Origin of the sequence: Microbacterium sp. TWP3-1-2b2 (genome assembly GCF_049896145.1) — a bacterium.
GTDB lineage: Bacteria > Actinomycetota > Actinomycetes > Actinomycetales > Microbacteriaceae > Microbacterium.
Genome location: NZ_JAFCTS010000001.1, coordinates 966,317 through 1,020,953 on the forward strand (window position 1 = coordinate 966,317; position 54,637 = coordinate 1,020,953).

The window sequence follows — 54,637 nt, forward strand, 5'->3', positions numbered from 1 at the left end:
GACGACGGCCTTGGCCGTCTCGACTTCGGCGAGCGTCTGGTTCAACGTCACCGTGTCCCCCGGTGCGACCAGCCATTGCACGACCTCCGCCTCAGCGAGTCCTTCGCCGAGATCCGGCAGGTGGAACTCCTCGATCATGACTCGGCTCCTGTCAGGCTGTTGGGTCTGTCGAGCACGCGGTCGACCGCGTCGAGGATCCGATCGAGGTCAGGAAGGTGGAACTTCTCGAGCTTCGCGGGCGGGTAAGGGATGTCGTGCCCTGTGACACGCAGAGGCGGCGACTCGAGGTACTCGAAGCACCGTTCCGTGATGCTCGCGATGACCTCTGCGGCGACTCCGGCTTCACGGGATGCCTCGTGGGCGACGACCACACGTCCGGTGCGGCGCACCGATGCGGCGACGGTGTCATAGTCCACGGGAGAGATCGAACGAAGGTCGATGACCTCCAGCGAGACGCCGTCGTCCTCTGCGGCGGATGCCGCATCCAGTGCGGTCGCCAGCATCGCACCGTAGGTGATGATCGTGGCGTCCGATCCTTCGCGCATGACCCGCGCGACGCCCATCGGCGGCGCATCCGCAAGGGAGGCGTCCAGATCGACATCACCCTTGTGGTGATAGAGGCGCTTCGGCTCGAAGAAGATCACCGGATCGTCCGAGGCGATCGCCTGCTGCAGGCAGCGATACGCATCCTGCGGATTCGAGACGGTGATGACGCGCAGCCCGGCGGTGTGCACGAAGTAGGCCTCCGGCGACTCGGAATGGTGCTCGGCGGCACCGATGCCACCGGCCCACGGAATGCGGATCGTGATGGGCATCTTCACGCGCCCCTGCGTGCGGTAGTGCAGTTTGGCGACCTGCGAGACGATCTGGTCGAACGCCGGATACACGAATCCGTCGAACTGGATCTCTACGACAGGACGGTACCCGCGATAGGCGAGCCCGACGGCCGTGCCGACGATCCCGGACTCGGCGAGAGGCGTGTCGATGACCCGCGCAGCACCGAACTCGTCGAGCAGGCCATCGGTGATGCGGAAGACTCCGCCGAGCTTGCCGATGTCCTCGCCCATCAGCACGACCTTCTCGTCGTCGCTCATCGCCTTGCGCAGCCCGGCGTTGAGGGCCTTGCCCAGAGTGATCTCCGTCATCTCAGACCTCCTCGAGAGAAGCGACGTATGCCGCGTACTCGTCGCGCTGGCGCTCGATTCCGCAGTGCGATTCCGCATAGACGTTGTCGAAGACGGCGAGGGGTTCGCGAGTGATCATCCCGAGGCATGCCGCCCGCATCTCTCGCGCCATGGTGTCGGCATCCGCCTGCGCAGCAGCGACGTGCTCGTCGGAGAGCTCGCCCGAGGCACGAAGGTGCGCCTCGAGTCGCGCGATCGGGTCACGCGTGCGCCACGCCTCGAGCTCGGCGGGGTCACGATAGCGGGTGGGGTCGTCGGAGGTGGTGTGCGGGCCCATCCGGTACGTGACGGCCTCGATGAATGCGGGGCCCTTGCCGGCACGGGCGTGGGCGAGCGCCCAGCGCATCGCGGCCATGCAAGCGAGGACGTCGTTGCCGTCGACACGGAGGCTGGGGATCCCGAACCCAGGAGCGCGGCCGGCGATCGGGTACTGCGACTGCACGGCGACCGGCTCTGAGATGGCCCAGTGGTTGTTCTGGCACACGAAGACGACTGGCGCCTGGTACGAGGCGGCGAAGACCATCGCCTCGTTCACGTCGCCCTGACTCGTGGCGCCGTCACCGAAGTACGTGACAGCGACTTCGGGCGCCTTCTCATGCTTGATCCCCATCGCGTACCCGACCGCGTGCAGGGTCTGCGCACCGATGATGATCTGCAGTGGAGCCACACGCATCTCGATCGGATCGAACGGCGCACCCTCCTCACCGCGCCACACGCGTACGAAGTCGCCGGGTTGCGCACCGCGTGCGTAGATGACGCCGGTCTCACGGTAGCTCGGGAACACGAAGTCGATCGGGTCCAGTGCCCGGGCAGTGCCGATCTGCGCTGCTTCCTGACCGTTGCACGGTGCCCACAGGCCCAGCTGTCCCTGGCGCTGGAGCGCGACACCCTCGGCATCGATGCGGCGGAGGATGATCATGTCGCGCAGCAGCGCGCGCAGTTGCGCGGCGTCGATGTCGGCGACGAAAGGATCGAGATCGGGGTTCTTCTGACGGGTGCCGTCAGGGGCGAGCATCCGTTCGGCGAGCTCGAGATCCTGTGTGGAATCTGCGATCGGGGTGGTCTGCGGTGACATCATCGTCCTCCTGTCGTGTGTCTCCCTCATGAGGAGCTGCACGCGTGCACCGACAACATAATCGGATGCTTCGAGGGTACGTCTGCTGATCAGCACGCTCAAGCATTCATAGTCAGCTTGAGCATGTTGCCCAGTAAGCGCGTCATGGCCCTGCTAGGGTTTGGCACTATGCCCGCTCTCGATCGCGTCGATCTCGATCTGCTCGCCGTCCTCGCCGAAGACCCCCGCACGACGATCGTCGCGCTCGCCGAGACGCTCGGCCTGTCGCGCAACACGATCCAGGCGCGAATGGCGCGGCTCGAGCAGACCGGTGTCTTCCTGTCCTACGAGCGCTCGTTCTCGCCCGAAGTGCTCGGCTTCCCGTTGCAGGCGTTCGTCAGCATCGGACTCAGGCAGACCGAGCTCCCCCGCATCACCGCCGAACTGGCGCGGATCCCCGAGGTGCTGCAGGTGCACGGGCTGAGCGGCTCCATCGATCTGCTCGCCCGTGTGGCCTGCCGCGATGCGCGGCATCTGTTCGACACGGATGCGAGAATCCTGTCGATCGAAGGAGTCGATCGAACGGAGACGTCGCTCGCGATGGGCGAGGTGATCCCCTATCGCGTCGCCGGGCTCATCGGCCTCGCGCGACGGGAACCCTGAGGAACCGACGGATCGCGCCCGCCGCTTCCGATGGGGTCTCATAGTGGATGAGGTGGCCGACATCGGCGATCTCCACGAGGGTCGCGTCCGGGAACAGCGTCGCAAGATGGCGCTCCGCCTCGATCGGCGTGATGTCGTCCTTCTGCGCGGCGACCAACAGCGTGGGAACATCGATCTCCGGCGCGAAGGCGCGGACGTCGTGCGAGACGCTCGCGACGAAGGCATCGCGCAGCACATCGCGATCGGCGAAGTCGGAGAAGTAGGTGTCGTGCTGGTCGTGGATGAATCGCCGAAGCGCGCGGTCCTTCGTCTTCGCCATCGTGATGCTCATGACCCGTACGATCACTCTGTTACGCAGCAGCGCCGTACCGATCCGTGAGGGCAGCGCCGCCCCGAGATCGTAGTACCAGACGGCCAGACGGGTCATGATGCCCTTCGGACCCTCGAGCGCCGGCGCGCCGATCGGATTGATCAGGATCAGCCGGGGTGTCTCCAGCCCGTCGGCCACCGCGGCAGCCGTCACGATCGAGCCGAACGAGTGGCCGAGGATGACCGCGCCCGGCTCGACCGCGGCAGCGAAGGCCCGCAGCCAGTCGGCATACGCGGCGAGATCGTGAGTGCGCCCTGGAAGAGGCGGAGTCTCGCCGAAGCCCGGCAGGTCGGGGGCTATCACGCGCACCTCCGGGAGGTAGGCGAGCACAGGCTCCAGGCCATGATGCTCTCCGCGGAAGCCGTGCACGGCGATCACCGTTGTCGGGTCCCCCTCGGTCCCTGAGCCTGTCGGGGGGCCGTACACCCAGTAGGCGGTCATCGCGCCGTCCACCTCGACCTCGTGACGCTCGACCGGCAGACGGTTCAATCGGTCAGCGTACGGGGAGGGAACGGGCATGCGTTCAGTCTACGGGCGAGCCTGCAGCGCATTGTCTGAAGCTCTCCCTACCGTGGGGTCATGGCAATCGATCTCGAACTCCCCGGCTGGCTCAGCCGCATCGGCGTCTTCGATCTTGAGACCACGGGCGTCGACGTCACCGCAGACCGTATCGTGACAGCGCACGTCGGAGTCCTCGACGGGAAGGGGCGAGAGATCGCCGCACGCTCCTGGCTCGCCGATCCGGGCATCCCCATCCCGGAGGGCGCAGCAGCCGTGCACGGCATAAGCACCGAGCAGGCGCGCAGGGACGGTCGAGTGGCGCGCGAGGTCGTCACAGAGGTCACCGAATCCCTGCGCGCACTCTTCGCCCAAGGTGTCCCGGTGGTCGCGTACAACGCGTCCTATGACTTCTCGCTCCTCACGCATGAATGCCTGCGTCACGGCATCCGGCCGCTCGAGTCGCCGGGACCGATAATCGACCCCCATGTGATCGACAAGGCCGTCGATCGCTACCGCAAGGGAAAGCGCACGCTCGAGGTCGTGGCCGAGCATTACGCGGTCAGGCTCGACGGAGCGCATGAGGCGGCAGCAGACGCCATCGCGGCCGGTCGCGTCGCACAGGCGATCGCGCGGAATTTCCCCCTCGCGGCCTCGGCGCAGGAACTGCACACGCAGCAGATCGGCTGGGCGCGCACTCAGGCCGAGAGTCTGACGGAGTACTTCATCCGGATCGGCCGACTCGATGCGGAAGACGCGCTCGACGGCACCTGGCCGGTGCGAACGGCCGACTCGGCATCCGACTGAAGAGGTGATGGCGACGACGGTCGCATCGTCATAGAGATCGACTGACCGCCGAGACCCCGGGTTGTTGCCGAAACCCCACCCGAATGACGCGGATACTCGGGGGTCTGGACACGAATCAGGGGTCTCGGCGAACCCTCCCGCACACGAGAAAAGGCCCCGCCGAAGCGGGGCCTTTCTGGAGAGCAGCAGTTACTTGCTGCCGCCGAAGCCCTTGAAGCGCTGGTTGAACTTCTCGACACGACCGGCCGAGTCCATGATGCGCTGCTTGCCCGTGTAGAACGGGTGCGAGGCCGAGGAGATCTCGACGTCGATGACGGGGTACTCCACGCCGTCCAGCTCGATCTTCTTGTCGCTCGAGACGGTGGAGCGGGTGAGGAAAGTCTCGCCCGAGCCGAGGTCGCGGAACACGACGGCCTGGTAGTCGGGGTGAATGTCAGTCTTCATTGCTGATTCCTTGGCTTGCGGATACGAATGGAAGGAAAGTCGGAGGGTGCATATGCACCAAGGGTCGAGTCTAGCAGATCAGCGCCTACGAGGTTGCGCGCGCCGAGTACCTGCCGTCCTCCGCGCTGAGCGCGATCGGCATGCCGAACGCTTCGGTGAGGGCATCGGCAGTGAGTGTCTCGGCGATGGGACCGGCCGTCACGATGCCGCCGTCACGGATCAGCAGCACGTGTGTGAAGCCGATCGGGATCTCCTCCACGTGATGGGTGACCATGACCATGGCAGGCGTCGTCGGTGACGATGCGTAGCCGCTGAGCAGGCCGAGCAGTTCTTCTCGCGCGCCGAGGTCGAGCGATGCGGTCGGCTCGTCGAGGAGCAGCAGTTCCGGGTCGGTCATGACAGCACGCGCGATCTGCACGCGCTTCTGCTCCCCGTCGCTGAGGGTGCCGAACGTCCGATCGGCGAGCTGGTCGAGCTTCCACTCCCCCAGCACGCGCAGCGCGCGTCTCTCGTCGATGTTCTCGTACTGCTCGTTCCACCGGCCCGTCACGGAATAGGCGGCCGTGAGGACCACGTTGAGCACGCTCTCTTCGCGCGGGATGCGTTTCGCCATTGCTGAGGAGGCGAAACCGATCCGTGGACGCAGTTCGAACACGTCGGTGCGTCCGAGCGTCTCGCCGAGGATCGTCACGGTACCGGCGGTCGGATGCATCAGCGTGTCAGCGAGCTGCAGCAGAGTCGTCTTGCCTGCGCCGTTCGGACCGAGCACCACCCACCGCTGATCGTCTGCGACCTGCCAGGTCACATGATCGACGATGTTGCGCCCGTCACGGCGCACGACGACATCAGTGAAATCAAGAGCACTCGGCATGGTTCAAGCCTATCGGCTCAACCAGACACCTCCGCGTAGAGCGCCCGCGTGGTGTCGGCAATCGCCCCCCAACTGAATTCGCGCGCGGCGCGCTCGCGTCCGGCCGCGCCGTACGCTGCCGCACTCGCCGGGTCCATCGCGACCTCGGTCAGGGTGCGGGCGAGATCGTCGACGTACCGAGCCGGATCGATCGGTGTTCCCGTCCCGTCCGTCGCCTGCTCGATCGGCACGAGGCGACCGGTGACGCCGTCATCGACGACCTCAGGAATCCCTCCGGTGGCGGTGCCGACGACGGCGGCACCGCATGCCATCGCCTCGAGGTTCACGATCCCGAGCGGTTCATAGATCGATGGGCACACGAAAGTCGTGGCTGCCGTGAGGATCGCCGAGAGCTCGTCGCGAGGCAGCATCCGTTCGATCCAGATGACGCCCCGGCGCCTCTCCTGGAGCAGGCGCACGCCCTCCTGGACCTCGGCCATGATCTCGGGGGTGTCCGGCGCTCCTGCACACAGCACCAGTTGAACATCGGGTGGCAGCGCGGCGGCGGCACGCAGCAGGTACGGCAGCCCCTTCTGCCTGGTGATCCGACCGACGAACACCACGGACGGACGGGTCGGATCCATGCCGATGCTCGCGAGGAACGCGGCGTCCTGCACCGGCCGCCACTGCTCGACGTCGATCCCGTTGTGGATCACCCTGACCCGAGCCGGGTCGACGCTCGGGTAGCTGCGCAGGATGTCGGCGCGCATTCCGCCGGACACTGCGACGATCGCGGCGGCGTTCTCATACGCGAGCTTCTCGATACCGCTAGACACCGCGTAACCGCCACCGAGCTGCTCGGCCTTCCACGGCCGCAGCGGCTCCAGGCTGTGAGCTGTGAGGATGTGCGGGATGCCATGCAGCTGCGATGCGATGTGGCCTGCGAAGTTCGCGTACCAGGTGTGGCTGTGCACCACGTCCGCTCCGGCGATGTCGCCGACCATCGCCAGGTCGGTACCGAGCGTCTGCAACGCCGCGTTCGCACCGACCAGTTCGGCGGGCGTTCGATACGATCGCGTCCCTGCTTCTTGCCGATCGGCGCCGAAGGCGCGCACCTGCACATCTATCGAACGACGCAGCGCGGCTACGAGTTCCGCGACGTGCACGCCGGCCCCGCCATAGATCTCCGGCGGGTATTCCTTCGTGATCATGTCGACGCGCATGTCTGAACGCTAGTACAGCGACGCATTCGGGATCTATGGTGGAGCCATGGCGGTCCCCAAGAAGGTTTTCGGCATCATCCTCGCCGGCGGCGAAGGCAAGCGTCTCATGCCCCTGACGGCCGACCGCGCGAAACCGGCGGTGCCGTTCGGTGGCCAGTATCGACTCATCGACTTCGCGATCTCGAACCTCATCAACTCGGGTCTGCGCCAGGTCGTCGTGCTGACGCAGTACAAGTCGCACAGCCTCGATCGTCACATCTCGCAGACCTGGCGGATGTCCGCCCTGCTCGACTCGTATGTCACCTCGGTTCCCGCACAGCAGCGGCTGGGAAAGCGCTGGTTCTCCGGGTCAGCGGATGCGATCCTGCAGAGCCTCAACCTGATCAACGACGAGAAGCCCGACATCGTGGTGGTCATCGGCGCCGACCACGTGTACCGGATGGACTTCCGCCAGATGGTCAAGGCACACATCGCTTCGGGGGCGAAGGCGACCGTCGCCGGCATCCGCCAGCCCCTTGCGATGGCAAACCAGTTCGGCGTGATCGACGCGGATCCAGACGGGTCGGGGCGCATCCGCGCATTCCTGGAGAAGCCGACGGACATCGAAGGCCTCGCCGATTCGCCCCACGAGGTGCTGGCTTCGATGGGCAACTACATCTTCGACACGGATGCCCTGGTCGAAGCCGTCGAGTCCGACGGCGAGCTGCCGACCTCGGCCCACGACATGGGCGGCGACATCATCCCCTACTTCGTGGAACGCGGCGAAGCCGGGTACTACGACATGAAGCAGAACGACGTGCCCGGCTCGTCGCCGCGCGATCGCGCCTACTGGCGAGACGTCGGCACGATCGACTCCTTCTTCGACGCGCACATGGACCTGATCTCCACGCTGCCCGTCTTCAACCTCTACAACACGCTGTGGCCCATTCGCACGCAGAGCGTGAACGCGCCTCCGGCGAAGTTCGTCCGCGACGCGGTCGGGCGCATCGGCAACGCGATCGACTCCATCGTCTCCCTGGGGTCTGTGCTGTCGGGCACCCACCTCGAGCGCAGCGTCGTCGGTCCTGGCACTCTCGCCGGTGGCGGTTCGACCATCACTGATTCCGTGCTCTTCGACAACGTCCACGTCGGACAGGGAGCGCGGATACATCGCGCCGTGCTCGACAAGAACGTCGTTCTGCTCGACGGCGCCACTGTCGGCGTCGATCGCGAGCGAGATCTCGAGCGGGGCTTCACCGTGACCGAATCGGGCATCACCGTCGTCGGCAAGGGCGTGCAGATCGAACGCTGACCGGCGCGCTACGCTCGATCGCGTGATCTCTGCGCGTTTCCTCGTCGTCCTCGATGCCGATTCCACCCTCATCCGCGATGAGGTGATCGAACTGCTCGCCGACGAAGCAGGGCGACGCGCGGAGGTGCAGGCCGCGACAGAGGCCGCCATGCGCGGTGAGGTCGACTTCGCGACGAGCCTGCGATCTCGCGTCGCCGCGCTCGAGGGTGTGCCGACCGCGGCGTTCGCACGCGTGCAGGCTCGCGTCGAGCCGACACCGGGAGTCCGACAACTGACCGCGGCCGTGCACGATCGAGGCGGCGTGGTCGGCGTCGTCTCGGGCGGATTCCACGAGATCCTCGATCACATCGCACCCGCGCTCGGCGTCGACCGGTGGCGCGCCAATCGCCTCGATGTCGCAGACGGACTCCTGACTGGGACTGTCGCCGGCGAGATCGTGGATGCCGCGGCAAAGGCTCACACGCTCGCTGGATGGGCAGCCGATCTCGGAGTGCCGTCGCACGCGACGATCGCCATCGGTGACGGCGCGAACGATCTGCAGATGATGTCTGTCGCCGGACTCGGCCTCGCCTTCAACGCCAAGCCCGCCGTCCGGGACGCAGCGAGCCTGGTCGTCGGGCCTCAGGATCTCAGCGCGGTCATCGCCCTGCTGCCCTGATGGCGGCGCCGGCGAGCAGACTGCCGATCCCCCACCGCCTTCTGCAGATGTCGGAACCCCCGCGTAACGTCGCGGTATGGACATCATTCTCGTACCCGGTCTCTGGCTCGACGCGTCCTCGTGGGACAGCGTGAGGCCCGCTCTTGAAGCCGCCGGACATCACGCCACTGCCCTCACACTGCCCGGCGTCGGCGAACCGGCCGACGCTTCGGCCGATCTCGGCATGAGCGACTGGGTCGACGCCGTCGTCACGCAGATCGACGCGACTCCCGGTCCCGTCGTACTCGTCGGGCACAGCGGCGGTGGCAATGTCGTGTGGGGTGCGGCGGATGCGCGGCCCGACAGGGTCGCCCGCGTCATCTTCGTCGACACCGTGCCCCCGGCCCCCGGCTCCGGGATCTCCGAGTTCCCCGTCGTCGATGGCGTCATCGCGTTCCCAGGATGGGACTTCTTCCCCGAAGAAGATGTGCACGACCTCGACGCCGAGACGCGAACACGCACGCTGGCGCTGACGAAGACGGTGCCTGCGCGAGTACCGACCGACCCGATCGCGCTGGCGGGCGATCGGCACCGGGTGGCGGTCACGATGTTGATGGGCTCACTCAGCCAGGAAGAGCTCGAAGCGCAGATCGATCAGTGGGGTGAATACGGTGAAGAGTACCGGGCCATCGATGACGTCACGGTGAAGAAGATCGGGTCAGGCCATTGGCCGCAGTTCTCCGTCCCCGATCGGCTGGCGACACTGATCAACGAATCAGTGGCCCATCCCCAGGCCGCCGTCGACGGGGATCACGGCGCCTGAGATGTAGGCCGCATCGTCTCCAGCCAACCAGGTGACGACGCCCGCGACCTCGTCGGCCGTGGCGAAGCGCCCTGCCGGAATGTTCGCCTTGTACTGCTTCTGGGTGTCTTCAGGGAGCTCAGCGGTCATGTCGGTTTCGATGAACCCCGGCGCGACCACATTCGCCGTGATGCCGCGCGCACCGAGTTCGCGGGTCAGTGACCGAGCGAACCCGACCAGGCCGCTCTTCGATGCGGAGTAGTTCACCTGTCCGGCCGATCCGTACAGTCCCACGACGCTGGAGATGAGGATGACGCGTCCGAAGCGTGCACGCAGCATGCCCTTCGACGCACGCTTGACAACGCGGAACGCCCCGCCGAGGTTCGTCGCGACGACGCTGTCGAAGTCGTCTTCGCTCATGCGCATGAGCAGCGTGTCCTTGGTGATACCCGCGTTCGCCACGACGATCTCCACCGGACCGAGCTTCTCCTCGACTTCGGTGAATGCCGCATCGATGGACGCGGCATCCGTCACGTCGGCACGAACAGTGAGCGCGCCCTCCGGGCCTTCGCCGCTACGTGCGGTGACGGCGACGCGATAGCCGTCGCGGACGAATCTCTCGGCGATCGAACGGCCGATGCCGCGGTTGCCTCCGGTGACGAGGACGACACGTTCTGAACTCATGATCTCTCACTCCCATTGGCGCTCGGTCTGGGCCCGAGCCATCCTATCGGGGCTGCAGCATCCGATGAGGCGAGGCCGGATTGACAGGGTCAGGTGCGGCTGGGACTCTGGGGACGACGAAAGGCAGCAGCATGAGCGACGACAGCAAGACCAATCCCTACGCAGGATCGGCGCAGCCGTACCCCGGAGCCCCCGCGCAGAACGCCCCGGTGTACCCGGCGCCCGCCGCTCAGCAGCCTCGACCACCAGCGCCTCCAGCCGTCGGAGGCCATCAGCAGGCGCAACTGGCTCAGTCGTACCCGCCGCAGCAGCCCTACGCGGCACCGCAGCAGCCCTACGCATCACCGCAGCAGCCCTATGCGTCGGGCCAGCCGTACGCCGCTCCCCTGCCGACCAGCGGGCTCGCGGTGGCCTCCCTCGTCACAGGAATCGCGGGCATCGTCCTGAGCTTCGCGGTGTTTCCGCTGCTGGCGTCGCTGGCGGCGATCGTCACCGGGCACATGGCACTCAAACAGACTCGACAGGGCTCTGGGATCGGCGGCAGAGGCATGGCCATCGCCGGACTCATCCTGGGCTACGTCGGCGTCGCGATCCTCGCGCTCATCGTCATCGTGTCGATCTTCTCGTTCCTGTTCATCGGGTCCGTCGGGTTCCTTCCGCTGCTGCTGTCCTGACCGGCCACGTGCCGCTCGGCACGGCCTTCCGACACGTCGCATGCGGCGTAGGCTTGAACCACTGTGAACCGTTCTCGTCATGCCCCCGCCGTGACCTCCCTGCCGCAGGCCCCGCAGGATGAGGCGACCGGTCGTGTGCGCCGTTACGTGCTCACGATGGTGATCAGAATGGTCTGCTTCGGGCTCACACTCTTCGTCACCCCTTATGGCTGGTACACCTGGGTGTTCGCGATCGCGACAGCGGTGCTTCCGTACATAGCGGTCGTGTTCGCCAATGCCATAAGCCCGACGACGACGTCCGGTGCCGAGTCACCCACCCAGCAGCTGTCGGCTCCGACCCCGCCGGCCGTCGCCGACGCCCCGGATCACAGCACCATCACGATCCAGGAGAACCGCAGCGGTGCCGATCCGGTACAGGATCATGCGCACGATCCTGGCGACGAGTCGAAGCGCGACGGGGACGGCAAGGCGTGACCGACGAGTTCGAATGCTCGCGTGCAGGGTGCCGCACGCGCGCGACTCAGCACATCGTGTGGCGCAACCCTCGCATCCACTCCGCTGATCGCGAGAAGATCTGGCTGGCGTGCGACGAACACGCCGAGTTCCTGTACGACTACCTCGCCGCGCGAGATTTCCCGGTGACCGTTCGCGAGGGGCTGCCTGCATGAACAATCGTCTGGTGCGCTGGGGCGTGTACGTCCTCATCGCCATCGCATTCGCCGTGGCATGCGCGTTCCTCGCGAACTGGCAGTTCGATCGCAATGAGAGTCGCGCCGAGCAGCTCTCGCTCGTCGAGAGCAATTACGACGCCACGCCGATCACACTCACTGAAGCGATCGACGCCGATGGCTCCTTCGACGCCGAGGACGAATGGCATCCTGTGCTGTTGCGGGGCGAGTACCTCACGGATGAACAAGTGCTGGTGCGCAATCGGCCCCACGGCGGGACGAGCGCCTTCGAAGTGCTCGTCCCGTTCCGAGATGCAGACGGACGGGTCTTCATCGTCAACCGCGGATGGGTGCCGCCCGGCGAAGGAGCGAACCCCGATGCGATACCGGAGCCGCCGGCCGGCTCGGTCGACGTGACCGTGCGACTGCGCCCCGGTGAGCCGTTGCCGACCTCCGGGCGCAGCGCGCCAGAGGGGCAGGTGCCGACCATCCATCTGCCCAGCATCGCCGCGACGACCCCCGGCGAGGTGATCACCAGCGCGTACGGACTGCTCGTCAGCGAGGATCCCGCACCCGACACGGCGCTCGGTGGCTTCGACTCCCCCACCGAAGACCCCGGTCCCCACCTGTCGTACGCCATCCAGTGGATCCTGTTCGCTCTGATGGGCTTCATCTTCATCGGGTACATGATCCGAACCGAGATACAGAAGCATCGCGAAGAGAGCGAGGGCCGTCCGGTGCAGGCGAAGAAGCACCGACGACGCGATCATGACGCGGACGCCGAGGACGAGATGCTCGACGACATCGACGCCCGCGTCTGACTCAGATGGCGTGCGCCATGGTTCCCACGCCCGATGCGATCAGCAGGCTGAGCACCGCGAGCACGATCACGACCGGCGTCATCGTGTAGCGCTCCGGCTTCGAACGCGACACGGCATTCAACAGGATTCCGAGGCACAGATAGCCGAAGATGACCCACATCGCGACGACCGAGAATCCATCGGGGAACGCATCGATCGCGCCCAGCCGATCGAACGCGACCACAGCCATGAAGGCGTAGATGAGAACGGACACCGTGCTGCCGATCCGAAGACGGCGCGGCAGCACGCGGTGCTGACCGCCCCATGCGAATCGTCCGATCGGTGCGCCGAACACCAGCGTCAGCTGGAACACGACGAGGGCGGCGAGAATGACGGTGAACAGCAGGGCGAAGGGCACAGCCACAGGGTAGCGTGCCGGAGAAAAGCGTAGGTCAGCGGTCGACGCGGTGTCAGTCGGCCAGCAGGTCGGGACGCCGGTTCTCGGTGCGCACGAGCTGCTGCTCACGGCGCCATGCTGCGATCGCTGCGTGATTCCCGCTGAGCAGCACGTCCGGCACGGCACGGTCGCGCCAGTTCGAAGGTTTCGTGTACGACGGATACTCCAGCAGGCCGTCCTCGTGCGACTCCTCCACCAGGCTGTCGGGATTTCCGACGACGCCGGGAATCAGACGTCCGATGGCCTCGATCATCGCCATCGCGGCCACTTCTCCGCCGTTGAGCACATAGTCGCCGAGGCTGACGAGGCGCACTTCGCCGAGGGACGCGGCATACTCGAAGACGCGCTCGTCGATGCCTTCGTATCGTCCGCAGCCGATGATCAGATGATCGCGCGCCGAGAGATCGCGCGCCGTGGTCTGGTGGAAGACTTCGCCGGCCGGCGAGGGGAAGATGATGGTCGGACGCTCAGATCCTGCGGCGAGGTCGTCGAGGGCGAGCGCCCATGGCTCTGGTTTCATGACCATGCCGGCTCCCCCGCCGTAGGGGGTGTCATCGACCGTGCGGTGCCGGTCACTCGTCCAGTCACGCAAGTCGTGGATCCGCAGATCCAGGATGCCCGTCTCTCGTGCCTTACCCAACAGCGACAGCGTCAACCCGTCGAAGTACGACGGGAAGATGGAGACGACGTCTATGCGCATGCGTTGATCGTAGCGATCGATCAATCGACGGCTGCGTCGCCTTCACCGGTCGGCGTCGACTCATCGCCGACGGCGGCCTCCGCACCGGCATCCGGAAGTTCTTCGAACAGCCCGGCGGGCGGCGTGACGATGACTCGTCCTGCAGCGACGTCGACCGATGGGACGATGGCCTTCACGAACGGGACCATGACGTCGCCGTCTGCGCCCGCGCCAGTGGGACGGACGATGAGGAGATCCTGCGCAGGCATGTGCTCGACTCGAGACACCTTGCCGATGACCGTCTCATCGCGAACCACATCGAGTCCGACGAGCTGGTGGTCATACCAGGCGTCGTCCTCAGCCTCGTCGGCATCCTGATCGATCCACAGGATGGCGCGCACGAGTCCTTCTGCGCCTTCGCGGTCGTCTATGTCCTCGAAGAACACGACCGGGTTGCCGTTCATGACCCGATATTCACGGACCGTCACGCTCTTCCCATGCCACGGAGATGCCTCAGGCACCTGCAACGTGAACTCGGCGCCAGTGACGAAACGGCGCTCTGGATTGTCGGTATACAGTTCCAGCTTGAGCGCGCCCTTGAGCCCGTGGGCCTTGACGAGGCGCCCGACGCGCAACTGGTTCTTGCCCTGGTTCCGGTCTTTCGGCACCACGTCAGTCGTCCGCGACATCGACGCGAACGCGACGCCCGTCCGCCAGAGCGGTGATGAGCGTGCGCAGTGCCTTTGCGGTGCGGCCGCCGCGCCCGATCACGCGCCCCCGGTCGTCGGGGTGCACACGCACCTCGAGCAGGTCGCCTCGCGGCGACGTGGAGGCGTTGATCTGAACATCCTCAGGGTGATCGACGATCCCCTTGACGATGTGTTCGAGCGCGGCGGCGAGCACGGCGATTATTCGGCGTCTGCTGCGGGAGCCTCAGCGGCCTCCGCGTCGGCAGCGGCGGGAGCCTCCTCAGCGGGAGCCTCCTTCTTCTCCGCCTTCGGCTTCACGACCGACTTCTTGGAGCCGTCGATCTCGAAAGGCACCTTGGGAGCCTTGACCTGAACGGTCGAGACTGCATCCTTGTCACCCTTGAACTTGCCCCAGTCGCCCGTGAGCTTGAGGATCGCAGCGACCTGCTCAGACGGCTGTGCGCCGACGGAGAGCCAGTACTGCGCACGGTCCGAGTCGACCTCGATGAACGAGGGCTGCTCGGTGGGGTGGTACTTGCCGATCTCCTCGATCACTCGACCATCGCGCTTGGTGCGCGAGTCGGCGACGACGATGCGGTAGTAAGGCGCGCGGATCTTGCCCATGCGCTTGAGACGAATCTTGACAGCCACGATTCTCCTGAATTGTGTGGAAGGAAACGAACCGGTCGCCTGGAGAGTGGGGTGCACACCCGGCGGAAGCTCAAATGAGTGGACTCGTTCTGGATAGAGGGTCGAGAACGTCGTCCGACCTTCTATTCTGCCAGATTCGGCGACGAGTCGCGAAACGAGGCGACACGCGGTCGTCCGTGTCGCGGACCGTGCGTGTCAGACTGTGCAGGTGACGCAAGAATTCACCGGTTCCCCGCGCTCCACGGTCGGACTCGAATGGGAGATCATGCTCGCCGATCCGGCGACCGGAGACCTCGTAGGACGTGCGCCTGAGCTGCTGGCCGCGCTGGAGGACGAGAGCGCCCCTGAGCGACACACCGTGACGGGCGAACTCCTCACCAACACGATCGAGGTCACCAGCGGGATCGGCGAATCCGTGGCTCATGCCATCGGCGACATCGGCAACGCGATCACAGCGGTGCGCGCGGCCACCGATCCAGCCGGCATCGAGCTGCTCTCTGCAGGCAGTCACCCGTTCGCACAGTGGTTCGACCAGCAGGTCACCGACAAGACCCGCTACCACCACCTCATCGAGCGCACGCAATGGTGGGGCCGCAACATGATGATCTGGGGCATCCATGTGCACGTCGGTGTCGAGGATCGCGACAAGGTCTTCCCCATCATCAACACGCTGACCGCTTACCTGCCGCATCTGCAGTCACTGGCGGCCTCGAGCCCGTTCTGGGCGGGCGAGCGCACGGGTTACGCCTCGAACCGGGCTCTGGTGTTCCAGCAGCTTCCGACAGCGGGACTGCCATGGGCGCTGCACTCCTGGACGGAGTTCGAGAACTACCTCGACGACATGGTCCGCACCGGCGTGATGGCCGACGCCACCGAAGTGCGCTGGGACATCCGACCGGCTCCGCGGTGGGGCACGATCGAGGTGCGCGCGTGCGATGGGCTGTCGACGCTCGCAGAGCTCGCCTCCGTCGCCGCTCTCGTCCAGGTGCTCGTCGAGCATCTTTCTCGGATGCTGGATGCCGGCGAGACGCTGCCGACGATGCCCTCCTGGTTCCACCGGGAGAACAAATGGAGGGCGGCCCGCTACGGGCTGGACGCCCGTGTGATCGTCGATGCCGCAGGGACACAGCGGCTGGTTCGCGAGCACCTCGCGGAGACGGTTTCCGCGCTCGCTCCGATCGCGGTGGACCTCGGCTGCGAGGCCGAGTTCGCCGGAGTCAGCACGATCCTCGAAGGCGGCGCGAGCTATGAACGCCAGCTCGCGGTCGCGGATTCGACCGATGCGAACCTCGGCGCGGTCGTGCAGCATCTGATCCGCGAGTTCCGCTCCGGCCCGGGTGCGCCCGTGATCTGAGGTCAGTCCTCGTCGACCCAGTCGAAAGTGCGCGTGACGGCCTTGCGCCAGCGGGCCAGTCGGCGCTCACACTCGGTCTCGTCGATCTGCGGCGTCCATCGCTCGTCCTCGTGCCACATGGCGCGGAGGTCGTCGAGGTCGGCCCAGACACCGACAGCGAGCCCCGCCGCATATGCCGCACCGAGGGCGGTCGTCTCGATGATGGCCGGACGGATGACGGGGACGCCGAGCACATCTGCCTGGAACTGCATCAATGCCGAATTGCCGACCATCCCGCCGTCGACTCGGAGTTCCTCCAGGGGCACGTTCGTGTCGGCGCCGACGGCATCCAGCACCTCACGCGTCTGGAACGCGACCGCTTCGAGAGCGGCGCGTGCGATGTGACCCTTGTTCGCAAACCGGGTGAGGCCGAGGATCGCGCCACGCGCGTCGGGTCGCCAGTACGGCGCGAACAGCCCGGAGAACGCCGGGACGATGTACACGCCGCCGTTGTCCTCCACGCTCAGCGCGAGTTCTTCCACCTCCGGTGAGTCCTTGATGATGCCGAGGTTGTCGCGCAGCCACTGGACAAGCGATCCCGTCACGGCGATCGATCCTTCCAACGCGTACTTCGGCGCGTCGTCACCCAGACGATAGGCGACTGTGGTGATCAGACCGTTCTCACTGTCCACGATCTCGTCGCCGGTGTTCACGATCAGGAAGTTGCCCGTGCCATAGGTGTTCTTCGACTCGCCGCGCTCGAACGCGACCTGGCCGAACGTAGCGGCCTGCTGGTCTCCGAGGATTCCCGCGATGGGAATGCCGTCGAGCGAGGTACCGACTGCCTCGCCGTACACCTCCGACGAGGAGAGGATCGTCGGCAGCATCGCGCGAGGGACACCGAAGGCCTTCAGCAGGTCTTCGTCCCAGTCGAGCGTGCGCAGATCCATCAGCAGCGTGCGGCTGGCGTTGGTGACGTCGGTGGCGTGCACGCCGCCGTCGCGTCCGCCCGTGAGGTTCCAGAGAACCCAGGTGTCCGGCGTGCCGAAGAGCAGCTCGCCTTTCTCCGCACGTTCGCGGGCCCCGTCGACGTTGTCGAGGATCCAGGCGATCTTGGAAGCCGAGAAGTAGGTGGCCAGCGGCAAGCCGGTGGTCTCGGCGAATCGGCGGACACCGCCCTCCGCTGCCAGCGCGTCGATGAGCGCCTGCGTGCGTGTGTCCTGCCAGACGATCGCGTTGTAGACCGGCTCTCCGGTCGCTCGATCCCACACCACGACCGTCTCGCGCTGGTTCGTTATGCCGATCGCCGCGACATCGGATGCCGTGACACCCGCATTGTGCACTGCGGAGTCGATCACAGCCTGCGTGTTCGACCAGATCTCGGTCGCGTCATGCTCGACCCAACCCGCCTGCGGGAAGATCTGCTCATGCTCACGCTGGCCGGTGGCGACTATCGCCCCTTTGTCGTCGAACACGATCGCTCGAGTGCTCGTGGTGCCCTGGTCTATGGCGACGATGTGCATAGGTGTTCTCTCCAGCCGATGACGGCGTTGTCTGCTCTGCGATCCAGCCTAGAAGAAGTTGGTTGCCTGACTCACCCGACCTGCACGAACGTGCAGCAGGCTCGTCTCATGAGTCGACGAGCTGCTCGGCGAGATGCTCGTCCAGAACGAGGTCGGTGATCAGACGCGTGGCGATCGCGCCTCGCAGGCTCGGCAGTTTCTGCACGCCGGCGACGACGCATATGCGTCTGGACGCCCTCGACAACACCGAGAACGAAGGTCCGGTCGCTCGGTTGTTCAACTCGATGTCCTTCCAGCTGCCGTCGGAGCGGTAGAACACCGTGGCGATGTCGCCGACCACCTTCTCCTCCCGCAGGCTGCGATAGTCACCGCGGTCGAGATAACCGCCGATGTAGACGCGGCTCGGCACCTCCGCGAAGGGGGATCCGAGTCCGAACAGGATGACATCGGCTCGAGCCTGCAGATCGAGCACCCGCCGCGTGCTGCGCTCGCGCCACATCGCCTCCTTGGTGCGCGGGTCATCGAAGAATGCGGGGACGGGGAACTGCTGGATGCCGGCACCGAACGCCTGTCCGAAACGATGCAGGATCTCGCTGGCGTAGTCGACGCCGCTCGTGAACGTGTTGCCCGCGCCGTTGAGCTGCACCACTGTCGAGTTGTGGGTCTCCTTCTTCGGCAGATGCCTGCTGATGGCGTCAAGAGTGGAACCCCAAGCGATGCCGAGCGTCATGTTCGAATCGAAGTAGAGCGGGAGAAGGCGTGCGGCGCTCATCGCCACCCGTTCGAAACGCTCGACGTCGGAGAGGTTCTTCGACGTCGGGACGACGTGTGCGGCGATGCCGTATCGCGCACGGATGGCCTCCTCCAGGCGCAGCTCCTGCCCTTGAGGCTGGTGGATCTGGATCTCCACCAGTCCGGTGTCGCGTGCGTGGCTGAGCAGGCGCGACACGGAGGAGCGTGAGGTCGCGAGTTCTCGTGCGATCGCATCCATCGTCATGTCCTGGAGGTAGTACATCTGCGCCGCGCGCAAAGCGGTCGCTGCCCGGGGATCACTGAGGGGCGGATTGCTCATCGACACTCCTTGCACGTTCGTGCATCTCGCTTGCGCAGTTGTGCTGCGGGACTCAGGATATACCGTGTAGGCCCAGCAAGGAGAGACGATGAGCACTGCCAGCACTGCACCAGCCGAGCGATCGAGTGTGCGCGTCGCACGTGAAAGTGGCCGCACCGGCGTCGTGATCATCGGTGCAGGAATCAACGGCATCTCGACATTCCGCGACCTCGCCATGCAGGGCGTCGACGTGCTCCTCGTCGAACGAGAGGATTTCGCATCCGGCGCGACTGCCGCCTCCAGCCACATGATCCACGGCGGCATCCGCTACCTCGAGAACGGCGAGTTCCGCCTCGTCAAGGAATCGGTGCAGGAGCGCAACGGTCTCCTGAAGATCGCACCGCACTACGTCAAGCCGCTCGAGACCACCATCCCGATCTACTCGACGTTCTCCGGCGTCTTCGCAGCGCCACTTCGCTTCCTCACGCACAAGCAGGGCAAACCGCAGGAACGCGGCGCGTTTCTCATCAAGATCGGGCTGACGCTCTACGACACGTTCTCCCGCGACGGCGGCAGCGTCCCCCGTCACCGTTTCCTCGGCCGGAAGAAGTCTCTCGCGCAGCTTCCGAAGCTCGACGGCAGGATCAAGTACACCGCGACCTACTACGACGCCTCCGTCCACGATCCTGAACGTCTCGCACTCGACGTGCTGCGCGACGGCGAAGCCGCTCACGCGGGTGCACAGGCGATCAACTACGTGGAGGCCATCGGACTGGACGACGAGGGCGTTCGGCTCCGTGATCGCGAGACCGGTGCCGAGTTCCACGTCGCGGCCGATGTCGTCGTGAACGCCTCAGGGCCGTGGACCGACCTCACGAACACGGCCCTCGGCACGCAGACGGCGTTCATGGGAGGCACCAAGGGCTCGCACATCGTGCTCGACAATCCGGAGCTTCTCGACGCCACCGGCGGACGAGAGATCTTCTTCGAGCACTCCGATGGCCGCATCGTGCTCATCTATCCGCTCAAGGACCGCGTGCTCGTCGGCACCACAGACCTCGACGCCGACCCGCGAGAGCCCGCCCGCTGCACGGAGGAGGAAGTCGACTACTTCTTCGACCTGATCGGTCACGTGTTCCCGACCATCTCGGTCGACCGAGCTCAGATCGTCTATCGATACTCCGGCATCCGTCCGCTGCCGCACCATGACGACACCGCTCCCGGCTTCGTGTCGCGCGACTACCGGATCGAGCGCCGCAAGGATGAGGGGCGTCCGCCGGTGTTCAGCCTCGTCGGCGGCAAATGGACGACGTTCCGCGCTCTCGGCGCCAACCTCGCCGATCACGTGCTCGAGGATCTGGGACGACAGCGCGTGGCCAGCACGGTCGGCGTCCGAATCGGCGGCGGGAACGGTTACCCCCGCACGCCGCGGCGCCGGATCGAGTGGCTTCGTCAGAACGTCGGCGACACCGATCGCGGCCGCACGCTCTTCGTCCGCTACGGCACGCGGGCCGCAGATGTCGCGGCCTTCATCGCGGAAGGGGATGACGCGCAGGTGGTCGGCGATTCACTGTCCACCCGCGAGCTCGCCTGGATGGTCGAGCACGAGCAGGTGCGCCACGTCTCGGATGTCGTCTTCCGCCGCACAAGCCTCGCCTTCACGGGGGACGCCGGTGCGGACGTCATCCGAGCCGTCGCCGAGGCTCTCGCTCCGTTGATGGGATGGAACGCGGCGCGGATCGAGTCCGAGATCGCAGACACGGCCACACAGCTTCGCGAGGCGCACGGTGTGGATGTCGCAGCCGGAATCGTTCCCGCGGGTCGTTGAGCGGCGCGTCCTACCGCGCGTCGTTGAGAGAGCTCAGTTCTTTCCGAACAGCTTCTGGATCTCTGCGAGCTCTGCTTCGGTCGGCGTCTTCTGACCGCCGAGCCCGAATCCGGAGCCCGTCGCCGGACCGGTGGGCAGGCCCGCATTCTCAGCGGCCCGCTTCGCCGGGTTCCCCGAGCGCGAAGCCCCCTTCGACTTGCCCTTCTTGCCGCGCTTCGACGACGCGCCGGGGCGCCCCATGCCCGGCATCGCCCCCATCCCGGGAATGTTCGGTGTACCGCCGCGCGCGACGGTCTTCATCATCTTCGCGGCCTGTTCGAAGCGCTGCACGAGCTGGTTGACATCGGTCACGGTCATGCCGGACCCCTTGGCGATGCGCAGGCGGCGGGAACCGTTGAGAACCTTCGGGTTGTGGCGCTCCCCCGGGGTCATCGAGCGGATGATCGCCTCTGTACGATCGATCTCCCGCTCGTCGAAGTCTTCGAGCTGCTGCTTCATCTGCCCCATGCCCGGGAGCATCCCGAGCATCTTCTTCATGGAGCCCATCTTCTTCATCTGCTGAAGCTGGTCGAGGAAGTCCTCGAGCGTGAAGGCCTCGTTCGCGAGCTTCTCAGCGACCTTCTGCGCCTCTTCCTCGTCGAAGGCCTGCTGCGCCTGCTCGATGAGCGTGAGGATGTCGCCGAGGTCGAGGATGCGGCTCGCCATGCGGTCGGGGTAGAACGGTTCGAGGTCGTCGAGACCTTCTCCGGTGGACGCGAAGATGATCGGGCGGCCGGTGACAGACGCGACTGAAAGCGCCGCGCCACCTCGGGCATCACCGTCGAGCTTGGAGAGGACGACGCCGGTGAAGTCGACGCCTTCCTGGAAGGCCTTCGCCGTGTTGACGGCATCCTGACCGATCATGGCGTCGATGACGAACAAGACCTCATCGGGGTCGACGGCCTTGCGGATGTCGCCCGCCTGCTTCATCAGCTCGGCGTCGACGCCGAGGCGGCCGGCGGTGTCGATGATGACGACGTCGTGCTGCTGGCGGCGGGCGTGCTCCACGCCATCTCGCGACACCTTGACCGGGTCGCCGACGCCGTTACCCGGTTCGGGGGCGTAGACCGTGGCACCGGCCTGCTCGGCGACGACCTGCAGCTGATTCACCGCGTTCGGGCGCTGCAGGTCGGCGGCCACCAGGAGCGGTGTGTGTCCGTCCTTCTCCAGCTGCTTCGCCAGCTTTCCGGCGAATGTCGTCTTACCCGACCCCTGGAGCCCTGCGAGCATGATCACGGTCGGTGGGGTCTTTGCGAACTCGAGACGTCGCTGCTCACCGCCGAGGATCTGCACGAGCTCCTCGTTGACGATCTGCACGACCTGCTGGGCGGGGTTCAACGCTTTGCTGACCTCGTCGCCGAGCGCGCGCTCGCGCACCTTCGCGGTGAAGTCCTTGACGACGACGAGCGCGACGTCGGCATCCAGCAGTGCACGACGGATCTCGCGCACAGTGCCGTCGACATCGGCGGCGGTGAGCTTTCCCTTCGTGCGAAGGTTGCGGAAGGTCTCGGTGAGCCGATCGGAGAGCGTGCCAAAGGTAGCCATGGTGCTCTTGATTCTACGCGAGCGGAGCCTTGATGCTGAGCGTCGCACGGAGCTGTTCTCTGGCACGCTGGTAGCGTCCGCGTGCTGTGGATGCAGGGATGCCGAGAAGCTCGGCTGCATCTGTCAGGCTCAGACGCTCCCAGTGCACCAGTCGCACGAGTTCGGCGAGGTCGGGTTCCAGTCGATCGATGGCATCGCGCACATCGACTCCGGCATCGGCCGACGGCGCAGTCGCATCGTCACGGACCTGTGATCGGATGCGGTCAGCCAGTGCCCAGCGGCGGCGTTCGCCTCGGGCGTGATTCTGCAACGTGCCGCGAGCGATGCCGAACAACCACATGCGTGCCCGCTCAGGATCCTCGGGCAGCTCGCGCACTCGTCGCCAGGCGACCACCATGGTCTCACCGAGAAGGTCAGGGGCGTCGTCGGAGTCGGTGCGTCGTGCGAGGTACGCCAGCAGGTCGGATGCGGATGCCTCGAATGCGCGCGCGAGCGGCTCTTCCCGACGATTCACTGGTCGAGTTCCGGGCAGTAGCCGTGACCTTCAAGGGAGGCGATCTCATCGGCGTAACCGAGTCGCTCTGATTCCGCCATCACCTTGTCATCGATCGACTGCGACAACGCAGCCTGGTACTCGAGATCGGCATCATAGTAGGGCGTGCCGTATCCGGCGGGCACCTGAGATCCGTCCTCGAGTTGCATCTTGTGCTCGCCCGCACGGCTGTCCGCGATGTAGTCGTTCACATCAGCAAGCGCCGCCCCTGCGACATCTGTCCCGTTGAACCACTCCCGTAGATCCTGCTCGATCTCCTCGCGCCGGTCACGATCTTTCCGATCGACGATCTGGACGTTGCCGAAGCGAACTTCGCACGCCGCCCCGCTCGGGAGTTCGTAGGTGTACGCGCCTACCGGATCCTGCGCCCAAGGCGCCCAATCGAAGTAGTCCGCGGCGGTCGCGACGCCGGCGCCTCCGGCCATGAGGAGCGCGAGCACACCAGTGATGGCTGCCGCACGCTTCGCTCGCGGCGCGACACGCACCTCTCTGCGGGCATCTGCGACCATCGCACGTACGTCGCGCTTGTCAAGGGTCGGTGCCGGCGCAGAAGCATCCAACAGGTCATCCAGAGCGTCCCTCGTCATGAGTTCCTCCTCGTCGGGGGTGGGTTCACTCATGACGTGTCCGGCAATGATGGTTTCGTCCGCGCGGCGTCAGATCTTCCAGGGAAGGTCGTGGATGCTCACCAACGCCTCCTGGAACAGCGCGTCAGGAGATCCATGCCCTGCGCCTCTCTCGGCCCAGACGCGCAAGGACGACAGTACCGCGGCGGCGTAGGCGGCTCCGAGGATGTCGGCACGGATAGCGCCGATACCGCTGCGGCACGCAGCCTCCGCGATCCCCGCGGCCAGACGCGCGTGGCGCAGACCCGTGTCGCGAACCAGTTCCTGTTCGAGCCCCATGGCTGTCGCGTTGCGCAGCGCGAGCGCCAACGGGTCGGGTGCGAAGTCGCGCACGACCGCTGAGAGGATGCCGCGGACGGCGACTGCATCAGCATCCGTCTCGAGCCCGCCCAATGCATCGAGCGCTGCGTCGATCCTGGCGTCGAGGCCCGACCAGAGGACATCGCTCTTCGAGGCGAAGTAGTTGAAGAAGCTGGAACGACTCACGCCCGCACGCTGCGTGATGTCGGCCACCGACGTCGCGTCGTAGCCCTGCTCGAGGAACAACTCGCACGCGGCCTCGGCGAGCACCTCGCGCGAAGACGCGCGAGGGCGTCCTGGGCGCGACTCGATCACCATCCACTTACCGTACCGCGCGCACGTTCACGACCGAGAAGGCGTATTGTTGCACGGCATCCAACAATAGGCGAAAGGCGAGCATGCTCGACATCCTCACGGCCGGTCTCGCACCGACATACGTCCCCTATCTCAACGGCTGGGATCTGCAGCGCCGCATCCATCGCGAAGTCGTCGACGGCACTCGTCCAGACACCTTGATACTGCTCGAGCACGAGGCGGTCTACACCGCGGGCAAGCGCACTGAGCCGCAGGAGCGCCCGCAGGACGGTACCCCGGTGGTCGATGTCGACCGCGGGGGGAAGATCACCTGGCATGGTCCGGGTCAGCTCGTCGGTTATCCGATCGTCCGGCTTCCCGAACCCATGGACGTCGTCGCGCACGTGCGTCGGCTGGAGCGCATCCTCATCGAGGTCCTCACCCCGCTCGGCGTCGACGGATACCAGGTCGACGGGCGCAGCGGCGTGTGGGTACGTCGTCCGCTCTCCGAAGACAAGGTCGCGGCGATCGGAGTACGCGTGCAGCAGGGTGTGACGATGCACGGGTTCGCGATCAACTGCGACAACTCTCTCGCGGGATTCCGCGGGATCATCCCCTGCGGTATCACGGATGCCGGTGTCACGACCGTCAGCGAGGTCGTGGGCGTCGACACCTCACCGGGCGACATCGTCGACCAGGTCCGTCGGGCCTTCGCAGCCGAGTACGCGGAGGTCGCAGCATGAGCGCCGCAGCGCCCGAGGGACGCAAGCTCCTCCGACTCGAGGTCCGCAACGCGGAGACACCGATCGAACGCAAGCCCGAGTGGATCAAGACGAAGGCGAAGATGGGGCCCGAGTACACGGCGCTGCACTCGCTCGTCAAGGACGAAGGTCTGCACACCGTGTGCCAGGAAGCCGGCTGCCCGAACATCTTCGAGTGCTGGGAGGACCGGGAGGCGACCTTCCTCATCGGCGGCTCGCAGTGCACGAGGCGATGCGACTTCTGCCAGATCGACACCGGGAAACCCGCTGACTACGACACGGACGAACCGCGCCGCGTCGCCGAGAGCGTCACCCGCATGGGGCTGCGCTATGCGACGGTCACGAGCGTCGCCAGGGACGATCTGGCCGACACAGGGGCGTGGCTCAATGCTGAGACGGTCCGGCAGATCCACGCCCAGAACCCGAACACCGGAGTGGAGCTCCTCGCGAACGACCACAACGGGGATCGGGCATATCTCGGCCAGATATTCGACGCACGGCCGGAGGTCTTCGCCCACAATGTCGAGACGGTACCGCGCATCTTCAAGCGCATCCGCCCCGCATTCCGCTACGAACGCTCCCTGGGAGTGCTCGCTCAGGCGCGGAACGCCGGTCTCATCACGAAGTCGAACCTGATCCTGGGCATGGGTGAGGAGCCGGAAGAGGTCGTGCAGGCCCTGCAGGACCTGCACGACGCAGGCTGCGACATCATCACCATCACGCAGTATCTTCGTCCGACGCCGCGGCACCTGCCGGTCTCCCGTTGGGTGAAGCCCGCTGAGTTCGTGGCGTTCAAGGAAGAAGCCGAGAAGATCGGATTCCTCGGGGTTCTCGCAGGCCCTCTGGTGCGATCCTCGTATCGAGCCGGCCGTCTGTGGGCGCAGTCGATGCTGTCGAAGGGCCGCGTGATCCCCGCACACCTGTCACACATCGCCGACAGTGCCGACCTCGGCTTCGCGCAGGCGGTATGACACCCGGTGCGAGATGAGGGCTGGGACTAGTCGCCGCTCATGACGGACTGCACGGCGCCGTCCGATGAGAGATTCACCAGCAGCACGTCGTCTGTGTTGTCGGGGTCGAGTGCGTACTCGAGCACAGCGAACGGCTCCGAGCCGCCGTGCTCGTCCGCGAGGATCGTCATGCTCATCAGACGCATCGAGCGGATGATGTCGACAGCCGGATCTGCGCTGACGTCGACGAGCACGTCCTCGAGTTCGTCGCCGTAGGCCTCCTGCTGCTGCAGGATGTACTCGGTCACCTCGCTGGCGCGATCATCGACCTCGGCGAGCATGCCGCGCCGCGCCGCGCCGTCCACTTCTTCCAACCCGGAGATGAGAGCGGCGGCGATGTCGAGCGCGTCTGCAGAGACGTCGTCCTGATCTGGCGCGGTGAGGTCGACCGTCACCGCCTGGTCGCCCAGTTCCACCGTCTCGGACCAGAAGATCGATCCGTCCGGCCCTGAGGACAGGAGCCCGAAGTAGTCGTGTTCGATCGCCATAACGCTATGAAACCAGTCCGATCACTGACCGACAAGGGATGCCACGAAGACGTGCGGCGTGAACCCGGTGAGGTCGTCGATTCCCTCACCTTGACCGAGCAGTTTGACAGGGATGCCGGTGCGCTCCTGCACGGCGAGCACGAAGCCGCCCTTCGCCGAGCCGTCGAGCTTCGTGAGCACGAGTCCGGTGACACCGGCGTGTTCGAGGAAGGCCTCGGCCTGCATGACGCCGTTCTGACCCGTCGTCGCGTCGAGCACCAGCAGGACCTCGCTGATGGGCGCCTGCTTCTCGATCACGCGGCGGATCTTCGACAGCTCGTCCATGAGCCCGCCCTTGGTGTGCAGGCGTCCGGCGGTGTCGATGATCGCGATCTCGATGCCTTCTCGCTGCGCGTACTCGATGGTCTGATACGCGACGGACGCCGGATCCTGGCCTTCCTGCTGCGGTCGGACGATCGCCGCTCCCCCGCGATGAGCCCAGGTCGCGAGCTGGTCCACGGCTGCTGCCCGGAAGGTGTCGGCTGCGCCGACGACCACACTGCGCTGGTAGCCACGGAGGAACTTCGTGAACTTGCCGATGGTGGTCGTCTTGCCGACGCCGTTCACGCCGACGACGAGCACCACGGCTGGGCGCTCGGTGAGCTTGAGGGTCGTGTCGAACTTCGCGAAATGCTCTTCGAGGGTCTCACGCAGCATGCGCTGCAGATCCCGTGGATCGGTGGTGCGATAGCGTGCGACCTTCTCGCGCAGCTCATCGACGATCCGCTCAGAGATGTCGGGACCGAAGTCGGCAGTGATCAGTGCGGTCTCCAGGTCTTCCCACGTCGTCTCATCGATCGTGGGCTTGACGAACATGCCGCGCAATGCGCGACCGAGGGACCAGGACTTCTCCGCCATGCGTCCAGCCTACGGTGCCGGTAGCATCGCGGGATGCAGGAGCTCCCAGCCATGCGCCGAGTGTTCATCCATGGTACCGGCCGGAGCGGCCAGGATGCCTGGCCCCGTTCAGACGGCACGAACGCGGACTTCGTCAGTTTCGAACCGGGCTCGACCATTCCGGAACAGGTCGCGACGCTGACCGCTGCATACTCCGCCACGCGAGTCCTCTTTCACGCCCACTCGCTCGGCGCTGTGCCGGCCGTGCTCGCCGCAGCCTCCGATCGAGTCGATGTCGCAGGTCTGGTACTCGTCGAACCGGCCCTGTACGACATCGCGCGTGGTGAGGCTCCGATCGAGAGGCACATCGCGACGGTGACCGAGGCGCGAGCTCAAGCGGGGATCGGCGACCTTCAGGGTTTCTGGGCGATCTTCCGTCCTCTCATGTTCGATGCACCATTCGCTGCAGACCGGTGGAATGCCGAGCGCGCGACTGCTCAGAGATGGGCCGCGAGCAACGTGCCGTGGGGGCATGCGGTCCGCGTCCACATGATGACCGGCATCCCGACTCTCGTCGTCACCGGAGGTTGGAACGACGAGTACGAGATCATCGCTCGCAAGCTGACCCGGTACGGCGCTCGACACGTCGTGCTGGACGGCGCCGGCCACCGGCCGCAGGATCTACCGGGCTTCTTGCCTGCGGCCCACGCTTTCATGCTCAGACTGAGCAATTGACCCCGCTACCCGCCTGGCCCCGCTGGAAAACGGAGACCATCTGGCGTGTCGTCGGCGAGCCGCACTGAGACACGCCGCCGACACGCCAGCTCGTCCGGGTTCTCCCACGCCGGCAACGATCGACAGACGCGGCCAGACTCAGCTCGCAGCAGCGGCCCGGTCGCCCACCCGCTGGCCGACCACCGCCGAGACGCCGTCCTGACGCATCGACACGCCGTACAGCGCATCTGCGATCTCCATGGTGCGCTTCTGGTGGGTGATGACCAGCAGCTGCGAGCTCTCGCGCAGTTGCTCGAACACCGTCAGAAGTCGGCCGAGGTTCGCGTCATCGAGCGCCGCCTCCACCTCGTCGAGAATGTAGAACGGACTCGGCCTGGCCTTGAAGATGGCGACCAGGAGCGCGACGGCGGCGAGAGAGCGCTCACCACCGGACAACAGCGACAGCCGCTCGATCTTCTTGCCGACCGGCCGCACCGACACCTCGATACCTGTGGTGAGCATGTTCTCGGGATCGGTGAGCGAGATGCTGCCCGATCCACCGGGGAACAGCAGCGGAAACACCTCGCCGAACGCGCGCTGGGTGTCCTCGAACGCACTGGCGAAGATCGTCTGCATCCGTTCGTCGAGGTCCGCGATGATCGTGAGCAGGTCCTGCCGCGTCTGGGTGAGATCGGCGAGCTGCTCCGTCAAGAACGCGTGCCGCTGCTCGAGCGCGGCGAACTCCTCCAGAGCGAGCGGGTTGACGCGGCCCAACTGCGCGAGCTTGCGCTCCGAATCGGCAAGGCGGCGCTCCTGCATACGCCGGTCGTATGGGATGGCAGTCGGGTCGATGTCGTCGATCGCGTCAGGATCGACCTCGGCGAGCGGATCGCGTGGAACCGGTTGGTCAGGACCATATTCCGCAACGAGAATATCTTCGTCGAGAGCCAGCTCGGATGCCACGCGCTCCAGAAGGCTCGTGAGGTGCAGCTTCTTCTCGTGGATCTGCAATTCGAGTCCGTGCACGCTCTCCGTGAGTCCGGCCAGGCGTTCGCGCAGCGAGCTCTCCTGCACTCTGAGCGCAGTGAGCTCCTCGTTCTGCGCTGATCTGGCGTTCTCCGCTTCCGTGAGACTGACGCGAGCTTCCGTGACGGAGCGGTCCAGCGAATCGAGGATTCGCGGAAGCTCGTCGGCGACAGCCGCCGCCGCTTCACGCTGCGCACGTCGGATCACGGCACGGCGAGCAGCCTCGGCCGCGGCATCCCGTTCCTGCTCGCGCTGACGCTCCAGGCTTGCGACGCGGGCCTGTGCTGCACGCACGCGCTCTCGCAGCGTCTCGATCTCCAAGCGCGCGCGGACCTCGCCCTCGCGGGCACTCTCCAGCGCTTCGAGCAAGCCGTCTCGCGCCGACGCATCGAGCACCGGTCGAGGTGTCGCCTCAGCCTGTTCCAGAGCTGCCGTGGCTGCGGCGGATGCCGACTCCGCATCCGCCACCGCTGCCTGAGCCTGTGCGACGCCGGCCTCGAGCCGCTCGCACTCGGCCACGGCTGACTCATGCCGCACAGTGACGCGGTTCAGCTGCTCGGCGTGCGTCGCCAGCGCAGCATCGTGCTCGCGCAGTGCGCGCAGGGATTCCCTGGCGTGACGGCGGGTCACCTCCACACGCTCCGACGCGTCTTCACGGGCTTCGCGCAACGAATCCACGATCACGCGCACTTCATCGAGACGTTCCTGCGCGGCATCGCGCTCAGCCGTGAGCTCGAGTCTGGATCGCTCACCGCCCGACCCGGTTCGCAAAGTCTGCGCTGTGACCACGTCGCCGCCGGTCGTGACGATCGTCACCGCCGTGTCGCCGAGTGCATCCAGGGCAGCACGTCCACGGTGAGCGGCAGCGAGATCGTCCGCGACGAGCACGTGCGAAAGCACGCCGAGCACGCCGTCCGGGGCTGTGACGACTTCGATCGCCGGTGTCACGCCTTCGATCGAGGGAAGCTCATAGGGCGAACGCAGAGCGTCGGCCAGCACGAAATCGATGATGCCCCGCTGCTGCCGGGCCGATTCCTCAGCCAGCGCGAAGGCCGCAGCGGCGTCGTCCACCAGCACGCCTTCAGCGAGCGGTCCGAGCACGGCGGCTATCGCGGCCTCGTAGCCGGCCGTCACCTGCACGGCATCGCCGACGAGGCCACGGACGCCGGCACCGCCGGCCTTCACGACCTCTGCGGCGCCGCCGGACAGCGACAGCGCGCTGCTCAGCGCCGATGCCTTCGCCGTCAACGACTCCGCCTCGCGCTCCGCGGTGTGCAGCCGTTCCCGCAAACCTTCGAGATCGGTCTCGGCGGCGGTCGCCTCTCGCTGCGCGCTCTCATACGCGGCCGCGTGCTCGGCTGCTGTACCCTCCGGCGCCTCCGCATCGTCGATCTGCTCCAGCGCGTCGGCCGCTTCGCGGCGGCGCTGGTTTGCCGCCTCCAGCGCGGTCTCCTGACGCAGCACAGCGGCTCGGACGGCCGCGAGTGCGGACGCCGCAGCCTCTGCGGTGCCGCGCAAGGCGGTCAACCGCATGTCGTGCTGCGAGACCAGCGCGCTCTGCTCGGCGATGTCGACGTCGAGAGTGTCGAGCTCGGCGCGCGCGTCGACGACCTCCCGGCTGGCAGAAACCGCAGCATCCTGAGCGTCGCCGAGCCCGGCGGAGATCTGAGTGATGTCGTCCTTGGCCTCGTCGATCGTCGCCTGCGTCACCGTCACCGAGGTGACGGCCGCGTCGTCCTCCTCTGAGCCGAGCAGTGCGAGCCGCTGGTTCGCGAGCGTGTATAGCGAGCGCATGCGCTCCTGCGCCTGCTCGAGACCGAATGTCACACGGCGAGCCTCGTCCACGCCGGCCGAGTTCTGATCCGCTTCGAGCCTCGCGATTCCGGCGCGCACAGTATCGGCCTGATCCGTCAGCACCAACCGTTCGGTGTGCCGCTCCTGCTCGGTGCGGGTGTGGTCGGCAAGGGCCGTCCTGAGGGCGACGACGTCATCGGCGAAGATGCGCGCCTTGGCATCGCGCACGACGGCCGCGATGGTCTGCGCCTCGCGCGCGATCTCGGCCTGCCTGCCGAGCGGCTTGAGTTGACGTCGTATCTCGCCGGCGAGGTCACTGAGACGTGTGAGGTTGGTCTCCATGGCGTCGAGCTTGCGGAGGGTCTTCTCCTTGCGGCGACGATGCTTGAGGATGCCGGCGGCCTCTTCGATGAATCCGCGGCGATCCTCGGGCGAAGCCTGCAGCACGGTGTCGAGGCGCCCCTGCCCGACGATCACGTGCATCTCGCGGCCGAGTCCGGAGTCGCTGAGCAGCTCCTGCACGTCGAGCAGACGACAGCTGGATCCATTGATCGCATACTCGCTGGAGCCGTTGCGGAACAGTGTGCGGCTGATCGTGACCTCGGCGAACTCGATCGGCAGAGCACCGTCACTGTTGTCGATGGTCAACTGCACCTCAGCGCGACCGAGCGGCCCACGTGTGGACGTCCCGGCGAAGATGACGTCTTCCATTTTGCCGCCACGCAGCGTCTTCGCACCCTGCTCCCCCATCACCCACGCGAGTCCGTCGACGACGTTCGACTTGCCTGAGCCGTTCGGGCCGACGATGCACGTGACGCCGGGTTCGAAGACGAAGCTCGTGGGCTGGGCGAACGACTTGAAGCCCTTGAGGGTCAGGCTCTTCAAATGCATGCGGGCACCGCTCGTCCGGGGAGAATCACGGCTCAACGCTACCGAAATGACGGCGAGAATCCGGCATCCCGCGCGGCGCACCGATCGATCGGCGACACCGCGACACGCCGAGCGGACAGACGATGCTTGACGTCCGCACCGTCGAACCAGTAACTTGTCAAATCGGATCGCTCACGAAAGGAGGACGCTCATGATCACCATGCATAACATCGCAGCCGGCTACACGCTCGGCGCGTCGCGCATCGCGGATCGACTGTCCTCTTCGTTTGATGCGCTCCGCAGCGCGCGCTCGTAGAACCACAGCCTGAGATCTCCGGCCCTCGACGGGCCCTCTCCGCCGGTTCCCACCCGCTGACACGTCGGTCACACACCGCCGTCGCGCATCGGTCGTCCTTCTCGACCTTTGCCCTCCCTGGCGACGTCTCCCTCCCGAGACCGCTCGCCCCTCGCGCCACCGACGCATCGACGCCGGCGGACCCCCGCAGAAACATCGACAGGAAACGAGAACTCTCGTGAGCAACAACACGCTGCTTCGCAGCACAGCCCATCCACCATGTCCCGAGGGCCAGGAAACCCTCGAAGTCACGGTACCGACCGACCGGACCGAGCTCACGCTCGCAGACCGGCTCTCCCTTCGCCTCGGCCTCTGGCTGCTGCTGAGGACCCAGCGCCCACGCAAGGCACCGGAGCGCACCATGACGAACGAAGAAGTCATGCGGATGTTCGAGACGAAGCACGTCACAGAACGTGAGTCTCTTGCGATCCTCGCGTACCAGGTGCAGCGCCACCTGCGCTGATCCCATCCAGCCGCCCAGGAGGACTGAAATGAAGATCACACTGACCGACACCGCGACGCTGCATCCGCTCGTGCTTCCCGCACGGGCGGACGCAGCGCCGTCTGCCGTCGTTCGTGAATACGCCGAGGTTCGCAATCTCTCGCTGCGCGAGACAACCGGCCGCACCGACGAGGATCTGACGCCCGAGTCGCTGCTGCCGACGTTGTTCTCCAACCAGGACATGCGACGACGGCAGTGGTACATACTCGAGGGCGACGAGATGGTTGGCATCGCCGTACTGAACACGCTGGCAGACGATGCCGGCAGGACCGCCTTCGTCACTGTGAACCTGCTGCGGCGGGTCTGGGGCAGGGGCATCGGCTCCCTCGCGCTCGCACACGTCGAGCACGAAGCGCGTGAATCGGGCGTGCAACGCATGCTGGTGTGGAACGAGCATCTCGACGGCGGTGAGGACGAACTGCCCTCGCCGACCGGATTCGGTGCTGTCCCCCGCGACCACGCCGCGCGATTCCTCCTACGACACGGCTTCGCGCTGGAGCAGGTCGAACGTGTCAGCACCCTCACCTGGTCGGACTCTCTGGTGCAGCGCATCCGCAATCTGCGCTCCGACGCCGAACACCGCGCCGCAGGCTACAGCGTCGTCCAGTGGGCGCTGCCGACGCCCGTCGAGCACGTCGACGGATATGCGTGGATGAAGCAGCACATGTCGACAGACGTCCCGGACGCGAACCTCGAGATGCCGGCGGAGCGGTGGGACGCCGAGCGGGTGGCTCGCCATGACGAACGCTACCTCCAGCGGGGGAACACCGTGCTCGTGACAGCCGCGCAGCACATCGAATCCGGGGAACTCTGCGCCTACAACGAGCTCTCGATCGGCGCAGACGCCGCATCGACCTCGCACCAGGAAGACACCCTGGTGCTCTCGTCTCACCGTGGCAGCCGCCTCGGAATGCTGGTGAAGACCGCAGGTCTGCTCACCTGGCGCGAGCAGCACCCCGACTCACCGTCCGTGATCACGTACAACGCGGAAGAGAACCGGCCCATGCTCGACATCAACGAGGCGATCGGATTCGCCCCTATCGCCTACGAGGGCGCGTGGAAGAAGGAACTGGAATGAGCGAGATCATCATCACCGACCTCGTGGTGCCCGAGCGCCTGGACTCAGCGGAGGCCGCAGAGTTCCACGCAATGGTGACGATCGGCAACCGGCAGGCCGAACTGGACGCCGGCATCGACGACCTCTCGGAGACAGCCGAGGAGCTCCTCCCCTCGTGGCGCGACCAGACCGATCGGAGCCAGCGCGGATTCATCGCCCGCAGACACGGAGAGATCGTCGGCGCTGCGTATCTGTCCACCGCCAACGACGAACGAGCGACGTCTGCGGACACCGGCGTCATGGTCACGCCTGCGCACTGGGGAGACGGAGTAGAACAGGCCCTGCTCGAACGGGTCGAGCAGACAGCGCGAGAGCTCGGGCGCTCGAGCGTGCAGTCGTGGACGCTGCATCCCGCCGCCTCGAACGGTCGGATGCTGACGCCGACCACGGGCTGGGGGCGCGTGAGCACCACGCCACTCAGCGAGCTCCTGATCGCGCACGGATATGTACTGGAGCAGGTGGAGCGCAACAGCGTGCTTCCGCTGGATCGACCGCTGACGATGGTGGCGGAGAAGTTGCGCGCGGCCATCGCATTCGCCGGAGACGACTACCGCGTCGTGTCGTGGACGTTGCCGACACCGGAACATCTGCGCGCGGGGTACGCCGACGTGATCTCACGTATGGCGACAGACGTCCCGAGCGGCGATCTCGACATCGACGAGGAGGTGTGGGATGCGGATCGCGTCGTCCGCCACGATCGGAACATCGCCGACGGCGGGCAGATGCTCTCGGTAACAGCCGTCGAGCATTCACCCACCGGAAGACTCGTGGCATTCAACGAGCTGGTGATCGGCGCCGACCGGTCGGGTGTGACCCACCAGTTCGGCACCCTCGTCGTGAAGGAGCACCGTGGGAGACGACTGGGCACGATCGTGAAGTGCGCGAACCTGCTGCGTTGGCGCGATATCGCTCCTGGATCGCCCAAGGTGTCGACGTTCAACGCCGAGGAGAACCGTCCGATGCTCGACATCAATGAGGCCATCGGGTTCGTCCCGGCTTCGTACGCGGGTGGTTGGCAGAAGAAGCTCGACTGAACGACAGCCCGTTCGGGCGAAGATCATCCTCGCGGTGTATCTTCGCCCGGGCGGCTTCCGTCTGCAGACCGACGACACAGCGGATGCCGACAGCGAGGCTGGAGGTATGAACACACCCGTCCTCCATGCCCAGTCGCTGACCAAGACGTTCGGCACCACCGCCGCTCTGGCCGGCGTCGACCTGATCGTCGGGCGCGGTGAATCCGTGGCCATCATGGGCGCCTCCGGCTCAGGAAAGACGACGCTCCTGCACGTGCTGGCCGGCATCACCGCGCCAGACACCGGCAGCGTGCTCTACACATCCGCTGCGGGCACTCCTGTCGACATCACCACGAAGAACGAACGCGAACGGTCACGGCTGCGTCGGGAATCGTTCGGATTCGTCTTCCAACAGGGACTGCTCATCCCCGAGCTCACCGCCGTCGAGAACATCGCACTCGCACTCATGATCAACGGCACGTCCCGTCGTGTCGCGCTCGAACACTCGGCAGGATGGATGGCGTCACTCGGGCTGGCGGGTATGGAGGAGCGCCGCATCGGAGAACTCTCCGGCGGTCAGGCGCAGCGCGTCGCCATCGCTCGCGCACAGGTCACTGGCGCCGAGCTGGTGTTCGCGGATGAGCCGACCGGCGCATTGGACTCGCAGACGTCGGGTGAGGTGATGGATGCGCTGCTGTGGTCGACGACCGGTCAGGGCCGAACTCTCCTCGTCGTCACCCACGACAGCGAAGTCGCCGCACGCTGCTCTCGCACCGTGCACGTGCGCGATGGTCACGTAGTGAGCACCGGGGTGTCCGCATGAACGCCCGCGTGCTCGCCCTGCTCCTGCGACCCGCCCCCGGACAGGGAGGTGTGCTCGCCCTGCCTGCGATCGCTTTCGCCATGGTCACGACGTTGGTTCTCACCGTGATCGGCGGCGCGCAGAAGTTCTGGAGTTGGACAGACACGGATGCGGGGCTCTACCAGTCGCTGGCCGCTATGGCGCTCGTGCTTCTGGTCGTTCCTCTGGCCACCCTCGGCGGCGCGGCCGCTCGGCTCTCGGCGAGAAGGCGTGACGAGCGCCTGTCGACGCTGAGACTGTTGGGGGTGTCCCCTGCTGGCGTCACGGGCGCGACAGTGCTCGAGTCGACAGGGGTCGCCGCCGTCGGAGCCCTCGTCGGCGTGCTCGGGTACCTGGCACTTGTGCCGCTGATCGGTCTCATCTCGTTCCGCGGTGAGATCCTCGGAGCCGGATCGATCCTGCTGCCTCCGCTCAGCGTCCTGGCGGTCATCGGCGGCGTCATCGTGCTCGCCGGTATCAGCGCCGCCGTCGGCCTCCGTCAGGTCGTCATCTCACCGCTCGGCGTGCGGATGCGCACCGCTGTACCGCGCGTGCACTGGGTGCGGGCAGTGCTCGCCGTGCTGGTCATCGTCGGCGCATTCGGGTTCGTTCAGGTGTTCCCCGGTACGGCGGGACTCGTCGTGACGATCACGGTTCTCGCGGGAATGTTCGCCGTGGCACTGGCAGTGCTGAACCTCGTCGGCCCGTGGGCCTTGAAGCTGCACGCGAAGCGAGGGCTTCGCCGGGCGGACAAGCCTGGGCGACTCCTCTCCGCGCGATTCGTGCTCGACTCGCCCAAGGCCGCATGGCGTCAGGTCAGCGGCATCGCGATGGCGAGCTTCATGGCGGTCTTCGCGGGCACGGCCGTCGCGGTGATGAGCACCATGAGCGCATCGGAATCGGACGAGAATCTGATGCTCGCAGCAGACATCCGCACCGGCTTGATCATCACCCTCGTCGCCTCATTCCTGATCGTCGCCGTCTCGATCGGAGTGAACCAAGCATCAAGCATCCTGGATCAGCGCGAGCTGCATCGCAGCCTGCATTTCCTCGGGGTCCCGCTCGAGACCGTCGATGCCGCACGAACTCGTGCCGTCATGTCACCGCTTCTGTTCACCGCGCTGGGCTCCGCCCTGTGCGCTGCCGTGCTGGTGTTCCCGCTGGTGGGCATGGCGGTGGTCATCGCACCGTTGTCACTCGCAACGATCGCCGCAGTGGTCGCGTTGGGAATCGCACTCGTCTGGCTGGGCGTCCGCGTGACCCGACCGTTGCTGCGCAGGGCGTTCCAGCCCGCCTGAGCACGCAGGAGACGATAGCCACGGACAGCGGGGATGACGCCGACAGCCCATATGCTGGCGTTGATGTACACCGACATTTCCGGACAAGGCACGGCCGTCCTGTTCTTGCACGGCGGCGGCGTCTCCGGCTGGATGTGGCGACCAGTGCTCGACGGACTGCCGGGAGGTATCCGTACGATCGTTCCCGATCTGCCTGGACATGGTGAGAGCCAGTCGTCGGAGTATGAATCTCACGACACCACGATCGCCGAGCTCGTCGCGCTCATCCGAGAGAACGCTCCACAAGGCGTTCTGGTCGTCGGATTCTCCCTCGGCGCGCAACTCGCTCTTCAGCTCGCCGCCGAACAGCCTGAGCTGGTCCGCCATACGATCGTCGTGAGCGGAGAGGCGAAACCGGCGCCGCTGCGAGGAATGACGTTGTGGCTGCTGAGTCGCGCGTATCCACTCGCGCGACTCGAATGGTTCGCCCGGCTGCAGGCCACGCAGCTCAGCGTGCCTGAAAGGCTGATGAACGAGTATCTGCGCGACAGCCGTGAGATCTCGCGAACCACGCTGCTCGCCAGTGTGAGTGAGAACATCGGCTTCAGGCTGCCGGGCGCGTTGCGGGAGTTCAACGGCGAGACACGCGTCGTGGTGGGCGACAAGGAGCGCATGCTCATGCGGGAGTCCGCGCAGTTGATTCACGAGACGTCACGCAACAGCCGACTTCTCGTCGTGACCGGCGCTGCACACGACATCCCCTTCACTCACCCCGAAGTACTGGTCGAGATCATCCTCGCAATGGTGGACGTCGACCGCTGACGTCTGGCCGGCCGGTCAGGCCATATCCTCACTCCGCCAGAAATCGCTCGATCGCATCGATGGTCACGGCGTTGTCATGATGCAAGACGGCGCGGATGCCGAGTGCCTGAGCCGCGTGCACGTTCGGCGAGTTGTCATCGATGAACAGCACGTCTCCGGCAGGGACACCCATCCGGTCGAGCGCCTGCTCGAACGCACGGGCGTCGGGCTTGAGCACGCCCTGCTCGTGGCTGTAGCAGATGGGGGCGAAGATCTCGGACAGGCCGAAGCGTCGCTCCTCCTCTTCTCGCGCCCCGTCACCCGAGTTCGAGAGGATCGCCAGGCCGCATCGGCCGCGCAGTGATCGTGCGTGCTCGAGCAGTTCCGTGTTCTCCTCACCGCAGTACGCATCCCACAGCTCGCCGCGCATCGCCTCGACGTCCGCATCAGAGAGGTTCAACGCATCGGCGACGCCCTGCCAGTACCGTTCCGCGACGCCCACGTTGACCGTGGTGTCAGGCAGGTCAGCCGCAGCGAGTCGTGCGTCGTACTCCGCGGGCAGCAACCCGAATCTGCGGGACCACCTTCCCCGCAGCTCTGTGGGCCAGGAATGATCGTCGACGAGCTCGATGACACCGCCGATGTCGTAGAGGATCCACTTCACCCGTTCACGCTACCTCGTGGGCGTGTCCATTCTGCGCCGGCACCGTTGGTTAGGATGATCTCGATTCCGGGAAAGGGACCCATGACCTCCGCCGTACACATCCCCGTCACCTTCAATGCCCGTGGACTCGGAGGTATCGTGACCGAGACCGGAGGCACCATCGCCCCGGTGCTCTTCCGCTCCGATTCGCTGGCCGGACTCACCGAACAAGGACTGCGCCGGCTGGCCGAGCTCAGGATCGGAACCGTCGTCGACCTTCGCACAGAGGGTGAACGCGGGCGTGCGGCAGACGTCCTCCCTGCCGACGGCAGCGTCCGTCTGCTGCCGCTTCCGATTCAGGGAGGTGCCATGGACGAGATGATGCAGAAGCTTCTGCCGTCCGACACCGCACCCGTGGCGCTGACCGCAGCGCAGATCTCCGAGATGGCGGACCAAGTCCCCACCCTCGAAGATCTCTACATCGCGATACTCGAGAGCAGCCCTGCGCAGTTCGCCGCACTCGCACGTGCGGTGATCGAGGCGGCGGACTCCGACCGACCCGGCGTGCTCTTCCACTGCACGGCGGGAAAGGACCGCACCGGACTGGCGGCAGCCCTGCTGCTCCTGACGGCCGGTGTCTCGCGACCTCACATCGTCGCGGACTACGCGCAGACTCAGGAGAATCTCGCCGGACCGTTCGCAGAGCACCTGACCGGACTCATCACCGCTCTCGGCATTCCCCTCACTCCGCAGCTGGAGACACTCGCGACCCTGTCGCCGGAGAGCGCGATCAACGCTGCGCTGGACTGGATCGAGCGTGCGCATGGCAGCGCACTCGCCTATCTCAAGAGCGGTGGACTCTCCGACGACGAAGGTCAGCAGTTGCGGCAGGCACTGGTCATCGCCGCCGCTGACACCTCGGGCAGTAGTGGCTCGAGCGGTTCATGAAGGCCTCGCGGACGATCGGACCTCCGCATCGCGGGCATGGCTGCCCGCCTCTGCCGTAGGCGTTGAGCGAGTGGGCGAAGTAGCCGGCCTGACCGTTGACATTGACGTACTGCGCGTCGAAGCTCGTTCCGCCTTCGGCCAGCGCCTTCTCCAGCACCAGACGCACCTCTGAGAGAAGCCGGCGCACGGCCTGGGCTGACAGCGCGCGACCCAGGGACTCCGGATGGATGCGGGCGGCCCACAGCGCCTCGTCCGCGTAGATGTTGCCGACACCGCTGAGCAGCGTCTGATCGAGGAGAATGCGCTTGATCGCACTCGCGCGGCGCCGCACGGCTGCGATGAACACGGCATCGTCGAAGCCGGGGTCGAGCGGATCTCTGGCGATGTGCTGCACCTGCGAAGGGATCAGGTCCTTCCCGTCGGAGACGAGTGTGTCGACAGCGAGTGAACCGAATGTGCGCTGATCGGCGAACACGACGGCGAGTTCGCCATGCCGCGGATGCTGGACGGCGAGGCGGATCCGCTCGTGGCGCTCGGGCGGTGCGTCCGGAGCACGCAGCAGAAGCTGCCCACTCATCCCGAGGTGTGCGGTCAATGCCGCCGCGCCACCGGAAAGCGGCAGCCACAGGAATTTTCCCCGGCGTGACGCACCCGAGACGAGGGCGCCTTCCACTCTCGCGACGAAGTCGACCGCCCCTGCGGGATGACGTGTGAGTGCTCGTTCGTCGAATACAGAGGCGCTGACGATCGTCGCGCCGATGACGGCCGGTGCGAGGCCGGCTCGTACGACCTCGACTTCGGGGAGCTCAGGCACTCTCGCTGAGGAAGCGCCATGCGCTGAGCGCTGCGGCCATCTCGGCCGTCTTCTTGCTCGTGCCGTCGCCGGTCATGCTCACATCGCCCACGTTCACCGTGGCGGTGAATCGGCGATCGTGATCGGGTCCGCTCGACGTCACGGAGTAACTCGGCGGTGTAGAGCCCAGTCGTGCGGCGAGCTCCTGCAAGCTGGTCTTGGGGTCCATCGCGGCTCCGTAGCGCTCAGGATCGGCCAGCAGCGGCTTCGTCAACCGCAGCACGAGCTCGGTCGCAGCCTCAGGACCGGCGGAGAGATACGTGGCGCCGAAGACGGCCTCCATGGTGTCAGCCAGGATCGAGTCCTTGTCACGCCCACCGGTCTGCTCTTCACCGCGTCCGAGCAGAAGATGCTCGCCCAGTCCGATGCCACGAGCGACCTCTGCGAGGGCGACCGTGGAGACGACACTCGCACGCCGTTTGGCGAGCTGTCCTTCATCGAGTCCAGGGTGGGTCGTGAACAGCATGACCGTCACAGCCTGCCCGAGCACCGAGTCACCGAGGAACTCGAGTCGCTCGTTGTGCGGGATGGCCCCGTGCTCGTAAGCGTACGAGCGGTGGGTGAGCGCCAACGCAAGCAGCTCAGGGTCGATGTCGACCCTGAGCTTCTCGGCGAGAGGTGCCGTCCCCCCTGGGACCTCTGTCACGATCGCGAGACCGTGGTTCAGACGTCAGCGACCTTGCGGCCCTTGTACTCCATGAACAGCTCGGTGCCCTGCGAGTCGGTGACGACCTTCGCCTGGTGCGGGCGGCTGTAGACGGTCTTACCGTTCTCAACGGTCTTGACGAGCGCGATGGGCGCTGCTTTCCACTGCGCGCGACGCGAGCGGGTGTTGGAACGGGATACCTTGCGCTTCGGGGGGTTACCGGCCATGGCTAACTCTCTTCTGTGTTCTCGGGACCGCGGCTGTGTGCCGCACTCCCCTGGTCTGTGATCTGTTGGAGCGCACTCCATCGAGGATCGATGGGAGCGTCCGGCTCCGCTCCGGTGCTTTCGGTCAGTCGCTCACCCGTTATCGGGTCCAGCCCCGGGCAATCCGGCTGACACACCGGCTGAAATGGAAGCGACAATACGGCCGCTTCCCTGACAAGAGTTTCAAGATCCACGTGGTCGTCTTGAACCTCGAAGTCAGTTTCTTCATCACCAGGATACGCGAAAAGCTCCTGGAACTCGACTTCGACAGGCTCGGCGATGTCTTTCAGGCATCTTCCGCAGACGCCCTTGTACTCGGCATCCACTGTTCCTGAGGCGAGAATGCCCTCGTGGACCGACTCGAGGCGCACCTCGACGTCGAGCTCAGAGCCTGCTTCGTAGGAGACGATGCCCTCACCCCACTGCTCTTTCAGAGTGACGGAGAACTGGTGCTCCCGCATCTCGCCGGGGCGTCGGACGATGTCGCGCACGGGCACCACGAATGGGCCGTTGAGTCGGGTCTTCACGCTTTCATGCTACCCGGGGATGCTGGGAACGGGGCCGAACGTCACAGGCCTCGGGCGCCGGTGTCGAGGAAGGCGGCCACAGCGCGAGGTACGAACGGCGTGATGTCACCGCCCAGACCGGCGACCTGACGAACGAGCGAACTCGAGACCATAGCGTGCGACGGATCCGGCAGCAGGAACACTGTCTCGATGTCCGCGAGGTGACGGTTGACGATCGCCATCGGCGACTCGTATGCGACGTCGATCTGAGACCGGATGCCCTTCACGAGCACGCCGGCACCGACATCGCGGGCGTAATCGACCAGCAGACCCATGCTCCACGACCCGATGACGATGTTGTCCCCCATGCCGTCCTCCGCGATGGACTGCTCCAGCAGCGAGAGGCGCTGAGCGATCGGCAGCATCGCCTCTTTACCCGGGTTGTGCACGACCAGCACGTGCAGTTCGTCGTACAGCTTCGCCGCCCGACGGATCACATCCAGGTGACCGAGGGTCGGCGGGTCGAATGAACCAGGGACGACGGCGATCCGGCTGCTCATGGGACCAGCCTATGACACACAGTGAACTCAGTTCTTCGCGAGAGCGGCGCGGTCGTCTTCCGTGACGCGGCGGGCGATGACCTCGCGAAGGCCTGCGTGCGCCGCCAGCTGGGGGTCGCCCTCGAGAATGCCCTCGGCGAGCTCGCGCGCTCTAGCGATCAGTTTCGAGTCCTTCACGACACGCAGCAGTTTCAGAGATGAACGCACGCCGGACTGGGTCGAGCCGAGCACGTCGCCTTCGCCGCGCAGCTCGAGATCGACCTCGGCGAGGGCGAAACCATCGAGAGTGGCAGCCACCGCCTCGACGCGCTCGCGCGCCAGCGAGCCGACCTCCGCTTCGGTGACGAGCAGGCAGAGTCCTGGCACATCACCACGACCGACTCGGCCGCGCAACTGGTGCAACTGTGAGACGCCGAACCGGTCAGCATCGAGCACGATCATCGTCGAGGCATTCGGCACGTCGACGCCGACCTCGATGACGGTCGTCGCGATCAGAAGGTCGATCTCTCCTCGCGCGAAGGCCTGCATCACAGCATCCTTCGTCTCCGACGGCATCTTCCCATGCAGCACAGCACGCCGGAGCGCGCCGACGGTCGGATGGGTCTGCAGCGCGGTGTCGAGTTGCACGACGCCCCAGCGCGGACCGGACGCTCCTTCCTCTGCCGGGACGAGCGCGGCCTCGTCTTCCTCACCGGCCGTCTTCTTCGTCGTGTCGATCGCCGCGCACACGGCGAACACCTGGCGCTTCTGCGCGATCTCCTCTGCTGCTCGGTCCCACACGCGGCGGAACCAGTCCGGATGCTCGGCCAACGGCGCGACGAATGACTCGATGCCTGCTCTTCCGGCGGGCATGGTGCGGATGACGGATGTGTCGAGGTCTCCGAACACGGTCATCGCCACTGTGCGGGGAATCGGAGTCGCCGTGAGCACGAGGGCGTGCGGGCTCGAGCCCTTCGCGCGCAGCGCTTCTCGCTGCTCGACGCCGAAACGGTGCTGCTCGTCCACGACGACGAGGCCGAGGTCGGCGAAGGTCGTCTTCTCGCCCAGCAGGGCGTGCGTGCCGACCACTATGAGCGCTTGACCGGCCGCAACCCTCAGCGCGGCTTTACGTCGTGCGGGAGCAGACATCTGCCCGGTCAGCAGCGTCGGCATGAGCAGAGGCGCGAGATCGGGCCCGAGCATCTTCGTGATGGACCGCAGGTGCTGGGATGCGAGCACCTCTGTGGGAGCGATCAGCGCGGCCTGCCCACCGGACTCCGCGACCTGCAGCATGGCCCGCAGCGCGACGAGGGTCTTCCCCGAGCCGACCTCCCCCTGCACGAGCCGGTTCATCGGCCATGCTCCCGTGAGGTCGCTCGCGATCTGCGCTCCGACAGTCTCCTGATCGGCCGTGAGGGTGTAGGCCAGCGCCGCGTCGAAGCGTTCGAGCAGTCCGCCGGGCTTCGCCGGGCGCGGCGTGGCGTTGAGCGCCCGCACAGCGGCGCGCTGCTGCAACAGCGCGGTCTGCAGAACGAGCGCCTCGTGCATGCGAAGGGTGCGAACGGCAGGGTCCACGTCGTTGCGCGCCTGCGGCCGGTGCAGCTGAACCAGTGCAGTGCGGGCATCGAGCAGCCCTTCACGCACCCGGATCTCATCCGGCAGCGGGTCGGGCACGTCGCCGACGTCGGGCAGAACCCTCTCCACGAGTTCGCGGAACTGCTGACTCGACACCGCTGAGGTCGCCGGATAGATCGGGATCGGTCGATGCGCACGGTCGTCAGCCCGCGCCTGTGCGCTCTCCTCGTCGTCGAAGAGCTCGACCTGCGGATGAGCGAACTGGGTGGTCTCGTTGTACATCCCGACCTTGCCGGAGAACACTCCACGCCGGCCCGGACGCATCTCGTTCGCGCGCCACTGCGCCTGTTGGATGTTCTTCGCGAAGAACGTCAGTGAGACTCGACCGTGCTCATCTCCGATGATCACGTCGGTCATGGCCCCGTTGCGGTTGCGCATCGCGCGCGCAGACGAGGAGAGCACCTCGGCGACGATCGTGACCGTCTCTCCGACCGGCAGATCGCGGATGGGGGTGAGTTCCGCCGGATCCGCGTAGCGGCGGGGATAGTGCCCCAGCATCTCTCCGACCGTCGTCATGCCGAATGCTCGCTCGACCTTCTTCGCCGAAGCCGGGCCGATCGCCTCGGCGAGACTCGTGTCGAGGGAGAAGACCATGTCTGAAGTCTAGAGAACGCCGCAGACAGCCTAGGCTGTTCGGGTGACGAGGATCATCGCCGGACACGCTCGTGGACAGCGTCTGGAGGTGCCAGGCAGCGGGACCCGTCCCACCAGCGATCGCGTGCGCGAGTCCCTTTTCGGGGCGCTGGAGTCATTGGACGCCATCGCCGAGGCCCGCGTGCTCGACCTGTACGCCGGGTCAGGCGCGCTCGGTCTCGAGGCTCTGAGCCGTGGGGCCTCGAGCCTTGAGCTGGTCGAACGTTCGCGTTCCGCAGCGGCAGTCGTCCGTCGCAACGTCGCCTCGATCACCCGAACCCTGAGCGGCCCCACCGCACGCGTGCATGAGAGCGCGGTCATCGCGTTCCTCAAGCGGGCGACCGGCCCGTACGATCTGGTCTTCACCGACCCGCCGTACGACCTCGACGACCGGTCGATGAATGCCGACCTGATCGCGCTTGCTCCGTTGCTGTCAAAGGACGCGGTGGTCGTCATCGAGCGAGCGCGCAGGTCGACCCCGCCCGATGTGGCGGCGGCTGGTCTCGAGGTCTTCCGCGAGAAGTCCTACGGCGACACTGCGATCTGGTGGGCTCAGCCGGCTGCCGAATCCCAGTCGCGGTAGGGATCCCAGCCCTCGATCGACACCGGCGCTCCGTCGACCAGCACGCCGTGCTCGCCGCGTTCGCGCACCGCGCCGATCACGCGGAAGCCTGGTGGCAGCACGTCGGCAGGGAACGTGGCGAGCAGCGCATGGTCCTCGCCGCCGGCAAGCGCCCGTTCCGGACTGCCGCCGAGTGCGGCCTTGGAGAGGTCCAGTGTGACATCGGATGCGGTGGCAAGACGTCCGGCATCAAGAGCGAGACCGTCCGAGATGTCCATCATCGCCGTCGCACCTGCCACGGATGCCATCACTCCCAGACCGATCGGCGGCGCAGGGCGCAGTTGCGCGGACAGAGCCGCGCGTTCGCCGCTCTCGAGTCGAGCGGGGTCGATCGCCACCGGTGCGTCACCGTCGCGGAACCGGCCGAAGAGCACGGCGAGCCCGTGTGCGGCATGCCCGAGCTCACCGGCGACGGCGACGACGTCGCCCTGACGAGCACCGGACCTCGTCACGGCGGCCCGCCCCTCCAGATCGCCGAGGGCTGTCACGGCGATCGTCAGCACGTCTGAGACAGTCAGGTCTCCCCCGACGACCGCGCAGCCGGGTGCCAGCGCCTCGCATGCCTCCCGGAACCCGTCGGCGAGCTGTTCGATGAACGACAGTCGGAGATCGCGCGGCACGGCCAGCGCCACGAGCAGTGCGGTCGGGCGCGCACCCATCGCCGCGATATCGGCCAGGTTCACGGCCGCCGACTTCCATCCGAGGTCGTAGCCGCTGGACCACGCCAGTCTGAAGTCCGGGCCGTGCACCAGGGTGTCCGTCGTGGCGACGACCGAACCCGATGGTGCCGCGATCACCGCGGCATCATCGCCCGGTCCGAGGATCGTGTGCGAACCATGACCGGTGCGAGCGAGGATGGCCTGCAGGATGGTGCCTTCTGACACGTCGCCCAGGCGCGGGTCATCGTCGGCTGAACGGGAGGGCATGGTGTCAAAGGTAGCCTGGAATCATGTCGCGTCGTCTTGCCATCACCGCCGTCATCCTGCTCGGAACGGCTCTGCTCGGCGGATGCTCGACCACCGTGCATCTCGAACCGGCAGAGGACGCGAACAACCCGCTGTGCGCCGAGGTCTCCGTCGGTCTCCAGAACGTCGGGAGCATCGCCGACAAGGATCGCCGTTGGACGGACGCGCAGTCGACGGGCGCGTGGGGCGACTCCGGCGCATCCTCAGCGATCATCCTGCGCTGCGGCGTCGCCGTCCCCGCACCGACGAGCGAGCTGCAGTGCGTGACGTTCGAGGGCGTGGATTGGCTCGTGGACGCGTCCGAGACGCCGTTCCTGCGGTTGACGACGTACGGTCGGGACCCAGCTGTTCAGCTGTACATCGACACGGGCGCCGTCAGCTCGAACGATGTGATCAGCACTCGCGCTCTGGTCGGCGCCATCACCGCGATCCCGGCCGACGGCAAGTGCACGTCGCCGGATGAGCTCGACGAGGACGCGCAGGAGCTCCTCGATCTCGGCTGAGCGTCAGCGTTGCAGGCCGACTTCGACGAGCTCGGTGATGAGATCGCTGTAACTCAGCCCCGAGGCGACCCAGCACTTCGGGAACATCGAGATCGGTGTGAATCCCGGCATCGTGTTGAGCTCATTGACGACGAGCGCGCCATCAGCGGTGACGAAGAAGTCCACTCTCGCCAGTCCCTTGCCGTCGACGGCTTCGAACGCGCGCACGGCGGCCTCGCGCAACCGTTCGATGAGGTCGTCGTCGAGGTCTGCCGGGCATACGATGTCGACACCGTCACCGCCGAGGTACTTGCCCTCGAAATCGTAGAAGCTGCGCGACGTGAGAACGACCTCGCCCGGAAGCGACGCGCGAGCGGTGCCGCCGTCACGACCGGCGAGAACGCCGACTTCGATCTCTCGGCCGTCGATCTTCGACTCGACGAGCACCTTCTCGTCCTCTGCGAAGGCGACGTGCATCGCCTCATCCAGTCCGTCGCCGTCGACGACTCGCGATACGCCCACGCTCGATCCGGCGCTCGCAGGCTTGACGAACACCACGGAGCCGAGAGCAGAGATCTCGTCGCGAAGCCGCGGCGCGTCGCTCGCCCACTCAGATCGGCGGACCGTGATTCCGGGCGATACGGCGATACCGGCCGCCGACAGAGCGAGCTTGGTGAAATGCTTGTCCAGGCATATCGCCGAGTCGAGGATCCCGCACCCGGCATATGGCACGTCGAGCACATCGAAGAAGCCCTGGATCGCTCCGTCTTCACCATGCAGCCCGTGCAGCAGCGGCAGCACGACGTCGACCTCACCGAGGCCGGTGACCGACCCGTCGGCCTGGGTCACTCGCAGGGTCCGGTCGCCACCGGGCTGCGGCCACAGCACGCGGGTGCCGTTGTCCACGACCGTGGGGAGGTGCGCGGCATCCAGCGCGAACTTGTCAGGGCGATCCTCCTCGAGGACGAAAGCGCCCTCGCGCGTGATCCCCACCGGGATCACGTCGTAACGCTCGCGATCAATCGCGCGCAGCACTCCGCCCGCCGTCGCGGAGCTGATGGAATGCTCGCTGGAACGCCCGCCGAAGAGCACCACCACCGTCTGCTTGTCCATGATTGGTTCTCTCCTCCTGGGGAGTGTCGTCGTCTGTTGTCAGGTGCGGTGCGATGTCACGGGGATTCATCGCCCCGTCCAGCACCATCTTCACCTGCTCGACGATGGGCATGTGCACGTCGGATTCTCGGGCGAGCTGCAGGATCGGCGCGACTGACGCCAGTCCCTCCGCTGTCTGGTTCATCTGCTTCACGACGTCCTGATAGCTGTATCCCTGGCCGAGGAGCCGCCCCGCCGTGTTGTTGCGGCTGAGCGGCGACTGGCAGGTGGCGATCAGGTCGCCGAGACCTGCGAGGCCTTGCAGGGTCTCCGGCTGAGCACCGTTCGCCACGGCGAAGTCCGTCATCTCGACCAGACCTCGCGTGATGATCGATGCCTTGGTGTTCTCGCCGTAGCCCACACCGTCGACGATGCCGATCGCGACGGCGATCAGGTTCTTCAGCACGCCACCGAATTCCGTGCCGATCACATCCGTGTTCACGAACGTGCGGAAATAGGAGTTGCGAGCTGCGCGTGCGACGGTCTCCGCCGTCTCCTGGCTGAGGGAGGCGATCACTGCCGCTGTGGGCTGCTCACGCGCGATCTCAAGAGCGAGATTGGGTCCCGATGCGACAGCGATCTGCATCGGGTCGCAGCGAAGCTCCTGTTCGATCACCTGGCTCATCCGAAGGCCGCTGGATCGTTCGACGCCCTTCATCAGGCTGATGACCGGCAGCTCGCGGTCCGAGAGCAGCGGACGCAGTGCCTTGAGATTCTCGCGCAGCGACTGGCTCGGCACCGACAGATAGACCTGTTCCGCACCGTCAAGGGCCGTCGACAGCTCATGCGTGGCCGTCATGGTCCGGGGCAGATTGACGCCGGGAAGGTACTTCGAGTTGCGCTTGCCCTCGGATATCTCGAGCGCCTGCTCCGGCCTGCGAGCCCACATGGTCACCTGGGCGCCGCCGTCTGCGAGAATCTTGCCGAACGTGGTCCCCCAGCTCCCGGAGCCGATGACGGTGACACGCGGCCCGACGGGCGCGGGATTCTTACGAGTCAAGACGTCCCGTCTCCCTCTGGCCGTGCTCGGTTGGGTTCCAGCGAGTCGCCGGCGCCTTCTCTCCGCGGAGCTCCTCGAGCAGTGCGGTGATCGCGTTCATCAGTCGATTGGTAGCCTCGGTCAGCGCCGCCTGCTCACCGGCACGACCGGTCAGGTCGGAGATGTCGACAGGATCGCCGAACAGCACCTGTACGCGCTTGCGCGGCGGCCAGAGGCTCAGCCCCTTCTGATACCTGCCCATGACATGCTGCGTCCCCCACTGCGCCACAGGGATGAGCGGGATGTCACCGGCCAGAGCCAGACGCACCGCGCCGGATTTTCCGCGCATCGGCCACAGATCCGGATCGCGTGTGAGCGTTCCCTCGGGATACACGATCACACCGCGCTCGTTCTGCACGAGAGCCCGTGACTGCTCGATGGTCTGCTTCGCCGCCGCGGCAGAGGTCGCCCTAGCGACCGGCACCATCCCGGTCTTGCGCATCAGCCAGCCGAGAACCGGCACGCGGAACAGACTCTCCTTCGCCATGAAGCGCGGCGCTCGTCCGAGCCGCCACACGGCGGCGGCCACGATGAGCGGGTCGAACTCGGAATAGTGGTTGGGGGCGAGGACGAACGCGCCCTTGGCCGGCAGCTTCTCCTTGTTCTGGATCTCGATCTTCGCGAGGTATCCGACCGCGGGTACGACGATCGCCGCGAGCGGCCAGAACGGGCTCGGGCGGGACTTCTCGGATGACCGGGAGCCCATCGCTGTCACCGGACGACGTCGAAGTCGGCGCCGAGGGCGTCGAGCTTCGCGAGGAACTTCTCGTAGCCGCGGCTGAGAATGTCGACGCCTGACACCTTCGACTCGCCCTCTGCGGTCAGAGCGGCGATCACGTGGCTGTAGCCGCCACGCAGATCCGGAACCACGATGTCAGCGGCGTGCAGCGGAGTCGATCCGGTGATCACCGCTGCCTGCTCCAGCTCACGGCGCGGAACGCGACGCGGACCGGCCTGCAGACCGTGCGGGTGCACGACGATGTCGGCGCCCATCTTCACGAGCGCATCGGTGAAGCCCATCCGGTTCTCATACACGGTCTCGTGCACGACCGATCGTCCCTTGGCCTGCGTCAATGCGACGACCAGGGGCTGCTGCCAGTCCGTCATGAAGCCGGGGTGCACGTCGGTCTCGACGACCACGGGCTTCAGCTCGCCGCCGCGACGGAAGAGGATGCCGTCCTCCTTCACGTCGAACCAGCCGCCGGCCTTGCGGAAGACGTTGAGGAAGGTGAGCATCTCCTGCTGCTTCGCCCCTCCGACGAAGATCTCTCCGTCGGTCGCGAGAGCGGCCGATGCCCAGGATGCGGCCTCGTTGCGGTCGAAGATCGAGCGGTGATCGTAACCCCGCAGCGTCTCCACACCCTCGATGAGGATCACCCGGTTGGGCTCGTAGGAGATGATGGCGCCCATCTTCTGCAGCACCGCGATGAGATCCATGATCTCCGGCTCGATGGCCGCGTTGCGCAGCTCTGTGGTGCCCTCGGCACGCACGGCGGTCAGCAGCACCTGCTCTGTCGCGCCCACGCTCGGGTACGGAAGGTGGATGTTCGCACCGTGCAGCCGTCCGCCCTGGGTCGACAGGCGGATGCCGCTCGGAAGCTTCTCGACGATCGCACCGAACTTGCGAAGGGCATCGAGGTGGAAGTCGATCGGGCGGTCCCCGATGCGGCAGCCGCCGAGGTCGGGGATGAACGCCTGACCCAGACGATGCAGCAGTGGACCGCAGAACAGGATCGGGATGCGGGACGCACCTGCGTGGGCGTCGATCTCCTCCATGTGCGCGGATTCCACATCGCTGGGATCGAGCACCAGCGAGCCGACCTCGTCGCCCTCGCTCACGCGCACGCCGTGCACTTCGAGCAGCGATCGCACGACGGCGACATCGCTGATGCCGGGCACGTCGCGCAGGATGCTGGTGTCCTCGCCGAGGAGGGATGCCACCATCGCCTTCGTGGCGAGGTTCTTGGCTCCCTTCACATCGACGCGGCCGCGCAGCGGCCTTCCACCTCGGATAGCCAGCACATCTCCGGTCAAAGCGGGAACTCCCTCCGGAAGGTCAGCGCGCACGGTTGTCGTCATTCGAGGAGCCTCACTTCATGGTCTTGGACGCGGCGTCTGCCGCTGGGGCGGATGCCCCAGGCTCACGGTGTGCTCGATGTCAACGGACAGGGAGCGTACGTGGCCGCCACGACTCGCGGCGGGCCTCGAACTGCGCGATCTTGTCCTCGTTGCGCAGCGTGAGCCCGATGTCATCGAGCCCTTCAAGGAGCCGCCATCTAGTGTAATCGTCGATCTCGATGGCGGCTCGGAGGTCGCCGATAGTGGCGGTGCGCGCCTCGAGGTCGACGGTGATCTCCGCCCCTGGATTCGCGTCGATCTCGGCCCAGATCTTCTCGAGATCCGATTCTGAGACAGTCGCTGCGAGCAGCCCCTGCTTGCCGGAGTTGCCGCGGAAGATGTCACCGAAACGCGTGCTCAGGACCACAGCGAAGCCGAAGTCCCGGAGGGCCCAGACCGCGTGCTCGCGACTGGAGCCTGTTCCGAAATCCGGTCCGGTGACCAGGACAGATGCGCCCTGGAAGGCCGGCTGGTTGAGGACGAACTCGGGATCCTGCCGCCAGGCGTGAAAGAGGGCGTCCTCGAAACCGGTCTTCGTGACCCGTTTCAGGAACACGGCGGGGATGATCTGGTCCGTGTCGACGTTCGAGCGCTTCAGGGGAGCCACGATACCGGTGTGGGTGGTGAACTTCTCCATGATCAGGCTCCTACTCGATCGAACTCGGCCGCTGAGCCTGTCGAAGTGTCCAGGTCGCTCGGGCTCGACAGCGTGCCGCGTACGGCGGTCGCCGCCGCGACGAGCGGCGAGACGAGGTGGGTTCGGCCGCCCTTGCCCTGGCGTCCCTCGAAGTTGCGGTTCGACGTGGACGCGCACCGCTCCCCCGGCGCCAGCTGATCCGGATTCATTCCCAGACACATCGAACAGCCGGCGAAACGCCACTCCGCGCCGAAGTCCTTGACGATCTGGTCAATGCCCTCCGCCTCAGCTTCCAGTCGCACTCGTGCGGATCCTGGGACCACCATGACGCGCACGCCATCCGCCTTCTTGCGACCTTTGATGACCGATGCGAAAGCCCGGAGATCCTCGATGCGACTGTTCGTGCAGGACCCCATGAAGACGGCGTCCACCGGCACCTCCTTGAGAGGAGTTCCCGGAGTGAGATCCATATACTGCAGTGCACGCTCCGCCGCGACACGCTCGTTCGCGTCCGCGATGTCGGCCGGATCCGGCACCGACGAGGAGAGCGAGCTGCCCTGTCCCGGATTGGTGCCCCATGTCACGAACGGCTCGAGTTCGTTCGCATCAAGGAGGACCTCTGCATCGAAGGCAGCGCCGTCGTCGGTGGGCAGTGTGCGCCAGTACGCGACGGCGTCGTCCCAGTCCTTGCCCTGCGGTGCGTGCGGCTTGTCCTTGACGTAGGCGAAGGTGGTCTCGTCCGGTGCGACCATCCCCGCGCGTGCACCGGCCTCGATCGACATGTTGCAGATCGTCATGCGCCCCTCCATCGAGAGGGCGCGGATGGCACTCCCGCGGAACTCGAGCACGTAGCCCTGCCCACCGCCGGTGCCGATCTTCGCGATCACGGCGAGGATGATGTCCTTCGCGCTCACGCCGGGCTTGAGTTCACCCTCGACCGTGATGGCCATGGTCTTGAAGGGCTTGAGCGGCAGCGTCTGAGTCGCCATGACGTGCTCGACCTCGCTCGTGCCGATACCGAACGCCATCGCGCCGAATGCACCGTGCGTCGAGGTGTGGGAGTCACCGCACACGACCGTGATTCCGGGCATGGTGAGACCCAGTTGCGGGCCGACCACGTGCACGATGCCCTGCTCGGCGTCGCCGAGGGAGTGGATGCGCACACCGAATTCCTCGGCGTTGCGCCGCAGCGTCTCGATCTGCGTGCGGCTGGTGAGATCCGCGATCGGCTTGTCGATCTCGAGCGTCGGCGTGTTGTGGTCCTCGGTCGCGATCGTCAGGTCGACCCTGCGCAGCGGCCGACTCTCCGCGCGCAGTCCGTCGAACGCCTGCGGACTCGTCACCTCGTGCACGAGATGCAGGTCGATGTAGATGAGATCCGGTTCGCCGTTCTCGCCCCTGACGACGAGATGGTCATCCCAGACCTTCTCGGCGAGCGTGCGAGGACGCGAAGAAGCAGTGGTGGCAGCTGAGTTCATGTCGGTGTCTCCAGAAGTCGGTGGTCGGCCACACTGGACTCCGCGACGAGAAAGGCCTAGATCGAGGTCTCGTCGCGGCTTCTAAGGAGAAGGAACACCCGCCGCATGCCGGTCAGTTTACACCGCAGCGACGGGTGGTCGGCTCGCCGCCGTAACGACGTTACGACGGCACCCTCACTCGCTCAGTGCCGCGCGCTTCTCGCGCGACGACGCGATCAGGCTCGCCACGGTGGCCACGGCCATCGATGCGAAGATCACGCCGAGAGACACCCAGTTGTTGATGTCCGGTGCCCACTCGATGGGATGGCCGCCGTTGATGAACGGCAGCTCGTTCTCGTGCATCGCGTGCAGGATGAGCTTCACGCCGATGAAGCCGAGGATGAAGGCGACGCCGTAGTGGAGGTACCTGAGCTTCTCGAGCAGATCACCGAGCAGGAAGTAGAGCTGGCGCAGGCCCATGAGCGCGAACAGGTTCGCGGTGAACACGATGAACGGGTCCTGGGTGACACCGAAGATCGCGGGGATCGAATCGACGGCGAACATCAGGTCTGTCACGCCGAGCGAGACGAACACGATGAGCATCGGCGTCCACATCTTCTTGCCGTTGACGACCGTCCGGATCTTCGATCCGTCGTAGTCGTCGCTGATGTCGATCCCGCGGCGCAGCATCCGGATGATGAAGTTCTCGGTCTGCTCGTCCTCCTCATGCTTGTCCGGCATAGCCTGGCGGATCGCGGTGAAGACCAGGAATGCGCCGAAGAGGTAGAAGATCGGGCTGAGATGCTCGACCGCTGCACCGACGATGAGGATGAACACCGCTCGCAGGATCAGCGCGATGATGATTCCCACCATCAGTGCCTCCTGCTGATAGCGGCGCGGCACGGAGAACTGCGTCATGATCAGGACGAACACGAACAGGTTGTCGATGGACAGGCTGTACTCCATCGCCCAACCGGTGAGGAAGTCCAGCGAGGTCTTCGCATCGCCGATGAAGAACAGCACGGCGGCGAAGATCAGAGCGAGCGTGACGTAGAACGCGACCCAGAGGCTGGATTCCTTCGTCGAGGGAATGTGCGGGCGCTTCAGGATGAGCAGCAGGTCGGCGATGAGGATGACGGTCAGGACCACGAGTGACGTGATCTCGAACCAGACAGGGATGTTCAAGGGTGCTCAGCACCTTTCGAGAGGGTCGGAAAAGGGCCGAAAGTCTCTCCCCCGCACTGAGTGCGTCACGCGCCCGGAGCAGCACTGTCGATGCTCGTGATGACGATCGCGTGAACTCGGGATACTCCCTCTCGCTGAATCGATGCTACCGGAGCTTTTGAGACGTGGTGAAATAGTCGACGTGAATCCGCCCACTGATCTTCGTCAGTCGTTGGTTGCAGGCTCCCCTGTACATCGGACTCATCATCGCCCAGATCGTCTACGTCGTCGTCTTCATGGTGGAGCTGTACCACCTCATCGTCGATGATGTGATCGGCGGCATCACCCACATCAACGAGGCGACGATCATGCTCAGCGTGCTGGGGCTGATCGATGTCGTCATGATCGCCAACCTGCTCATCATGGTGATCATCGGCGGGTACGAGACCTTCGTCTCCCGGATCAACACCGACGGTCACCCGGATCAGCCGGAGTGGCTCTCGCACGTCAACGCGAACGTGCTGAAGGTCAAGCTCGCGATGGCGATCATCGGCATCTCCTCGATCCATCTGCTCAAGACCTTCATCGCTGTCGGGAGCATGGACGAGGACGGCGTCCGGTCGGACGAAGTGGACGCGGTCTACACGCCGACCGGAGTGCTCTGGCAGGT

Annotated in this window: 61 protein-coding genes (2 of these 61 cut by a window edge); 24 read left to right on the forward strand and 37 right to left on the reverse strand. The window is 66.0% G+C overall.

The features are described from left to right. The 3 genes in view from ACP7AR_RS04810 to pdhA are tightly spaced (at most 1 nt apart) and all read right to left on the reverse strand, a layout consistent with a single transcriptional unit that may run on beyond the window. Positions 1–138, reverse strand: the start of a protein-coding gene (locus tag ACP7AR_RS04810; protein WP_426183313.1) for a dihydrolipoamide acetyltransferase family protein. The gene continues 1,221 nt to the left of window position 1, outside the view; only the first 138 of its 1,359 coding nucleotides appear in the window; its start codon is at positions 136–138; its stop codon lies off the left edge, out of view. Then, positions 135–1,145: an alpha-ketoacid dehydrogenase subunit beta gene (locus ACP7AR_RS04815; protein ID WP_426183315.1), complete on the reverse strand. Its 1,011-nt coding sequence runs from the start codon at positions 1,143–1,145 to the stop codon at positions 135–137. Before ACP7AR_RS04815 ends, ACP7AR_RS04810 begins: the two co-directional genes overlap by 4 nt. A gap of 1 nt (position 1,146) precedes the next feature. Beyond that, positions 1,147–2,259: a pyruvate dehydrogenase (acetyl-transferring) E1 component subunit alpha gene (pdhA, locus tag ACP7AR_RS04820; protein WP_426187637.1), complete on the reverse strand. Its 1,113-nt coding sequence runs from the start codon at positions 2,257–2,259 to the stop codon at positions 1,147–1,149. Between the two features lie 168 nt (positions 2,260–2,427). On the opposite strand from pdhA, the gene ACP7AR_RS04825 reads away from it, so the two are divergent. Next, the gene (locus tag ACP7AR_RS04825; protein ID WP_259061786.1) at positions 2,428–2,901 is read left to right on the forward strand and encodes an Lrp/AsnC family transcriptional regulator; all 474 of its coding nucleotides are present in this window, start codon (positions 2,428–2,430) and stop codon (positions 2,899–2,901) included. On the opposite strand, the gene ACP7AR_RS04830 is transcribed toward ACP7AR_RS04825, so the two are convergent. Next, a complete protein-coding gene (locus tag ACP7AR_RS04830; RefSeq protein ID WP_426183317.1) occupies positions 2,873–3,790 on the reverse strand; it encodes an alpha/beta fold hydrolase in 918 nt (305 codons plus the stop codon). The two genes, ACP7AR_RS04825 and ACP7AR_RS04830, sit on opposite strands and share 29 nt — an antisense overlap. Before the next feature lie 60 nt (positions 3,791–3,850). Here ACP7AR_RS04830 and ACP7AR_RS04835 point away from each other — a divergent pair, with 60 nt between their 5' ends. After that, complete coding sequence (locus ACP7AR_RS04835) at positions 3,851–4,576, forward strand: exonuclease domain-containing protein (RefSeq protein WP_426183319.1); 726 nt, start codon at positions 3,851–3,853, stop codon at positions 4,574–4,576. 189 nt (positions 4,577–4,765) lie between these two features. Here the strand turns inward: ACP7AR_RS04835 and ACP7AR_RS04840 are convergent, their stop codons facing one another. From ACP7AR_RS04840 to glgA, 3 genes are all read right to left on the reverse strand, one after another. Continuing rightward, complete coding sequence (locus ACP7AR_RS04840; protein WP_120776192.1) at positions 4,766–5,020, reverse strand: type B 50S ribosomal protein L31; 255 nt, start codon at positions 5,018–5,020, stop codon at positions 4,766–4,768. Between the two features lie 85 nt (positions 5,021–5,105). Then, complete coding sequence (locus tag ACP7AR_RS04845) at positions 5,106–5,891, reverse strand: ABC transporter ATP-binding protein (protein WP_426183322.1); 786 nt, start codon at positions 5,889–5,891, stop codon at positions 5,106–5,108. Positions 5,892–5,908: 17 nt separating this feature from the next. After that, positions 5,909–7,093, reverse strand: coding sequence for a glycogen synthase (glgA, locus tag ACP7AR_RS04850; protein ID WP_426183324.1), 1,185 nt, complete (start codon positions 7,091–7,093; stop codon positions 5,909–5,911). A gap of 46 nt (positions 7,094–7,139) precedes the next feature. On the opposite strand from glgA, the gene glgC reads away from it, so the two are divergent. The 3 genes from glgC (at position 7,140) to ACP7AR_RS04865 (ending at position 9,844) form a co-directional block, all read left to right on the forward strand. Further along, complete coding sequence (gene glgC, locus ACP7AR_RS04855; RefSeq protein ID WP_426183326.1) at positions 7,140–8,384, forward strand: glucose-1-phosphate adenylyltransferase; 1,245 nt, start codon at positions 7,140–7,142, stop codon at positions 8,382–8,384. Between the two features lie 22 nt (positions 8,385–8,406). Continuing rightward, a complete protein-coding gene (gene serB / locus ACP7AR_RS04860; protein ID WP_426183328.1) occupies positions 8,407–9,042 on the forward strand; it encodes a phosphoserine phosphatase SerB in 636 nt (211 codons plus the stop codon). A gap of 76 nt (positions 9,043–9,118) precedes the next feature. Next, positions 9,119–9,844: an alpha/beta fold hydrolase gene (locus ACP7AR_RS04865; protein WP_426183330.1), complete on the forward strand. Its 726-nt coding sequence runs from the start codon at positions 9,119–9,121 to the stop codon at positions 9,842–9,844. On the opposite strand, the gene ACP7AR_RS04870 is transcribed toward ACP7AR_RS04865, so the two are convergent. After that, positions 9,797–10,507 (reverse strand): beta-ketoacyl-ACP reductase, encoded by a 711-nt coding sequence (locus tag ACP7AR_RS04870; protein ID WP_426183332.1) that lies wholly within the window; start codon positions 10,505–10,507, stop codon positions 9,797–9,799. The two genes, ACP7AR_RS04865 and ACP7AR_RS04870, sit on opposite strands and share 48 nt — an antisense overlap. Positions 10,508–10,638: 131 nt before the next feature. On the opposite strand from ACP7AR_RS04870, the gene ACP7AR_RS04875 reads away from it, so the two are divergent. The 4 genes from ACP7AR_RS04875 to ACP7AR_RS04890 all read left to right on the forward strand — a co-directional run bounded on the left by ACP7AR_RS04875 (position 10,639) and on the right by ACP7AR_RS04890 (position 12,670). Then, positions 10,639–11,181 (forward strand): DUF4190 domain-containing protein, encoded by a 543-nt coding sequence (locus tag ACP7AR_RS04875; protein ID WP_426183334.1) that lies wholly within the window; start codon positions 10,639–10,641, stop codon positions 11,179–11,181. A gap of 90 nt (positions 11,182–11,271) precedes the next feature. After that, positions 11,272–11,655, forward strand: a complete 384-nt coding sequence (locus tag ACP7AR_RS04880) for a DUF3099 domain-containing protein (protein ID WP_426183336.1) — start codon at positions 11,272–11,274, stop codon at positions 11,653–11,655. After that, the gene (locus ACP7AR_RS04885; RefSeq protein WP_426183338.1) at positions 11,652–11,849 is read left to right on the forward strand and encodes a hypothetical protein; all 198 of its coding nucleotides are present in this window, start codon (positions 11,652–11,654) and stop codon (positions 11,847–11,849) included. The genes ACP7AR_RS04880 and ACP7AR_RS04885 overlap by 4 nt, the downstream gene beginning before the upstream one ends. Next, a complete protein-coding gene (locus ACP7AR_RS04890) occupies positions 11,846–12,670 on the forward strand; it encodes an SURF1 family protein (protein ID WP_426183340.1) in 825 nt (274 codons plus the stop codon). The genes ACP7AR_RS04885 and ACP7AR_RS04890 overlap by 4 nt, the downstream gene beginning before the upstream one ends. Before the next feature lies 1 nt (position 12,671). Here the strand turns inward: ACP7AR_RS04890 and ACP7AR_RS04895 are convergent, their stop codons facing one another. The 5 genes from ACP7AR_RS04895 to rpsP are packed head-to-tail and all read right to left on the reverse strand — an operon-like array spanning position 12,672 to position 15,125. Continuing rightward, positions 12,672–13,067, reverse strand: a complete 396-nt coding sequence (locus ACP7AR_RS04895) for a hypothetical protein (protein WP_426183342.1) — start codon at positions 13,065–13,067, stop codon at positions 12,672–12,674. 52 nt (positions 13,068–13,119) lie between these two features. After that, positions 13,120–13,806, reverse strand: a complete 687-nt coding sequence (gene trmD / locus ACP7AR_RS04900; RefSeq protein ID WP_426183344.1) for a tRNA (guanosine(37)-N1)-methyltransferase TrmD — start codon at positions 13,804–13,806, stop codon at positions 13,120–13,122. Between the two features lie 20 nt (positions 13,807–13,826). Further along, complete coding sequence (gene rimM, locus ACP7AR_RS04905) at positions 13,827–14,474, reverse strand: ribosome maturation factor RimM (RefSeq protein WP_426183346.1); 648 nt, start codon at positions 14,472–14,474, stop codon at positions 13,827–13,829. Then, positions 14,458–14,688 carry an RNA-binding protein gene (locus ACP7AR_RS04910; protein ID WP_033106992.1) on the reverse strand — a complete coding sequence of 77 codons (231 nt, stop codon included), beginning with the start codon at positions 14,686–14,688 and terminating at the stop codon, positions 14,458–14,460. Before ACP7AR_RS04910 ends, rimM begins: the two co-directional genes overlap by 17 nt. A 5-nt stretch (positions 14,689–14,693) precedes the next feature. Next, a complete protein-coding gene (gene rpsP / locus ACP7AR_RS04915; RefSeq protein WP_426183348.1) occupies positions 14,694–15,125 on the reverse strand; it encodes a 30S ribosomal protein S16 in 432 nt (143 codons plus the stop codon). A 202-nt stretch (positions 15,126–15,327) separates the two neighbouring features. Here rpsP and ACP7AR_RS04920 point away from each other — a divergent pair, with 202 nt between their 5' ends. Next, positions 15,328–16,479: a glutamate--cysteine ligase gene (locus tag ACP7AR_RS04920; protein ID WP_426183350.1), complete on the forward strand. Its 1,152-nt coding sequence runs from the start codon at positions 15,328–15,330 to the stop codon at positions 16,477–16,479. A 2-nt stretch (positions 16,480–16,481) separates the two neighbouring features. On the opposite strand, the gene glpK is transcribed toward ACP7AR_RS04920, so the two are convergent. After that, positions 16,482–17,981, reverse strand: a complete 1,500-nt coding sequence (glpK, locus tag ACP7AR_RS04925) for a glycerol kinase GlpK (RefSeq protein ID WP_426183352.1) — start codon at positions 17,979–17,981, stop codon at positions 16,482–16,484. A gap of 106 nt (positions 17,982–18,087) precedes the next feature. Continuing rightward, entirely contained in the window at positions 18,088–19,053 is a 966-nt protein-coding gene (locus ACP7AR_RS04930) for a sugar-binding transcriptional regulator (RefSeq protein WP_426183354.1), read from the reverse strand. Positions 19,054–19,141: 88 nt separating this feature from the next. Between ACP7AR_RS04930 and ACP7AR_RS04935 the strand changes: the two genes are divergently transcribed. Further along, positions 19,142–20,860: an FAD-dependent oxidoreductase gene (locus ACP7AR_RS04935; RefSeq protein ID WP_426183356.1), complete on the forward strand. Its 1,719-nt coding sequence runs from the start codon at positions 19,142–19,144 to the stop codon at positions 20,858–20,860. Positions 20,861–20,893: 33 nt separating this feature from the next. On the opposite strand, the gene ffh is transcribed toward ACP7AR_RS04935, so the two are convergent. From ffh to ACP7AR_RS04955, 4 genes are all read right to left on the reverse strand, one after another. Then, positions 20,894–22,444, reverse strand: a complete 1,551-nt coding sequence (gene ffh / locus ACP7AR_RS04940) for a signal recognition particle protein (protein WP_426183358.1) — start codon at positions 22,442–22,444, stop codon at positions 20,894–20,896. Positions 22,445–22,457: 13 nt separating this feature from the next. Further along, on the reverse strand, positions 22,458–22,958 hold the full coding sequence (locus ACP7AR_RS04945; protein WP_426183360.1) for an RNA polymerase sigma factor: 501 nt from the start codon (positions 22,956–22,958) through the stop codon (positions 22,458–22,460). Next, the gene (locus ACP7AR_RS04950; protein WP_426183362.1) at positions 22,955–23,584 is read right to left on the reverse strand and encodes a hypothetical protein; all 630 of its coding nucleotides are present in this window, start codon (positions 23,582–23,584) and stop codon (positions 22,955–22,957) included. The genes ACP7AR_RS04945 and ACP7AR_RS04950 overlap by 4 nt, the downstream gene beginning before the upstream one ends. A 69-nt stretch (positions 23,585–23,653) precedes the next feature. Beyond that, on the reverse strand, positions 23,654–24,241 hold the full coding sequence (locus tag ACP7AR_RS04955) for a TetR/AcrR family transcriptional regulator (RefSeq protein WP_426183364.1): 588 nt from the start codon (positions 24,239–24,241) through the stop codon (positions 23,654–23,656). On the opposite strand from ACP7AR_RS04955, the gene lipB reads away from it, so the two are divergent. Both lipB and lipA read left to right on the forward strand, forming a co-directional pair. Further along, complete coding sequence (gene lipB, locus ACP7AR_RS04960) at positions 24,220–24,960, forward strand: lipoyl(octanoyl) transferase LipB (RefSeq protein WP_426187639.1); 741 nt, start codon at positions 24,220–24,222, stop codon at positions 24,958–24,960. The genes ACP7AR_RS04955 and lipB overlap by 22 nt on opposite strands. Beyond that, complete coding sequence (gene lipA, locus ACP7AR_RS04965; protein WP_426183366.1) at positions 24,957–25,949, forward strand: lipoyl synthase; 993 nt, start codon at positions 24,957–24,959, stop codon at positions 25,947–25,949. Before lipB ends, lipA begins: the two co-directional genes overlap by 4 nt. 26 nt (positions 25,950–25,975) lie before the next feature. Here lipA and ACP7AR_RS04970 read toward each other — a convergent pair whose 3' ends face one another. Together ACP7AR_RS04970 and ftsY are read right to left on the reverse strand one after the other, a co-directional pair. Further along, positions 25,976–26,476, reverse strand: coding sequence for a DUF2004 domain-containing protein (locus ACP7AR_RS04970; protein ID WP_426183368.1), 501 nt, complete (start codon positions 26,474–26,476; stop codon positions 25,976–25,978). 21 nt (positions 26,477–26,497) lie between these two features. Beyond that, positions 26,498–27,373, reverse strand: coding sequence for a signal recognition particle-docking protein FtsY (ftsY, locus tag ACP7AR_RS04975; RefSeq protein WP_426183370.1), 876 nt, complete (start codon positions 27,371–27,373; stop codon positions 26,498–26,500). A 33-nt stretch (positions 27,374–27,406) separates the two neighbouring features. Here ftsY and ACP7AR_RS04980 point away from each other — a divergent pair, with 33 nt between their 5' ends. Then, the gene (locus ACP7AR_RS04980) at positions 27,407–28,087 is read left to right on the forward strand and encodes an alpha/beta fold hydrolase (RefSeq protein ID WP_426183372.1); all 681 of its coding nucleotides are present in this window, start codon (positions 27,407–27,409) and stop codon (positions 28,085–28,087) included. 138 nt (positions 28,088–28,225) lie between these two features. On the opposite strand, the gene smc is transcribed toward ACP7AR_RS04980, so the two are convergent. Continuing rightward, the gene (gene smc / locus ACP7AR_RS04985) at positions 28,226–31,777 is read right to left on the reverse strand and encodes a chromosome segregation protein SMC (RefSeq protein WP_426183374.1); all 3,552 of its coding nucleotides are present in this window, start codon (positions 31,775–31,777) and stop codon (positions 28,226–28,228) included. A gap of 512 nt (positions 31,778–32,289) precedes the next feature. Here smc and ACP7AR_RS04990 point away from each other — a divergent pair. The 6 genes from ACP7AR_RS04990 to ACP7AR_RS05015 all read left to right on the forward strand — a co-directional run bounded on the left by ACP7AR_RS04990 (position 32,290) and on the right by ACP7AR_RS05015 (position 37,683). After that, entirely contained in the window at positions 32,290–32,574 is a 285-nt protein-coding gene (locus tag ACP7AR_RS04990; RefSeq protein ID WP_426183376.1) for a hypothetical protein, read from the forward strand. A 28-nt stretch (positions 32,575–32,602) separates the two neighbouring features. Next, the gene (locus ACP7AR_RS04995) at positions 32,603–33,691 is read left to right on the forward strand and encodes a GNAT family N-acetyltransferase (protein WP_426183378.1); all 1,089 of its coding nucleotides are present in this window, start codon (positions 32,603–32,605) and stop codon (positions 33,689–33,691) included. Further along, positions 33,688–34,764 carry a GNAT family N-acetyltransferase gene (locus ACP7AR_RS05000; protein ID WP_426183380.1) on the forward strand — a complete coding sequence of 359 codons (1,077 nt, stop codon included), beginning with the start codon at positions 33,688–33,690 and terminating at the stop codon, positions 34,762–34,764. Before ACP7AR_RS04995 ends, ACP7AR_RS05000 begins: the two co-directional genes overlap by 4 nt. A gap of 106 nt (positions 34,765–34,870) precedes the next feature. Next, positions 34,871–35,566, forward strand: coding sequence for an ABC transporter ATP-binding protein (locus tag ACP7AR_RS05005; RefSeq protein WP_426183382.1), 696 nt, complete (start codon positions 34,871–34,873; stop codon positions 35,564–35,566). After that, the gene (locus ACP7AR_RS05010) at positions 35,563–36,882 is read left to right on the forward strand and encodes a permease (RefSeq protein WP_426183384.1); all 1,320 of its coding nucleotides are present in this window, start codon (positions 35,563–35,565) and stop codon (positions 36,880–36,882) included. Before ACP7AR_RS05005 ends, ACP7AR_RS05010 begins: the two co-directional genes overlap by 4 nt. 63 nt (positions 36,883–36,945) lie before the next feature. Then, entirely contained in the window at positions 36,946–37,683 is a 738-nt protein-coding gene (locus tag ACP7AR_RS05015; protein WP_426183386.1) for an alpha/beta fold hydrolase, read from the forward strand. Between the two features lie 28 nt (positions 37,684–37,711). Here the strand turns inward: ACP7AR_RS05015 and ACP7AR_RS05020 are convergent, their stop codons facing one another. Beyond that, the gene (locus tag ACP7AR_RS05020) at positions 37,712–38,326 is read right to left on the reverse strand and encodes an HAD family hydrolase (RefSeq protein WP_426183388.1); all 615 of its coding nucleotides are present in this window, start codon (positions 38,324–38,326) and stop codon (positions 37,712–37,714) included. Between the two features lie 81 nt (positions 38,327–38,407). Between ACP7AR_RS05020 and ACP7AR_RS05025 the strand changes: the two genes are divergently transcribed. Continuing rightward, complete coding sequence (locus tag ACP7AR_RS05025; protein WP_426183390.1) at positions 38,408–39,253, forward strand: tyrosine-protein phosphatase; 846 nt, start codon at positions 38,408–38,410, stop codon at positions 39,251–39,253. On the opposite strand, the gene mutM is transcribed toward ACP7AR_RS05025, so the two are convergent. From mutM to ACP7AR_RS05055, 6 genes are all read right to left on the reverse strand, one after another. Next, entirely contained in the window at positions 39,204–40,067 is an 864-nt protein-coding gene (gene mutM / locus ACP7AR_RS05030) for a bifunctional DNA-formamidopyrimidine glycosylase/DNA-(apurinic or apyrimidinic site) lyase (protein ID WP_426183392.1), read from the reverse strand. The genes ACP7AR_RS05025 and mutM overlap by 50 nt on opposite strands. Beyond that, entirely contained in the window at positions 40,060–40,752 is a 693-nt protein-coding gene (gene rnc, locus ACP7AR_RS05035) for a ribonuclease III (protein ID WP_426183394.1), read from the reverse strand. The genes mutM and rnc overlap by 8 nt, the downstream gene beginning before the upstream one ends. Positions 40,753–40,769: 17 nt before the next feature. Continuing rightward, on the reverse strand, positions 40,770–40,979 hold the full coding sequence (gene rpmF / locus ACP7AR_RS05040; RefSeq protein ID WP_033104540.1) for a 50S ribosomal protein L32: 210 nt from the start codon (positions 40,977–40,979) through the stop codon (positions 40,770–40,772). A gap of 2 nt (positions 40,980–40,981) precedes the next feature. Next, the gene (locus ACP7AR_RS05045) at positions 40,982–41,479 is read right to left on the reverse strand and encodes a YceD family protein (RefSeq protein ID WP_426187641.1); all 498 of its coding nucleotides are present in this window, start codon (positions 41,477–41,479) and stop codon (positions 40,982–40,984) included. Positions 41,480–41,586: 107 nt separating this feature from the next. Continuing rightward, the gene (coaD, locus tag ACP7AR_RS05050; RefSeq protein ID WP_426183397.1) at positions 41,587–42,084 is read right to left on the reverse strand and encodes a pantetheine-phosphate adenylyltransferase; all 498 of its coding nucleotides are present in this window, start codon (positions 42,082–42,084) and stop codon (positions 41,587–41,589) included. Between the two features lie 27 nt (positions 42,085–42,111). Continuing rightward, on the reverse strand, positions 42,112–44,292 hold the full coding sequence (locus tag ACP7AR_RS05055) for an ATP-dependent DNA helicase RecG (RefSeq protein WP_426183399.1): 2,181 nt from the start codon (positions 44,290–44,292) through the stop codon (positions 42,112–42,114). A 43-nt stretch (positions 44,293–44,335) separates the two neighbouring features. Here ACP7AR_RS05055 and rsmD point away from each other — a divergent pair, with 43 nt between their 5' ends. Then, positions 44,336–44,914 carry a 16S rRNA (guanine(966)-N(2))-methyltransferase RsmD gene (gene rsmD / locus ACP7AR_RS05060; RefSeq protein ID WP_426183401.1) on the forward strand — a complete coding sequence of 193 codons (579 nt, stop codon included), beginning with the start codon at positions 44,336–44,338 and terminating at the stop codon, positions 44,912–44,914. On the opposite strand, the gene thiL is transcribed toward rsmD, so the two are convergent. Then, entirely contained in the window at positions 44,884–45,879 is a 996-nt protein-coding gene (thiL, locus tag ACP7AR_RS05065) for a thiamine-phosphate kinase (protein ID WP_426183403.1), read from the reverse strand. The two genes, rsmD and thiL, sit on opposite strands and share 31 nt — an antisense overlap. Before the next feature lie 23 nt (positions 45,880–45,902). On the opposite strand from thiL, the gene ACP7AR_RS05070 reads away from it, so the two are divergent. Next, positions 45,903–46,421, forward strand: coding sequence for a DUF3515 family protein (locus ACP7AR_RS05070; RefSeq protein ID WP_426183405.1), 519 nt, complete (start codon positions 45,903–45,905; stop codon positions 46,419–46,421). A 3-nt stretch (positions 46,422–46,424) separates the two neighbouring features. Here ACP7AR_RS05070 and ACP7AR_RS05075 read toward each other — a convergent pair whose 3' ends face one another. The 7 genes from ACP7AR_RS05075 to ACP7AR_RS05105 all read right to left on the reverse strand — a co-directional run bounded on the left by ACP7AR_RS05075 (position 46,425) and on the right by ACP7AR_RS05105 (position 53,988). Further along, complete coding sequence (locus tag ACP7AR_RS05075) at positions 46,425–47,513, reverse strand: D-alanine--D-alanine ligase family protein (protein WP_426183407.1); 1,089 nt, start codon at positions 47,511–47,513, stop codon at positions 46,425–46,427. Further along, positions 47,419–48,552: an NAD(P)H-dependent glycerol-3-phosphate dehydrogenase gene (locus ACP7AR_RS05080; protein ID WP_426183409.1), complete on the reverse strand. Its 1,134-nt coding sequence runs from the start codon at positions 48,550–48,552 to the stop codon at positions 47,419–47,421. The genes ACP7AR_RS05075 and ACP7AR_RS05080 overlap by 95 nt, the downstream gene beginning before the upstream one ends. Then, positions 48,542–49,297, reverse strand: coding sequence for a lysophospholipid acyltransferase family protein (locus ACP7AR_RS05085; RefSeq protein ID WP_426183411.1), 756 nt, complete (start codon positions 49,295–49,297; stop codon positions 48,542–48,544). Before ACP7AR_RS05085 ends, ACP7AR_RS05080 begins: the two co-directional genes overlap by 11 nt. 5 nt (positions 49,298–49,302) lie before the next feature. After that, positions 49,303–50,670 carry a UDP-N-acetylglucosamine 1-carboxyvinyltransferase gene (gene murA / locus ACP7AR_RS05090; RefSeq protein ID WP_426183413.1) on the reverse strand — a complete coding sequence of 456 codons (1,368 nt, stop codon included), beginning with the start codon at positions 50,668–50,670 and terminating at the stop codon, positions 49,303–49,305. Positions 50,671–50,749: 79 nt separating this feature from the next. Beyond that, positions 50,750–51,346 carry a 3-isopropylmalate dehydratase small subunit gene (gene leuD / locus ACP7AR_RS05095; RefSeq protein WP_426183415.1) on the reverse strand — a complete coding sequence of 199 codons (597 nt, stop codon included), beginning with the start codon at positions 51,344–51,346 and terminating at the stop codon, positions 50,750–50,752. 2 nt (positions 51,347–51,348) lie between these two features. Further along, entirely contained in the window at positions 51,349–52,824 is a 1,476-nt protein-coding gene (leuC, locus tag ACP7AR_RS05100; RefSeq protein ID WP_426183417.1) for a 3-isopropylmalate dehydratase large subunit, read from the reverse strand. Positions 52,825–52,998: 174 nt separating this feature from the next. Next, positions 52,999–53,988, reverse strand: coding sequence for a TerC/Alx family metal homeostasis membrane protein (locus tag ACP7AR_RS05105; RefSeq protein WP_426183419.1), 990 nt, complete (start codon positions 53,986–53,988; stop codon positions 52,999–53,001). A gap of 197 nt (positions 53,989–54,185) precedes the next feature. Here ACP7AR_RS05105 and ACP7AR_RS05110 point away from each other — a divergent pair, with 197 nt between their 5' ends. After that, positions 54,186–54,637 carry the 5' portion of a TIGR00645 family protein gene (locus ACP7AR_RS05110; protein WP_426187643.1) on the forward strand. 100 nt of this gene lie beyond the right edge of the window, so the window shows 452 of its 552 coding nt (coding positions 1–452); its start codon is at positions 54,186–54,188; its stop codon lies off the right edge, out of view.

Excerpts from the sequence above, each read along its gene's own strand:
- ACP7AR_RS04815 (WP_426183315.1), bottom strand. The coding sequence starts at position 1,145 with ATGACGGAGATCACTCTGGGCAAGGCCCTCAACGCCGGGCTGCGCAAG.
- pdhA (WP_426187637.1), bottom strand. The coding sequence starts at position 2,259 with ATGTCACCGCAGACCACCCCGATCGCAGATTCCACACAGGATCTCGAG.
- ACP7AR_RS04825 (WP_259061786.1), top strand. The coding sequence starts at position 2,428 with ATGCCCGCTCTCGATCGCGTCGATCTCGATCTGCTCGCCGTCCTCGCC.
- ACP7AR_RS04830 (WP_426183317.1), bottom strand. The coding sequence starts at position 3,790 with ATGCCCGTTCCCTCCCCGTACGCTGACCGATTGAACCGTCTGCCGGTC.
- ACP7AR_RS04835 (WP_426183319.1), top strand. The coding sequence starts at position 3,851 with ATGGCAATCGATCTCGAACTCCCCGGCTGGCTCAGCCGCATCGGCGTC.
- ACP7AR_RS04840 (WP_120776192.1), bottom strand. The coding sequence starts at position 5,020 with ATGAAGACTGACATTCACCCCGACTACCAGGCCGTCGTGTTCCGCGAC.
- ACP7AR_RS04845 (WP_426183322.1), bottom strand. The coding sequence starts at position 5,891 with ATGCCGAGTGCTCTTGATTTCACTGATGTCGTCGTGCGCCGTGACGGG.
- glgA (WP_426183324.1), bottom strand. The coding sequence starts at position 7,093 with ATGCGCGTCGACATGATCACGAAGGAATACCCGCCGGAGATCTATGGC.
- glgC (WP_426183326.1), top strand. The coding sequence starts at position 7,140 with ATGGCGGTCCCCAAGAAGGTTTTCGGCATCATCCTCGCCGGCGGCGAA.
- ACP7AR_RS04865 (WP_426183330.1), top strand. The coding sequence starts at position 9,119 with ATGGACATCATTCTCGTACCCGGTCTCTGGCTCGACGCGTCCTCGTGG.
- ACP7AR_RS04870 (WP_426183332.1), bottom strand. The coding sequence starts at position 10,507 with ATGAGTTCAGAACGTGTCGTCCTCGTCACCGGAGGCAACCGCGGCATC.
- ACP7AR_RS04875 (WP_426183334.1), top strand. The coding sequence starts at position 10,639 with ATGAGCGACGACAGCAAGACCAATCCCTACGCAGGATCGGCGCAGCCG.
- ACP7AR_RS04890 (WP_426183340.1), top strand. The coding sequence starts at position 11,846 with ATGAACAATCGTCTGGTGCGCTGGGGCGTGTACGTCCTCATCGCCATC.
- trmD (WP_426183344.1), bottom strand. The coding sequence starts at position 13,806 with ATGCGCATAGACGTCGTCTCCATCTTCCCGTCGTACTTCGACGGGTTG.
- rimM (WP_426183346.1), bottom strand. The coding sequence starts at position 14,474 with ATGTCGCGGACGACTGACGTGGTGCCGAAAGACCGGAACCAGGGCAAG.
- glpK (WP_426183352.1), bottom strand. The coding sequence starts at position 17,981 with ATGCACATCGTCGCCATAGACCAGGGCACCACGAGCACTCGAGCGATC.
- ACP7AR_RS04930 (WP_426183354.1), bottom strand. The coding sequence starts at position 19,053 with ATGAGCAATCCGCCCCTCAGTGATCCCCGGGCAGCGACCGCTTTGCGC.
- ACP7AR_RS04935 (WP_426183356.1), top strand. The coding sequence starts at position 19,142 with ATGAGCACTGCCAGCACTGCACCAGCCGAGCGATCGAGTGTGCGCGTC.
- ffh (WP_426183358.1), bottom strand. The coding sequence starts at position 22,444 with ATGGCTACCTTTGGCACGCTCTCCGATCGGCTCACCGAGACCTTCCGC.
- ACP7AR_RS04950 (WP_426183362.1), bottom strand. The coding sequence starts at position 23,584 with ATGACGAGGGACGCTCTGGATGACCTGTTGGATGCTTCTGCGCCGGCA.
- ACP7AR_RS04955 (WP_426183364.1), bottom strand. The coding sequence starts at position 24,241 with ATGGTGATCGAGTCGCGCCCAGGACGCCCTCGCGCGTCTTCGCGCGAG.
- lipA (WP_426183366.1), top strand. The coding sequence starts at position 24,957 with ATGAGCGCCGCAGCGCCCGAGGGACGCAAGCTCCTCCGACTCGAGGTC.
- ACP7AR_RS04970 (WP_426183368.1), bottom strand. The coding sequence starts at position 26,476 with ATGGCGATCGAACACGACTACTTCGGGCTCCTGTCCTCAGGGCCGGAC.
- ftsY (WP_426183370.1), bottom strand. The coding sequence starts at position 27,373 with ATGGCGGAGAAGTCCTGGTCCCTCGGTCGCGCATTGCGCGGCATGTTC.
- ACP7AR_RS04980 (WP_426183372.1), top strand. The coding sequence starts at position 27,407 with ATGCAGGAGCTCCCAGCCATGCGCCGAGTGTTCATCCATGGTACCGGC.
- smc (WP_426183374.1), bottom strand. The coding sequence starts at position 31,777 with ATGCATTTGAAGAGCCTGACCCTCAAGGGCTTCAAGTCGTTCGCCCAG.
- ACP7AR_RS04995 (WP_426183378.1), top strand. The coding sequence starts at position 32,603 with ATGAAGATCACACTGACCGACACCGCGACGCTGCATCCGCTCGTGCTT.
- ACP7AR_RS05000 (WP_426183380.1), top strand. The coding sequence starts at position 33,688 with ATGAGCGAGATCATCATCACCGACCTCGTGGTGCCCGAGCGCCTGGAC.
- ACP7AR_RS05005 (WP_426183382.1), top strand. The coding sequence starts at position 34,871 with ATGAACACACCCGTCCTCCATGCCCAGTCGCTGACCAAGACGTTCGGC.
- ACP7AR_RS05010 (WP_426183384.1), top strand. The coding sequence starts at position 35,563 with ATGAACGCCCGCGTGCTCGCCCTGCTCCTGCGACCCGCCCCCGGACAG.
- ACP7AR_RS05015 (WP_426183386.1), top strand. The coding sequence starts at position 36,946 with ATGTACACCGACATTTCCGGACAAGGCACGGCCGTCCTGTTCTTGCAC.
- ACP7AR_RS05025 (WP_426183390.1), top strand. The coding sequence starts at position 38,408 with ATGACCTCCGCCGTACACATCCCCGTCACCTTCAATGCCCGTGGACTC.
- rpmF (WP_033104540.1), bottom strand. The coding sequence starts at position 40,979 with ATGGCCGGTAACCCCCCGAAGCGCAAGGTATCCCGTTCCAACACCCGC.
- ACP7AR_RS05045 (WP_426187641.1), bottom strand. The coding sequence starts at position 41,479 with ATGCGGGAGCACCAGTTCTCCGTCACTCTGAAAGAGCAGTGGGGTGAG.
- coaD (WP_426183397.1), bottom strand. The coding sequence starts at position 42,084 with ATGAGCAGCCGGATCGCCGTCGTCCCTGGTTCATTCGACCCGCCGACC.
- ACP7AR_RS05055 (WP_426183399.1), bottom strand. The coding sequence starts at position 44,292 with ATGGTCTTCTCCCTCGACACGAGTCTCGCCGAGGCGATCGGCCCGGCT.
- thiL (WP_426183403.1), bottom strand. The coding sequence starts at position 45,879 with ATGCCCTCCCGTTCAGCCGACGATGACCCGCGCCTGGGCGACGTGTCA.
- ACP7AR_RS05070 (WP_426183405.1), top strand. The coding sequence starts at position 45,903 with ATGTCGCGTCGTCTTGCCATCACCGCCGTCATCCTGCTCGGAACGGCT.
- ACP7AR_RS05075 (WP_426183407.1), bottom strand. The coding sequence starts at position 47,513 with ATGGACAAGCAGACGGTGGTGGTGCTCTTCGGCGGGCGTTCCAGCGAG.
- ACP7AR_RS05085 (WP_426183411.1), bottom strand. The coding sequence starts at position 49,297 with ATGGGCTCCCGGTCATCCGAGAAGTCCCGCCCGAGCCCGTTCTGGCCG.
- murA (WP_426183413.1), bottom strand. The coding sequence starts at position 50,670 with ATGACGACAACCGTGCGCGCTGACCTTCCGGAGGGAGTTCCCGCTTTG.
- leuD (WP_426183415.1), bottom strand. The coding sequence starts at position 51,346 with ATGGAGAAGTTCACCACCCACACCGGTATCGTGGCTCCCCTGAAGCGC.
- leuC (WP_426183417.1), bottom strand. The coding sequence starts at position 52,824 with ATGAACTCAGCTGCCACCACTGCTTCTTCGCGTCCTCGCACGCTCGCC.